The organism is Vibrio sp. L5-1 (assembly GCF_021728315.1).
Taxonomy (GTDB): Bacteria; Pseudomonadota; Gammaproteobacteria; order Enterobacterales; family Vibrionaceae; genus Vibrio; species Vibrio splendidus_K.
In genome coordinates this window covers 634,386-692,056 of record NZ_JAKKCQ010000003.1, presented here as the reverse complement: position 1 = coordinate 692,056, position 57,671 = coordinate 634,386, and the positions used below count along the sequence as shown (strand labels likewise).

41 protein-coding genes (2 of these 41 cut by a window edge) are annotated in these 57,671 nt (G+C 44.5%); 22 read left to right on the top strand and 19 right to left on the bottom strand.

Annotated elements, in window-relative coordinates:
• From L3V35_RS15455 to speA, 3 genes are all read right to left on the bottom strand, one after another.
• Positions 1–9,070, bottom strand: the 5' portion of a protein-coding gene (locus L3V35_RS15455) for a retention module-containing protein (RefSeq protein ID WP_237300204.1). 8,864 nt of this gene lie to the left of the window's left edge; the window shows 9,070 of its 17,934 coding nt (coding positions 1–9,070); the start codon lies at positions 9,068–9,070; its stop codon lies off the left edge, out of view.
• Between the two features lie 664 nt (positions 9,071–9,734).
• Positions 9,735–10,661, bottom strand: a complete 927-nt coding sequence (speB, locus tag L3V35_RS15450) for an agmatinase (RefSeq protein ID WP_054547402.1) — start codon at positions 10,659–10,661, stop codon at positions 9,735–9,737.
• Positions 10,661–12,568, bottom strand: coding sequence for an arginine decarboxylase (gene speA, locus L3V35_RS15445; protein WP_054547441.1), 1,908 nt, complete (start codon positions 12,566–12,568; stop codon positions 10,661–10,663). The genes speB and speA overlap by 1 nt, the downstream gene beginning before the upstream one ends.
• Positions 12,569–12,992: 424 nt before the next feature.
• Between speA and L3V35_RS15440 the strand changes: the two genes are divergently transcribed.
• The 5 genes from L3V35_RS15440 to L3V35_RS15420 all read left to right on the top strand — a co-directional run bounded on the left by L3V35_RS15440 (position 12,993) and on the right by L3V35_RS15420 (position 19,373).
• On the top strand, positions 12,993–13,697 hold the full coding sequence (locus tag L3V35_RS15440; RefSeq protein ID WP_054547401.1) for a methyltransferase domain-containing protein: 705 nt from the start codon (positions 12,993–12,995) through the stop codon (positions 13,695–13,697).
• A 264-nt stretch (positions 13,698–13,961) separates the two neighbouring features.
• Complete coding sequence (locus tag L3V35_RS15435; RefSeq protein WP_054547400.1) at positions 13,962–15,398, top strand: coniferyl aldehyde dehydrogenase; 1,437 nt, start codon at positions 13,962–13,964, stop codon at positions 15,396–15,398.
• Complete coding sequence (locus L3V35_RS15430; RefSeq protein ID WP_017072911.1) at positions 15,395–15,973, top strand: TetR/AcrR family transcriptional regulator; 579 nt, start codon at positions 15,395–15,397, stop codon at positions 15,971–15,973. Before L3V35_RS15435 ends, L3V35_RS15430 begins: the two co-directional genes overlap by 4 nt.
• Before the next feature lie 472 nt (positions 15,974–16,445).
• Complete coding sequence (locus L3V35_RS15425) at positions 16,446–18,020, top strand: ATP-binding cassette domain-containing protein (protein WP_054547399.1); 1,575 nt, start codon at positions 16,446–16,448, stop codon at positions 18,018–18,020.
• A 114-nt stretch (positions 18,021–18,134) separates the two neighbouring features.
• Positions 18,135–19,373 carry a leucine-rich repeat-containing protein kinase family protein gene (locus L3V35_RS15420; RefSeq protein ID WP_054547398.1) on the top strand — a complete coding sequence of 413 codons (1,239 nt, stop codon included), beginning with the start codon at positions 18,135–18,137 and terminating at the stop codon, positions 19,371–19,373.
• Positions 19,374–19,505: 132 nt separating this feature from the next.
• Here L3V35_RS15420 and L3V35_RS15415 read toward each other — a convergent pair whose 3' ends face one another.
• The 7 genes from L3V35_RS15415 to L3V35_RS15385 form a co-directional block, all read right to left on the bottom strand.
• A complete protein-coding gene (locus L3V35_RS15415) occupies positions 19,506–19,955 on the bottom strand; it encodes a hypothetical protein (RefSeq protein ID WP_054547397.1) in 450 nt (149 codons plus the stop codon).
• Positions 19,956–20,024: 69 nt separating this feature from the next.
• Positions 20,025–20,339, bottom strand: coding sequence for a N(4)-acetylcytidine aminohydrolase (gene yqfB / locus L3V35_RS15410; RefSeq protein ID WP_004733516.1), 315 nt, complete (start codon positions 20,337–20,339; stop codon positions 20,025–20,027).
• Between the two features lie 174 nt (positions 20,340–20,513).
• A complete protein-coding gene (gene rplT / locus L3V35_RS15405) occupies positions 20,514–20,867 on the bottom strand; it encodes a 50S ribosomal protein L20 (RefSeq protein ID WP_004733517.1) in 354 nt (117 codons plus the stop codon).
• A gap of 42 nt (positions 20,868–20,909) precedes the next feature.
• Positions 20,910–21,104 (bottom strand): 50S ribosomal protein L35, encoded by a 195-nt coding sequence (gene rpmI, locus L3V35_RS15400; protein ID WP_004733518.1) that lies wholly within the window; start codon positions 21,102–21,104, stop codon positions 20,910–20,912.
• Positions 21,105–21,208: 104 nt separating this feature from the next.
• Entirely contained in the window at positions 21,209–21,760 is a 552-nt protein-coding gene (gene infC / locus L3V35_RS15395) for a translation initiation factor IF-3 (protein ID WP_076646145.1), read from the bottom strand.
• Positions 21,761–21,762: 2 nt separating this feature from the next.
• A complete protein-coding gene (thrS, locus tag L3V35_RS15390) occupies positions 21,763–23,691 on the bottom strand; it encodes a threonine--tRNA ligase (RefSeq protein ID WP_054547396.1) in 1,929 nt (642 codons plus the stop codon).
• Between the two features lie 384 nt (positions 23,692–24,075).
• A complete protein-coding gene (locus tag L3V35_RS15385) occupies positions 24,076–24,819 on the bottom strand; it encodes a sporulation protein (RefSeq protein ID WP_010438271.1) in 744 nt (247 codons plus the stop codon).
• 181 nt (positions 24,820–25,000) lie between these two features.
• On the opposite strand from L3V35_RS15385, the gene hutC reads away from it, so the two are divergent.
• From hutC to L3V35_RS15355, 6 genes are all read left to right on the top strand, one after another.
• Positions 25,001–25,714, top strand: a complete 714-nt coding sequence (gene hutC / locus L3V35_RS15380; RefSeq protein WP_054547395.1) for a histidine utilization repressor — start codon at positions 25,001–25,003, stop codon at positions 25,712–25,714.
• A gap of 113 nt (positions 25,715–25,827) precedes the next feature.
• Entirely contained in the window at positions 25,828–27,078 is a 1,251-nt protein-coding gene (gene hutI, locus L3V35_RS15375; RefSeq protein WP_054547394.1) for an imidazolonepropionase, read from the top strand.
• Positions 27,065–28,129, top strand: a complete 1,065-nt coding sequence (gene hutG, locus L3V35_RS15370; protein ID WP_237300203.1) for a formimidoylglutamase — start codon at positions 27,065–27,067, stop codon at positions 28,127–28,129. Before hutI ends, hutG begins: the two co-directional genes overlap by 14 nt.
• 72 nt (positions 28,130–28,201) lie before the next feature.
• Positions 28,202–29,896 carry a urocanate hydratase gene (gene hutU, locus L3V35_RS15365; protein WP_054547392.1) on the top strand — a complete coding sequence of 565 codons (1,695 nt, stop codon included), beginning with the start codon at positions 28,202–28,204 and terminating at the stop codon, positions 29,894–29,896.
• Between the two features lie 14 nt (positions 29,897–29,910).
• Positions 29,911–31,443 carry a histidine ammonia-lyase gene (hutH, locus tag L3V35_RS15360; RefSeq protein ID WP_237300202.1) on the top strand — a complete coding sequence of 511 codons (1,533 nt, stop codon included), beginning with the start codon at positions 29,911–29,913 and terminating at the stop codon, positions 31,441–31,443.
• Positions 31,444–31,669: 226 nt separating this feature from the next.
• Positions 31,670–32,395 carry a DUF3581 domain-containing protein gene (locus L3V35_RS15355; RefSeq protein ID WP_010438254.1) on the top strand — a complete coding sequence of 242 codons (726 nt, stop codon included), beginning with the start codon at positions 31,670–31,672 and terminating at the stop codon, positions 32,393–32,395.
• A gap of 122 nt (positions 32,396–32,517) precedes the next feature.
• Here the strand turns inward: L3V35_RS15355 and L3V35_RS15350 are convergent, their stop codons facing one another.
• The 3 genes from L3V35_RS15350 to L3V35_RS15340 form a co-directional block, all read right to left on the bottom strand.
• Entirely contained in the window at positions 32,518–34,146 is a 1,629-nt protein-coding gene (locus L3V35_RS15350) for a serine protease (protein ID WP_237300285.1), read from the bottom strand.
• 151 nt (positions 34,147–34,297) lie between these two features.
• A complete protein-coding gene (locus tag L3V35_RS15345; protein ID WP_237300201.1) occupies positions 34,298–34,759 on the bottom strand; it encodes an isoprenylcysteine carboxylmethyltransferase family protein in 462 nt (153 codons plus the stop codon).
• A 66-nt stretch (positions 34,760–34,825) separates the two neighbouring features.
• A complete protein-coding gene (locus tag L3V35_RS15340) occupies positions 34,826–37,861 on the bottom strand; it encodes an FAD-binding and (Fe-S)-binding domain-containing protein (protein ID WP_237300200.1) in 3,036 nt (1,011 codons plus the stop codon).
• Positions 37,862–38,082: 221 nt separating this feature from the next.
• Between L3V35_RS15340 and L3V35_RS15335 the strand changes: the two genes are divergently transcribed.
• From L3V35_RS15335 to L3V35_RS15305, 7 genes are all read left to right on the top strand, one after another.
• A complete protein-coding gene (locus tag L3V35_RS15335) occupies positions 38,083–38,766 on the top strand; it encodes a DUF3334 family protein (RefSeq protein ID WP_004733423.1) in 684 nt (227 codons plus the stop codon).
• A 208-nt stretch (positions 38,767–38,974) separates the two neighbouring features.
• The gene (locus tag L3V35_RS15330) at positions 38,975–39,664 is read left to right on the top strand and encodes a DUF2786 domain-containing protein (RefSeq protein ID WP_004733422.1); all 690 of its coding nucleotides are present in this window, start codon (positions 38,975–38,977) and stop codon (positions 39,662–39,664) included.
• A gap of 142 nt (positions 39,665–39,806) precedes the next feature.
• Positions 39,807–40,475 carry an OmpA family protein gene (locus L3V35_RS15325; protein ID WP_004733421.1) on the top strand — a complete coding sequence of 223 codons (669 nt, stop codon included), beginning with the start codon at positions 39,807–39,809 and terminating at the stop codon, positions 40,473–40,475.
• Between the two features lie 158 nt (positions 40,476–40,633).
• A complete protein-coding gene (locus tag L3V35_RS15320) occupies positions 40,634–41,692 on the top strand; it encodes a tetratricopeptide repeat protein (protein ID WP_237300199.1) in 1,059 nt (352 codons plus the stop codon).
• 165 nt (positions 41,693–41,857) lie between these two features.
• Positions 41,858–42,046: a hypothetical protein gene (locus L3V35_RS15315; protein ID WP_017059767.1), complete on the top strand. Its 189-nt coding sequence runs from the start codon at positions 41,858–41,860 to the stop codon at positions 42,044–42,046.
• A gap of 386 nt (positions 42,047–42,432) precedes the next feature.
• A complete protein-coding gene (locus L3V35_RS15310) occupies positions 42,433–42,840 on the top strand; it encodes a SulA-like leucine-rich domain-containing protein (RefSeq protein ID WP_004733418.1) in 408 nt (135 codons plus the stop codon).
• A gap of 331 nt (positions 42,841–43,171) precedes the next feature.
• Complete coding sequence (locus L3V35_RS15305) at positions 43,172–44,275, top strand: phosphoribosylaminoimidazolesuccinocarboxamide synthase (RefSeq protein WP_237300198.1); 1,104 nt, start codon at positions 43,172–43,174, stop codon at positions 44,273–44,275.
• Positions 44,276–44,435: 160 nt separating this feature from the next.
• On the opposite strand, the gene L3V35_RS15300 is transcribed toward L3V35_RS15305, so the two are convergent.
• Both L3V35_RS15300 and L3V35_RS15295 read right to left on the bottom strand, forming a co-directional pair.
• Entirely contained in the window at positions 44,436–44,813 is a 378-nt protein-coding gene (locus L3V35_RS15300) for a hypothetical protein (protein ID WP_054547386.1), read from the bottom strand.
• A 203-nt stretch (positions 44,814–45,016) separates the two neighbouring features.
• A complete protein-coding gene (locus tag L3V35_RS15295) occupies positions 45,017–47,395 on the bottom strand; it encodes a helicase-related protein (RefSeq protein ID WP_237300197.1) in 2,379 nt (792 codons plus the stop codon).
• 184 nt (positions 47,396–47,579) lie between these two features.
• Here L3V35_RS15295 and L3V35_RS15290 point away from each other — a divergent pair, with 184 nt between their 5' ends.
• The 3 genes from L3V35_RS15290 (at position 47,580) to L3V35_RS15280 (ending at position 51,850) form a co-directional block, all read left to right on the top strand.
• Positions 47,580–49,268 (top strand): NAD-dependent malic enzyme, encoded by a 1,689-nt coding sequence (locus L3V35_RS15290; protein WP_004733414.1) that lies wholly within the window; start codon positions 47,580–47,582, stop codon positions 49,266–49,268.
• A 214-nt stretch (positions 49,269–49,482) separates the two neighbouring features.
• Entirely contained in the window at positions 49,483–50,283 is an 801-nt protein-coding gene (locus tag L3V35_RS15285; RefSeq protein WP_237300196.1) for an ElyC/SanA/YdcF family protein, read from the top strand.
• A gap of 196 nt (positions 50,284–50,479) precedes the next feature.
• Entirely contained in the window at positions 50,480–51,850 is a 1,371-nt protein-coding gene (locus L3V35_RS15280; protein WP_017089117.1) for a DASS family sodium-coupled anion symporter, read from the top strand.
• 251 nt (positions 51,851–52,101) lie between these two features.
• On the opposite strand, the gene L3V35_RS15275 is transcribed toward L3V35_RS15280, so the two are convergent.
• Positions 52,102–52,452, bottom strand: a complete 351-nt coding sequence (locus tag L3V35_RS15275; protein ID WP_004733411.1) for a GlpM family protein — start codon at positions 52,450–52,452, stop codon at positions 52,102–52,104.
• Between the two features lie 124 nt (positions 52,453–52,576).
• The gene (locus L3V35_RS15270) at positions 52,577–53,872 is read right to left on the bottom strand and encodes a GGDEF domain-containing protein (protein ID WP_102450417.1); all 1,296 of its coding nucleotides are present in this window, start codon (positions 53,870–53,872) and stop codon (positions 52,577–52,579) included.
• Positions 53,873–54,176: 304 nt separating this feature from the next.
• On the opposite strand from L3V35_RS15270, the gene L3V35_RS15265 reads away from it, so the two are divergent.
• Positions 54,177–55,001: a DUF2797 domain-containing protein gene (locus tag L3V35_RS15265; protein WP_237300195.1), complete on the top strand. Its 825-nt coding sequence runs from the start codon at positions 54,177–54,179 to the stop codon at positions 54,999–55,001.
• Positions 55,002–55,284: 283 nt separating this feature from the next.
• On the opposite strand, the gene L3V35_RS15260 is transcribed toward L3V35_RS15265, so the two are convergent.
• Positions 55,285–56,508 (bottom strand): sensor domain-containing diguanylate cyclase, encoded by a 1,224-nt coding sequence (locus tag L3V35_RS15260; protein ID WP_237300284.1) that lies wholly within the window; start codon positions 56,506–56,508, stop codon positions 55,285–55,287.
• 402 nt (positions 56,509–56,910) lie between these two features.
• A protein-coding gene (locus L3V35_RS15255; RefSeq protein WP_237290192.1) for a LysR family transcriptional regulator crosses the window boundary here: on the bottom strand, positions 56,911–57,671 show its 3' portion. The gene runs 124 nt beyond the window's last position; the window shows 761 of its 885 coding nt (coding positions 125–885); the start codon falls outside the window, past its right edge; it ends in the stop codon at positions 56,911–56,913.

Here is a 57,671-nt window from a genome sequence, read left to right as displayed (position 1 = left end):
ACGTGATGGTAAAGATATCCGTTTGGACACCGCCGCTTTCAACGTAACCAATATAATTATCGCTGTTCAGAGGATCTTCTTTTAGCTGAACCACCAAACCGTCCGCTTTCAGATCGCCAGACGTGTTGAACTGAGTGGCATCAATGCGGAAGTAGCTAACATCATCACTTCCTACTGTGAAAGTAATGATTTCAGTTTGGCTCACAGGTAAGCCCGGTGAAGAACCATCAATCAAGTTTGCTTCAGCCAACGCGACAGTCGGTACGGTGTCGATAGTTGGTGGCGCGCCATCGGCAATAGTTAACGTCACTGTAGATGTCACGATATCGCCATCTTTATCTTCAGATGTCACCGTAATGGTCTTGACGATATCGCCACCTGAGTGGTCTAGATTGCGGTTAGGTTCAAAACGTACATCACCTTCGAGTGTGATAAACAAAGAACCTTCTGCAAATACAAATTCTTGCTCACCAGTGTTCGTTTGTACCAAGGCTGTTTCAACTTGATTGTCATACACAAATTTAGTGACTGTCGCGCCATCTGCACTTTGCGCAGGCATCACATCAAACGTTGTTGTGGTCGGCGTGCCCGAGCTTGGCTCTGTGATGCTAAGAGCACCAGATTGCATCAATTGAACGTCATCACTGATGGTCACAGAAAGCGGTTTAGACGCTGAAATATCGCCATCGGTGTCTTGTGCATACACCGACAAGTCAAAGCTGAGATCGTTGTTTCCTAAGCCATCAACGTGATCCAAACGCTCAAGCAGCGTAAAGGTATACTGGCTAGGATTAGTATCATCAAAATCTAGGGTGAATATGATTTTCTCACCACCCGAACCATCCGTCGTAAACGCAATGTAGTCGCCAGAACCCGCAGGCTCCTCACGTAAACTCAATTCAAGGCCATCAGACTTCAACACGCCGTTGGTATTAAACAGCCCAACTTCAACGACTATTTTTCCGATGTCATCACTGCTCGCTAGCGAGGTGATAGTCTGAGTCACACTGACAGGCGTTCCGCTAGGCGTCGAACCATCAGCAAGTAAGCTCTCAGACAAGCTGACGCTTGGCACAACGTTTATAGTTGGTCCATCACCATCAACAATCGTTAACGTGACCGTCGATGAAAAGGTGTCTTTATCAAAGTCTGAAGACGTGAACACAATCGATTTAACAATATCGCCCGCAGAGTGATCAAGGTTTCGATTTGGTTCGAATCTTACATCACCGGTTAGCGTGACAAACAGTGACCCCTCAGTGAAAGTAAACTCTTGCTCGCCATTGTTAGTTTGATCCAAGGTGATCGCTGAACCACCACCAAAAGTAAACTGAGCAATAGTCGCCCCATCAGCACTTGGCGAAGGCATTACATCAACGATAGCAGTGGTTGGCGAGCCAGAGTTCGGCTCTGTAATACTTAAAGTGCCATCTTGCATCTGTTGAATGTCATCTTGGATAGTAACGACGACATCACGTTTAGCCGAGTCATCACCATCGGTGTCAACCGCATAAACAGGTAGGCTGAAATCAAGGTTATTATTGAGAGCACCATCAAGGTGATCGAGTGCCTCAATCAAGGTAAATGTAAACTGAGCTTTGTTTGCACTATCAAAGCTAATGGTAAATACATCGGTAATGTTACCCATACCATCATCGGTATAACCAATGTAGTCACCAGCAGAAGAAGGATCTTCTTTTAATAGAACAACAAGACCACTTGATTTCAACAGATCGCCAGGATTGAATTCGTTGATCGCAATTCTAAAGTGACTAAAATCATCACTTCCTTCGGTGTAAGTGATTGTATGAGTCGAACTTACCGGAGAACCAGTTGGCGTAGAGCCATCCGCTAGGTTGACTTCCGATAAGTTAACATCTGGAACCACGTCAATAACCGGATCGATACCGTCTTTGATCGTTAAGGTGACATCCGCGGTATCGGTATCGTTATCAAAATCACTGGTGGTGACGACAATCGTTCTTACGATGTCACCGGATGAATGGTCGAGATCTCGGTTCGGCTCAAAACGAACCTCCCCTTCAATGGTGATGTACAGTAAGCCATCGGTTACGGTAAAGACTTGTTCTGTAGAGATGCTTGGGTCTAACGTTACAGCTGTGCCACCATCGTAAGTAAACTGTGTCACTTTCGCGCCATCAGCACTCTGCGTTGGCATAACATCAATGATTGCCGTCGTAGGTGGCGTACCCGCAGCCAAATCAGCTAATGAAGGCTCAGTGATACTCAAGGTACCATCTTGAACACCTTGTACGTCATCGGTGATCGCAACCGTCATTGGCGACATTGCAGAATCATCACCATCCGCATCAACCGCTAACACAGGGACATCGAAGCTTAGTATATTGTTTTGTAATCCATCGACATGATCTAACGCTTCAAGCAGTGTGAACGTGTATTGCCCTAAATTGCTCGTCGAGAAGCTGATCGTGAAGACGTTGGTTTCTACGTTAGAACCGTCTTTAACGAAGCCAATGTAATTACCAGAATTAGCTGGCTGCTCTTTTATCTCGACATCTAGACCGTTCGATTTCAAAGCCCCTAAAGTATTAAACTGCGTAGGGTCAATTCTGAAATGGCTTACGTCGTCACTACCCGCTGTGTAAGTAATGGTTTGTGTCATTGTCACTGGATTACCGGTTGGCGCAGAGCCATCAGCCAGATCCACTTCAGATAACGTAATTCCGGGAACAAGGTCAATAGTAGGAAGGTCACCATCAACAATCTTCAGCGTCACGGTCGATGTAACAATATCGCCATCGAGGTCAACAGACGTCACCTCAATCGACTTGGTAATATCACCACCTGCATGGTTTTGATTGCGCACCGGTTCGAAACGTATCTCACCTTCCGTCGTAATGAATACCGAACCTTCCGTGAAGACGAACTCTTGTTCACCATTCACATTCAAATCAAGACTTTCTGCAGTGTTACCGTCAAAAACAAATGAAGTGACTTTGGCTCCATCAGCACTTTGGTTTGGCATCACATCAAAAGTATTCGATGTTTCTACACTTGTTGCAGGCTCACGACTGGTGATTGTGCCGCCTTGCATCAACTGCACATCGTCGCCAATGGTCACGCCAAGCTGAGAAACTAACGAATCATCGCCATCACTATCAACCGCATACACAGGTAGATTAAAGCTTAAATCGTTGTTGCCGCGCGCATCTTGATGATCGAGAGCTTCGATTAAAGTAAATGTGTATTCGCCTAAGGTTCCGGAGTTGAAGTCCAGTGTAAATACTGTCGTCTCTACATTAGACGAACTGGTAGTAAAACCGATGTACTGACCAGAGCCTTGAGGATCTTCACGCAGTTCGACCGCTAAGCCATTCGATTTAAGTGCATCGTTGGTATTGAACTCGGTTGGTTCTAGGCGGAAACGAACCACATCGTCACTTTGGTTGGTGAAAGTAATCGTCTGTGTTGAGCTGACCGCGCCGGCGCTTGGAACCGAACCATCCGCTAAGTTTGTTTCTGAGAGAGTAACGCTTGGCACAGCACCAATGGTTGGAATGTCACCATCGGTAATGGTTAGCGTAACGGTTGAGGTCACAGGATCGTTATCAAAATCACTTGAAGTTACCACTATCGACTTCACGATATCTTCGTTGGTCGTGTGGTCAAGGTCACGAGTAGGTTCAAAGCGCACTTGGCCTTGAATAGTGATGAATAACTCACCTTCGGTAAAACTAAACTGCTGCTCGCCTACGATGCTTTGATCGAGTGTTTTGACAATACCGCCAAATGAGAATTCAGTGATTGTCGCACCATCGGCACTCTGATTTGGCATCACATCAATGGTGTTGGTTGTGATTGTTCCGTCTGCAAGATTTGGCTCAGTGATATCTAACGTACCGTCTTGCATGATTTGGACATCATCACCAATGGTCACATTGAGTTGAGACACCAGTGAATCATCGCCATCACTGTCGACAGCGTAAACAGGCAGGCCAAAGCTTAAGCTGTTATTCGCAAGGCCATCTACATGGTCTAACGCTTCCAGTAAGGTAAAGGTGTACTCACCTAGCGTGGTTGCCGAGAAACTAATGGTAAACACTGGAACTTCAGCGTTCGAACCATTGGTAATAAAACCGATGTAAGTACCCGGATTAGCAGAGTCTTCTTTTATCTCGACCGCAAAACCGTTCGATTTTAGTGCACCACCGACATTGAACTCTGTTGGTTCAATACGGAAGTTAGTCACATCATCACTCTGATTAGTAAAGCTAATCGTCTCGGTTTGACTTACTGCGCTACCGCTCGGGCTAGAGCCATCGCTAAGGTTAGTTTCAGATAGAGTAACACTCGGCACTGCATCGATGGTTGGGATATCACCATCGGTAATCGTCAGCGTAACCGTTGCTGTCACTGGATCGTTATCGAAGTCACTTGAAGTCACCATAATCGACTTCACGATGTCTTCGCTGAGCGTGTGGTCTAAATTACGATTTGGTTCAAAGCGAACTTCACCTTGCAATGTGATGAACAGTGAACCTTCAGCAAAGACAAACTTTTGTTCACCCGTATCGTTTTGATCGAGCGTTATTACCGCCCCGCCATCGTAAGTAAACTGAGTGATTGTCGCGCCATCGGCACTTTGACTAGGCATCACATCAACAGTAGCTGTCGTCGGAGTACCTGCAGCCAAATCAGCAACCGTTGGCTCAATAATATTAAGCGCTTGGTTTTGCATGACCTGTACATCATCACCAATGGTCACATTCAGTTGAGACACCAGTGAATCATCACCATCGCTATCAACCGCATAAACAGGAAGATCAAAAGTCAGATCATTCTTCACTAAGCCATCTACATGATCCAACGCTTCAAGCAGGGTGAAGGTGTATTGACCTAAATTGGTATCCGAGAAGCTAATCGTAAACACGTTAGTTTCAACGTTCGAACCATCAGTCACAAAACCGATGTAGCCACCCGGTGTAGTTGGGTCAGCTTTCAGTTCGACCGCCAATCCGTTCGATTTCAGAGCACCACCAACATTAAAATCAGTCGGTTCAATACGGAAACTCGTCACGTCATCACTTTGGTTAGTAAAGGTAATGGTTTGAGTTGAACTTACCGCACTTGCATTCGGAGCAGATCCGTCGCTCAGATTCGTTTCTGACAGAGTAACGCTTGGCACCGTGTCAATCGTTGGGATATCGCCATCAGTAATGGTTAGCGTTACCGTTGAAGACACAAGATCGCTATCGGAATCACTTGAAGTTACGACTATCGACTTCACGATATCGCCACCAGTATGGTCAAGGTTACGACTTGGTTCGAAACGAATATCGCCTTGCAGAGTGATATATAATGCCCCATCAGCAACCACGAACTTCTGCTCACCTGTATCGTTTTGATCAAGCGTTAATACCGCCCCACCATCATAAGTGAACTGAGTAATGGTCGTGCCATCAGCACCTTCTTCATCAAGTACATTAACGGAAGCTGTCGTCGGAGTACCTGCTGCCAAATCTGCAACCGTTGGCTCTTCAATTGTGAGAGAGTCATTAACCATCACTTGAATATCATCAGTGATAGTTACAGCCAGTGGCGACATTAGCGAATCATCACCGTCGCTATCAACCGCGTAGACTGGCAAGTTGAATGTTAGATCGTTATTGCCTTGAACAGGCGTGTGGTCAATCGCTTCCAGAAGCGTGAAGGTGTACTCACCCAAAGTGGTACTGCTGAAATCGAGTGTAAACACAGTGGTTTCGACATTCGAAATATCGGTCGTGAAACCAATATAATTACCTGAACCTGTTGGTTCTTCTCGAATCTCAATGATTAAGCCATCGGACTTGAGCGCGTTGTTGGTATTAAATTCACTTGGCTCTAAACGGAATTTCTCAACGTCATCACTTTGATTAGTGAAAGTGATGGTTTCCGTTTGACTGACTGCGCTGCCACTTGGCGATGAGCCGTCAGTTAAGTCCGCTTCTTCAAGTAAAACGCTCGGTACCACATCAATAATCGGATTGTCACCATCAGTAATGGTTAGCGTAATGGTTGAAGTCACCGGATCGTTATCGAAGTCGCTTGAAGTCACTACTATCGACTTCACGATGTCTTCGCTAACAGAATGGTCTAGATCGCGATTAGGTTCAAAGCGCACTTCCCCTTCAAGGGTGATAAACAACTCACCTTCAGTGAAACTGAACTGCTGCTCACCTGAAATACTTTGATCCAGTGTGTTTACGACACCGTCATAAGTGAACTGAGTGATCGTCGCGCCATCGGCACTTTGGTTTGGCATGACATCAATAGTGTTGGTTGTCACCGTACCATCGGCCAAATTTGGTTCAACGATATCTAATGTGCCATCTTGCATGATTTGGACATCATCACCAATGGTCACATTAAGCTGAGACACCAATGAATCGTCACCGTCCGTATCTACCGCATAAACAGGAAGATCGAAACTCAGATCGTTGTTATCTAGACCATCCACATGGTCTAACGCTTCAATTAGAGTAAAGGTGTATTCGCCTAGTGTGGTCGTAGAGAAACTAATGGTGAATACAGGAACTTCAGTATTCGAGCCATCGGTAATAAAACCGATGTAAGTTCCCGGATTAGCAGAGTCTTCTTTTATCTCGACCGCAAAGCCATTCGATTTCAGTACTCCACCCAAATTGAACTCGGTTGGCTCAATACGGAAACTCGCCACATCATCACTTTGATTGGTAAAGGTGATGGTCTCAGTTTGACTGACTGCGCTGCCGCTTGGCGCTGAGCCGTCACTAAGGTTGGTTTCGGATAAAGTGACAGGTGGAATCAGATCTATAGTTGGGTTCTGACCATCTGTAATACTTAACTTAAGCGTTGATGTATCAGTATCGCCATCACTATCTTCGGCCAAAAATGAAAACTGTTTGACGATGGTTTCACTGCTTGTATGGTCAATATCACGAGCCACTTCAAAGCTAAAATTACCATTCAATGAGATAGTGACCACACCCTCCGTAAAACTGAAGGTTTGATCAGCATCAGGTAATAAACTTTGATCTAACGAATAGTCAACACCGTCGAAGTTGAACGATTGAATTGTCGAACCATCGGCGCCTTCGAAATTGAATAGGTTATACGAAACAACGGTATCGCCCGCTAAGGTCGGCTCGGTGACTGATTCAACCTTATCAACTAACTCAACGACATCGTCTTTAACATTGACTAGGATCTCAGCGGCTTCTGGTGTGTTCGAACCTCCAGACAATGCAGAGCGATCACCATCCGCATCAACGGCATAAATTGGCAATGCAAAGGTCAGCAGCTCATCTTCAGCGCCTTGATGTAAAAGGTCTTCATACAGATTAAATTCGTAGCTCCCTAATGAAGGGCTGTCAATTTTAACGTCAAAAACCGTAATTCTCGAACCATTGACCTCAACATAACCTTCGTAGGTTCTTACACCGTTGGTTTCATCAATCAACTCAAGTAGCACAGCCTCGCCATTTGAAACCAAGCTGCCACCAGTATTAAATTCTGCCGGCTCAAGTTCATAATGGTCAATGATGTCACTTTCAAAAATGTCCGCGGTGATACTGCCAGTGCCAGACACTGGCGCCGTGCCCTCTTGTGAGCCGCCAACAATGCCCGCTTCATCAACATCAATACTGTCAACATTAGTGATAACAGGGCTATCGCCATCAGTAATGGCAATGTTGATGGTATTGGTTACAACATCTTGGTCAAAATCAGTAATCGTGATTGGTAAAACGAACGTCAGTGAATCGGTACCCACTTGTTCTATCGGATTAGACTGCTCAAATTTATAGGTGCCATCGGTATCTAGAGAAATAGTGAGAACAACCTCACCTCGACCTTGGATGGACAAAGTAATCGTTGTTCCATCGTCAGAAAGTCTGGCAAGCGTGTTTTGATTGTCACTGAGCAACCCATCAAACTGGTCGAGTGCGCTTGCATCAAATACGGCTGATTGAAGGATATCACTACCAATATTTGAGAACGTCCCTTCAATTGTCGAGCTACTAGTTTCAACGTTAGTGATATTGACACTTTCAACAGACGGATCTATCCCGTCAAACACTGAAACCTGTGCGTTAACGAATGTTGCTAGCGGATTTCCAGCGGTGTCTACACCTTGAATATCAAAAGCAATATCTATTTGATCGCCAGTGTAAGAAACCTGACCACCGCCAACAGACGGTACATGGTCAATCGGCAGAGAAATCGTTGTGGTTAGAGAAAGCTCAATGTTATTACCAACACTGACGGCATCAATATCGATACGTAATACTTCGTCGGTACCTTGAACACCAACGATAGAATTAGTCGCCGCGTCATACGTGAAGGTGACGGGCTGACCACTTGAAGTAATGTCGGTGTTTAATTCACTAAGCAGTGAAGCTAGGGATAGCGTTTCTGGTACGAAAGAGTCAGGAGCGAGAGCTAAACTACCAGCAATAATCGTTTCTGTGGTTGTTATAGATTGGGGATAAGTATTGCCAGATATGGAGCCTTCAGTCAGTGTTTCACTGATTGATTGACCACCCGAGGAACGAGTGATCGACCTGAATTCTTCTCTGTCTTCATCAACGGTTTGTTCTGCTAAACCAGCGGTCTCAAAGAATGTCGATGGATGAGTTTCTGTATAGTTATAATCAATCGTCACAAAGCCGGCATTCGCAGAGCCTAGTCCGCCACCAGCCGCTGTTGCCTCTAAGATTTGAGTCGGATCGGCACCACCTAAAATAGCTTCTTGGATTGCAGTAAATTCATCATCATCAAAATCTCCAGCATCGGCTTGCTGTAAGTCAAAATTAACTTCTCCAGCGATCGGAGCATCAGCCCACGCTAAATCTTGATCAACACAGCCAACACAATTGCTTGCCACCTCAGTGACACCGTTTGGGGTACCTAATACAAGCTCTGCTTGGTTGGCAGTGATAACAATCTCGTTTTCACGAATAATATCTCCAGCTGAAATTTTTCGTGCGCTTCCGTCAGACTTAACCGCAATGACTTCTCCACTCACTACCTCTACAACTGCAGCTTGGCGCGAAACTTCAATACCCATATATCCCCCGAGGTCACAAAATGCTGTATTGCCCAACATCGTGAAAATGATAGTAATAACGGTTTCAGGCTTAAATTATATTCAGAACTTATTCTCTTCATTAACAATCAATTACGTAGACTGATGTATGTGATGAGTCAGTTCCGTTTCGCCTGTTTTTTTTATAGTTTACTTAACCTTAAGCCTAGTCTTTCTTATCCGAAATGTCATGTGTGTGCGAAGTGACTTCTTTTCACAAATCTAGGCATTCACTTTAGTTTGTTCATGGACTAAGCAAAAGTTTATAGGGCGCTGATTTATATGCAATAAAATGCACAAATTAATTACACCTCAAATTTTTATAAATATATACAGTAATAAAGTTGATAAATCATTAGGGTTTATAGGCAATTAATAAGGTCGAGATATACCTAAACCCCAAAGAAGAACCAAATCCCATATTTGAGACAAGGTTCAGCACAAAGCTGATGAGAAACTGTTCAAACACCGTATATATGGCGTCAATTACATATACAACTATTGGAGTATTGAATGGGTATGCAGGGGCAATGAGTAGAAGTTGCAAATGGATATTTCGAGGTATCCCAAAAAAAGCCCACTAAGTTGAACCTTAGTGGGCTTTAAAATCAGTATATAGCGTTATGCTGTTAGCAATGACACACTATTATTTAGCGAGGCGGTTCGCCGTCCAAACGTAAAGCAGCTCGAGAGCAATCGTCGCACCAGCCAATGCTGTAATCTCGCTTTGGTCATACGCTGGAGAAACTTCTACAACGTCCATACCAACCATGTTGATGCCTTGTAGGCCACGGATGATTTTCAGCACTTTATCTGAATTCAAACCGCCGCATACTGGTGTGCCCGTACCCGGAGCAAAAGCAGGATCCAGACAATCGATATCAAACGTTAGGTAAACAGGCTTATCACCAACAATACCTTTCACTTGGGCAATGATCTCGTCAACGCTCATGTCATTCGCTTCCATCGCGTTAATGACATTGAAGCCGTGACCTTCTTGCTTATACTCGGTACGAATGCCAATTTGCACAGAATGCTCAGGCGAGATTAAACCTTCGTTAGGCGCATGGTAGAACATGGTACCGTGATCGTAACGACTGCCCTGACTGTATGTGTCAGTGTGCGCGTCGAAGTGAATCAGCGCCATCTCACCGTACTTCTTGCCGTATGCTCTTAGCAAAGGCAATGTAATGAAGTGATCGCCACCTAAACCTAACAATGTTTTACCGCTGTTTAGAATCGCATCAGCGGCTGCTTCTAAACGCTGAGTTAAGTCTTCAGCATCACCGCAATCAAACACAAGATCGCCCGCATCAATCACCGAGGTATGTTCGAATACATTGAAGTTCCAAGGAAACTTTTTGCCTTCCCACGCCAAGTTTACCGACGCACGACGAATCGCATCCGGTCCCATACGCGCCCCCGGACGACCCGAGGTCGCCATATCTAACGGCGCGCCCAACACAACAATATCAGCATCGTTATCGATTGGATTCTGTACCAATGGGCGACGCATAAACGTCATCGCATTAGAGTACAGCGAGTAATCTGGTTTGGTAAATAGATCGTTCATTAAAAATCCTCAAGATAGGTGTAACCCATCAAGCCTTGCTCTAACTCTTCAAGTACGCTTTGCTGCTCTTGTGCTGGTACTTTCGCCGTGACCAAATCTTTGTAGTTCTGACGGATCAGATCCGTATCGATGTGAACATAACGCATCATGTCTTCAACCGTATCGCCTTCATTGATGTAATCGATGTTCGCTTCACCGCTTTCGTCAACGTTGACCACTACACTGTGCGTATCACCAAAAAGGTTATGCATATCACCCAAGATCTCTTGGTATGCGCCTACTAGGAAAAAGCCCATCAAATAAGGTTCATCTGGGTTCCATGCAGGAACTGGCAGCGTTGTTTCAATACCTTGACCATCAACGTACTGATCAATCGTACCGTCAGAATCACAGGTGATATCCAATACCACAGCGCGTCGCTCGTCCGCATTATCCAAACCACTTAGAGGTAATACAGGGAATACCTGATCGATACCCCAAGCATCTGGCAACGATTGAAACAGCGAGAAGTTCACGAAGAACTTATCAGCTAGACGCTCGCTCAACTCGTCCAAAATTGGACGGTGATAACGGTTCTTAGTGTTCATACGAGAGCTAAGTTCGTAGTTAATACGCAAAGACATCTGCTCTGCCCAAGCACGATGCTGAAGATTCAGCATGCCTGTGGCAAATTGATTATGCGCTTCTGCGATATCGCTCTGCGTGTCGTTGTAGATCTCGATCAACGCTCGATCATCGTTACCTGCATCTAGCTCTAAGAAGTTCTTCCACATGTTGTTTAGCAACATTGGTGCGTCAGCTTCAGGCGCCGCCATATCTTCCGGAGAATAGCTTTCTGTGCCAATCACGTTGGTCACAAGCACGGCATGATGCGCAGTCAACGAACGACCAGATTCAGAAATAATCACAGGTTGTGGCTGATTGTAGAGTTTACAAATGTCCCCTACTGTCATCACGATGTTACGAGCGTACTCAAGCAAGCCGTAGTTCATTGAGTTTGAAGACTGGCTGCGTGTACCGTCGTAATCCACCGCCAAGCCGCCACCGACATCGAGGTACTTCAATTGAGCACCGATATCGCGCAGTTCACAGTAGAAACGCGCCGCTTCGCTCACGCCATTTCGTACATCACGAATATTGGCCATTTGTGAACCAAGATGGAAATGCACTAACTCTAGAACGTCGAGTTGGTCTTCTGCTTTCAAGCGTTCAATAACAGTCAACACTTGTGATGCAGACAAGCCGAACTTCGACTTCTCACCACCACTTGCTTGCCACTTACCTGCACCTTGAGAAGCAAGACGAATACGCAAACCCAAACGAGGTTTCACGCCAAGCGCTTTCGCTTCAGAAAGAACAAGATCAAGCTCTGATAACTTCTCTAGAACGATAAATACTTTATGACCCAGCTTTTCGCCAATAAGCGCAAGACGGATGTATTCTCTGTCTTTGTAACCGTTACACACGATCACAGAGCTCGCTTTTTGAGCCAGCGCCAATACCGCTAATAGTTCAGGCTTGCTGCCTGCTTCTAGGCCTAGCTGCTTTTGCTCTAATTGAGCTTGGCTCGCTAAGATCTCATCAACCACTTCTTTCTGTTGGTTAACTTTAATCGGGTAAACAAGCAGGTAACGGTTGTCGTACTGATATTCGTCGACCGCTTGGTTAAATGCGTTACAGATATTGTGCACACGTTGATGCACTATTTGAGGAAAACGCACAAGAGCAGGCAAACCAATATTTCGCTGCTCTAACTGTTTTACGATCTGACTAAGCGGAACTTGATGATCGGTTTCGCTCGGTGAAACATACACCTCACCGTTATCATCAATTCCATAAAAACCTTGGCTCCAGTGCTTTACATTATACTCAGCACGGATGCGTTCCAAATTAACCGAATTTTCCAATTCTAGAGACCTCACACTATAGGGCCATCGACAGAAGATACCTCATTGGAATAGCGAGGTATAACCCAACAAAAAACGTTCAAAAACGATTTGTTGGCTGCATTAACCGATATTATTAAGAGTGAGTCCAACCATTGATATTTGTGGTTACGATTACGCTTTTTTATCGACGATCCGACTTAAAGTGACAGGTAAGGAATTACAAGGTTTTAGGCCAAAAAACAGGCTGAAGCGCATGAGATTTAAAGCACTTTCTAACATAAAAGCAGGTGAATAAAATACCAAAGACACATAAAATCCTTGGCTATTCTGGTCAAGTTAAGTCAGGGTTGTGCCAAATATAACCACTTCTCTACCACAACTCTCGCTATCACCGACATAGCTTGTATCCTGTTATTCCATGCCTATTGATGAGTGCTAAATCATGTCTGAAATGTACACCACCTACGCTAAGCAATACGACTCGGCTGCCCGCGATAATATTTACAATGCCTTACTTGAGCGTCCATCAACGATAGCTTTGCTCGATGATGTAAAAGGCATGGATATTGTCGACCTAGGTTGTGGCTCTGGCATTTACGCGCAATGGTTTATTGACCAAGGCGCAAATAAAGTGACGTGTACCGATCTCTCTCAGGATATGGTCGACTTAGTGAACGGAAAACAAATCAAAAATGTTTCCGCTTATGCTCAAGATGCTGCCCTTGGTCTGCCGAATGAAAAAGACAACAGTGCCGATGTCATCGTGTGTCCGCTAGTCTTGCATTACATTGAAGATCTAAAACCCGTCTTTGATGATATTCATCGGGTCCTTAAGCCAGGTGGTTACATTGTCTTTTCAACACACCACCCTTTTGCTGACTTTGAATGTACGATTTCTGGCAATTACTACGAACGTGAATTCATTCAAGAAGAGTGGAACACGGTAGGTACACCCGTTCAAGTGAGCTTCTACCGCCGTTCTTTAACCGAACTTTGCCAAGCGGTTACTCAATCAGGCTTGCTGATTTCAAAAATCACGGAGGGCACTATCGATGAAAAAGCCAAAGAAATTTCTGAAGCGACATACGAGCGACTGTCAAAGAACGTTAACTTTATCTTTCTCCGTTGTGAAAAAGCCCCTGCGTAATCATTAAACGCTTATTTTGGTGCCTTTGATTCCGTCAAAGGCACTCGTTATCTTCCTATCTTCTTATCTTCTTATCTTCTTATCTTCTTACAATAGCCATTATCATCCAACGTCTAACTCACTTTCCCTCAATTTCCCTTCGAAAAAATAACGTACAACTGAACAAAAAATAAACTTTTCTCACGCATATCTTGTATTCGGTTCGATCTTCTTGTAATTTTAACTGACCAACCAATCGGTCAGCTTTCGAATTTAGGGGATACTATGAGCCATAATCTAGACCTTGAACCAACCACGTCGAACATCAACGACATGGATCAAATGTTCAACCGACAAAAAGATCACTACCGTAATAATGTTAATCCATCGCTTGAGCAGAGAAGAAAAGATCTCTCAGTATTAAAAGCGTTGCTAATGCGCTACCAAGAGCAATTGATTGATGCGGTGTCTGAAGATTATGGCCATCGAGCAAAACACGACAGCTTGATTGCTGATATCACCCCTTCTCTTCACCAAATCAATTACAGTGCTAAGAACCTTAAGAAATGGTTAAAGCCATCTCGTAGAAAAGCAGGCTTGATGCTAACGCCAGCGAAGATCACTGTTCACTATCAACCGGTAGGCGTTGTGGGCATTATCGTTCCTTGGAACTTTCCTATAATGCTCTCTTTAGGCCCTCTCATCACTGCGTTAGCGGCGGGCAACACTGCAATGCTCAAGATGTCCGAGTTTACTCCTGCGACCAATCGAGTTTTGAAAGCAATGTTGGCTGAAGGCTTTAGTGAAGATCAGGTTGCGATCATCGAAGGAGAAGCTGACGTTTCCGCGAAATTTAGCCAACTGCCGTTTGACCATATCCTATTCACAGGCTCGACCTCTGTGGGTAAGCACGTAATGAGAGCAGCAGCCGACAACTTGACGCCAGTGACTTTAGAATTGGGCGGCAAATCTCCAACGATTATTGCCCCTGACTTTGATATCGCTGACGCCGTTGAGCGTATCCTGTTTGCAAAAAGCTTAAACGCTGGCCAGATTTGTGTAGCGCCTGATTACATCTTATTGCCACGAGAAAAAGTCGATGCGTTCATCACAGCTTATAAGCAATACTTCAAAAAGCTGTATAAAGCAGGCATTGAGAGCAAAGACTTAACTTCAGTGATCGATATGCGTCAATACAATCGCTTGAAGGGTGTGATTACAGATGCGCAATCGAAAGGCGCAGTTGTTCACACGGTAACCGAACAAGCACAAGACGATGTGAACCATAGAATGACACCGCATCTTCTAACCGAAGTGAACGACGACATGGTCGCAATGCAAGAAGAACTGTTTGGCCCAGTTCTGCCTATCGTGCCTTATGATTCTATTGAAGAAGCGATCAACTACATCACGGCAAGAGAACGTCCACTTGCTTTGTACCTGATGAGTCATGATAAGCAGACCCAAGACCAGTTCTTATCGAACACACATTCTGGCGGTGTTTGTATTAACGACTCTCTAGTGCATGTGGCAGCAGAAGATGCACCGTTCGGTGGCATCGGCCCTTCAGGCATGGGACACTACCACGGCATTGAAGGCTTCAAGACCTTTAGCCATGCTAAAACCGTTCTAAGCAGAGGAAAAATTAACTTCACCAAGTTAATGCACCCTCCTTACAATAACCCAATTAAAAAGCTTCTGTTCAAAGTACTAAATAGATGATTACAAAAAGGCAAAAAATCTTAGATGCTGCGCTCTTACTCTTCTCTCAGCAAGGGCTAGAGGGCACATCTACCGGACAAATAGCGAAAACGGCAGGCGTAGCGAAAGCGACACTGTTTCACCACTTCGAGAATAAGTCGCTGTTAATTGATGAACTATTTCGCGAACTGAAACTTGAGCTATTCACTACGCTGGCTAAACACACAGATGTCTCTGAACAAGATCGCTATCAAGCATTAAAGTTCATGTGGATCACAGGGCTTGAGTGGGCGTTAGAAAATCCAGTTGCGATGAAGTTCTTCACCAATGTTCATTTCGATCCGACGACTCAAACTCGAGAAGTTATCGTCTCACAGATGTTCGCATCGCTAGATGAAATCGTTTTGAAAGGACAAGAAGCCGGTGAGCTGATGGTGTTAGACATCAATCTTGTTAGGCACTTCATCCACAGCCACTTTTTGATTTGTGCAAACTGGTTGATTGAGCAGAATGAGTTACCACCAGATCAATTAGCCAAGTACATCAGCGATAGCTTTGATATGTGTTGGCGAGCCGTTGGTGGTCAAAAACGGTAATTCCCACGTTCTTCAAAAAATCTAGCTTTCCAAAGAACGATCTAGAGCGCCTTACTGGCGCTTTAATTATTTGGATACATTTTAGTCACTTCATCATATTGACTTCCAGTACCTTCTTTCAGTAACATCCCACCATCATTTCAAAAGAGAATAACGCCATAATGAAGTACTAACATCCTGACATCCGATTTATTTTTATAAAAATCATTTGGACTCTCGGGGTTAGTGGGCGTTACTTCGTCATCTATTTCTTGAAAAATCAAGCTATTGAAGAGCAGTCAATTTAAGACCAACCTCTTTAAGATCTGCACCTTGAATAAAGAAAGCACTTCAGCAAGATAATCTCTATCTTTTGCTGTCATCCTAGTTAAGTAACGTCTTTGGCGATCTAGACATAGAATCCCACGCAGGAATCTATGCAGCAAAGCGCCTCACCCCTTTTACTCGTTTACACGTAAAAGGAGATATTTTTATGCCTACTATATTAGCCAACAATCTCTCATTCCAACTCGATACTGGTGAGTGGTTATTCAAAGACATCACCTTTAATTTGAGCACTCGCCTCACCGGCCTAGTCGGAAGAAATGGGGTTGGAAAGTCATTGTTACTTTCGTTGCTCGTTGGACAAAAACAGCCTACAACAGGCAGTGTTTCGCGCCAAGGTTCGATCGGCTTTTACTCTCAGTTGCCATCAAACCTGTTGGATAGCGCAATCAGCATTGCTGACTTCTTGGGGATCACCGAAAAGTTAGACGCATTACACGCCATAGAACAAGGCAGCTGCGAACTTCAGCACTTCAATATCGTTGGGGAGGATTGGGATTTACAAGCGAACACCAAGCAACTTTTAGCCACATTGAAAATAACCAGTGGGTTGACCACACCGTGCCATACATTGAGCGGTGGACAACTCGCCCTATTACAGCTTCATCGGTTATTCACGTCAAACCACGACATACTGATTCTCGACGAACCTTCAAACCATTTGGATAGCGATGGACGCAATTGGTTACTAGAGCAGTGCCAGTTATTTGAAGGTAAAGTGCTTGTCGTCAGTCACGACCGAAGCTTATTGAGACACATGGAAGGGATCTATCACCTCAATAGTTTGGGCATGCGCTTCTACAAAGGGAATTACGATGATTACTTCACGCAAATGTCGAGTCAAAATGAAGCACTGGACAAGCAGATAACGCATCATCAATCGGAAAAGAAACGGCTCGAGCGCCAAGCTCAGACTAACAAAGAAAAAGCACAACAACGTGAATCTCAAGGTAACCAACTCCGAAAATCGGGTAGCCAACCCAAGATATTATTGGATGCAATGAAAGATAAAGCAGGGCGAACCCAAGGTGCATCGGCAACAAGCCACAAGAACTTAAAGGATCAAAACCAACATAAACTTCAATCTCTTAAAGAACAACAAGAGCAACTGAAGCCGCAAGCATTGTATCTACAACAAGCGAATGGTTCTAAAAAACACTCATTATTAACCGTTGAAAACTGTCGCCTAAGTTTTGGTTCTGGTGCTCCTATTAGCTTCTCTCTATCACAAGGGGAACGATGTTATCTAACCGGGGCTAATGGGTGCGGAAAATCGACACTGTTAAAAGCCATTCATGGCCAACACTCGAACTATATCGGATCCATTAAGCGCTTACGGGCGACCGTATACTTGGATCAACACTTTGGCCTGTTAGACACCAGCGACACCATGTTCGATAGCCTGATGACACACAGCTTTGGGTTAACAGAAACTGACGCACGAACCTTACTCGCTGGAATTGGGTCCAGACGAGACTCCGTATACCGAAAAGTGGCACATTTAAGTGGTGGTGAAAAAATGAAACTGGCGATGTTGATCGTTAGCCATAAGCAAGACACACCACTTCTATTACTTGATGAACCGGACAACCACCTAGACATCGACTCAAAGCAAATATTGGCGTCCGCTTTACGTGAATACCAAGGCGCATTTATCTTGGTGAGTCATGATGCTGATTTTGTTGAGGAGGTCGGCGTCAGCCAAAACCATATACGACTTTAACCTTCGTAGATTCGTCCACTTAGATTAGTTAAGCGAGCATCGTTCCGGTGCTCGCCTTTCTTGATTGAGACAAGTAAACTACGCGCCTCGAACATCTATTCATAAGGCTAAGGTTTGCATACTCTAGAACAATTAAAATCAGGGCAACTCAAAGGTATTAAGCGCTTAAAACTGTCAGAAGGTCTCACCGAATTTCCATTAGAGATCTTAGAACTCGCCGATTCGCTAGAGGTTCTGGACCTTTATGGAAACCAGCTATCAAGCTTACCAGACGAGCTATCACAGCTGACTAACCTGCGCATTATCTTCGCGTCAAATAACCTGTTCACGCACCTTCCTGATGTTCTCGGTACTCTTCCTAAGCTCGAAATGGTTGGTTTCAAATCTAACCAAATCAATACCGTTAGCGAACAGTCTCTGCCCGCTCAATTACGTTGGTTGATCCTGACAGACAATGCGATCGAGGTTCTCCCTCACTCTTTAGGTGAAAGACCACGCCTACAAAAACTCGCATTAGCGGGTAACAAGATTCGCGTTTTACCAGAAAGCATGAAAAACCTATCAAACCTTGAGCTAGTTCGCCTATCTGCAAACCAACTGACTGAATTCCCTGAGTTCCTAATCAAGCTACCAAAACTGGCGTGGTTAGCGTTTGCGGGTAACCCGTTTTGTAAACACCCAAGCAGCTTAGATAGCGTGCCTGCCGTGAGTTCGCAATGCTACTCACTCAATCAAGTGCTTGGCCAAGGCGCGTCTGGTGTAATTTCTCATGCTAACTGGTTAAACCGTGACTTTGATTTCCCACAAGAAGTGGCGGTTAAAGTATTCAAAGGCGAAGTGACCAGTGACGGTTACCCACACGATGAACTTGAAGCGTGTCTTCAAGCAGGCCAACATAGCAACCTAGTGAAATCTATCGCTCAAGTCGACGAGTCAGACTACCTAGCGTTAGTCATGGAACTGATTCCGAGCAACTATTACAACCTAGGTTTGCCCCCTACTCTTGAGAGCTGCACTCGCGATACGTTCAACGAAGGCTTTGTGCTTTCAATTGCTCAGATCAATAGCATTACCGAACAGATGATTGATGTGTTTGAACACCTTCATGCCAACAAAGTTTGTCATGGTGATCTATACGCACACAACACTTTGGTTAACGAGCAAGGTCAGATGATCTTTGGTGACTTTGGCGCCGCAACTATCTACGGTTACCTAACTGAAGAGCAACAACAAGGCATTCGACGAATTGAAGCACGTGCATTGAAGTACTTTATTGAAGACCTGCTGACCGTATGTGCAAAGCAAGACCAAGACAGCGAGCTTTATACTCGATTGGCGAACTTCAAAGCTTAATGGCTTAACTTAATAGCGCGTTGATTAGAAATACTCGTCGAATTGAAAACAACAAAGCCAACATCACTGTTGGCTTTTTTATTCTTGGAACATCACTCATTTTAATGGGCAAGCAAGGTCGGCTAAAAAGGATTAACGCTCAGCCTGCACCAATTTCAGATACGAATGCAGTTCACCATTTTTATATTCCACCGCAGAATGAATATTAAGATCAGCACGAGCCACAACAGCAAACTGGTAGCGGTTGTCACCCTTCAGAATCTCGACGTGTAACAAACCGTCTTTTAGTTGCCACTGCCCTGTTGTTTCAAATCGATCGAACAAACGGTATTCAGCTAGAGAACCGTCAGCATTAAAGTGCACTTCAGTGATATAGCCGCCGGGGCAGCTCTTCACCCACACTCGACTCTCGATATCACTGACAGTAAAGTCACGCTTTGTATCACGCCACGCTAGAAAGCCTTCACTATCATAAAGACCAATGTCGAGATCAATTCGAGAAATTAACGGCAGCTCAGTTTGCTCACGACAATAAAGTTGAAGCAAAATTTGCTGAACTGTTCCGTTCAGTAATTCACTCATTGTGACTTCCCTTTCTTATTGCTCAGCAATTAAAGGCTGTAGTGATCAACAAATTTCATTTAAAGCGGGTTACACAAGCTCGTAAGAAACCACATACAGCTGAGAGATACCCGGATAGATATCTTGAATCACGTCTTTGAGTACTTGCAGCGTCATGTTCTCTTGCTGAGCATGGAATTCACCTAAGTCATCAAACAGGATTGGTTCAACACTGATGATCTTAAGGTTACAGAACACACGGCCTTGCTCTAGCGTCGATACTTCCACAACGCTACCTGGCTGGTAGTCGCGTTCAGATTCATCGCGAATAGTAATGGTCTTTTTGCCAGAAAGGATGTCAGTTTCAAAACGTTCGAAGAACGTCATAGTGGTAGGTGCGGTCATTTATCTCGGTCGCTTAACATTAGAGGTTATATAGATGTTTATATACCAGAATGCCTGTTCAAGCGAATAAAAATTAGATGCGAGATGCGAGAGAATATGGCAGAGCCAAATAGCAGGCAATAAAAAAGGAGAACCGAAGTTCTCCTTTTCTTAAACCTTTAAGCTAACTCTAAATTATAGAGATGCTTTCGCTTTTTCAACTAGAACAGCAAATGCTGCTTTGTCGAATACTGCGATGTCAGCAAGAATCTTACGGTCGATCTCGATAGATGCTTTCTTAAGGCCATTAATGAAACGGCTGTAAGATAGACCATTTTGACGAGATGCCGCATTGATACGTGCAATCCAAAGTTGACGGAATTGACGTTTCTTGTTGCGACGGTCACGGTAAGCGTATTGACCAGCTTTGGTAACTGCTTGGAAAGCTACGCGGTAAACACGTGAACGTGCTCCGTAGTAACCTTTAGCTTGTTTTAGAACTTTCTTATGACGTGCACGAGCTTGTACACCACGTTTTACGCGAGGCATTATGCTTCTCCTAAACTAAACGAATTTATAAACTAAAAAGAATTAAGCGTATGGCATCATACGTAGAACTGCAGCCACTTCACATTTTGGAAGGATTGAGTTCGGACGAAGCTGACGCTTGTTCTTAGTAGTACGCTTAGTCAGGATGTGACGTTTACCAGCGTGCTTAAACTTAATACCACCAGCAGTTTTCTGGAAACGCTTAGCAGCACCTTTGTTGGTTTTCATCTTAGGCATGATGAATAACTCCGCATTGTTGAGTTGTTAATAACATAGTAATTAGGGCGAATAAAACCCTACAGCCTATGGCTGCAAGGTTTAATTACTTGTAAAGCCGTTAATTACTTCTTTTTAGGGGCCAACACCATGATCATCTGGCGACCTTCAATTCTCGTTGGGAAAGATTCGACAACTGCAAATTCTTCAGTATCGATTTTCAAACGATTAAGAACGTCAACACCGATTTCTTGGTGAGCCATTTCGCGGCCACGGAAGCGAATTGTTACCTTCACTTTGTTGCCGTCTTCAAGGAAACCAGTCAGGTTGCGTAGTTTTACCTGATAGTCTCCAATATCAGTTCCAGGTCGGAATTTAATTTCCTTGATCTGAACCTGCTTTTGCTTTTTCTTCTGCTCTTTCGCAGCTTTGCTCTTCTCGAAGAGGAACTTACCGTAGTCCATCACACGACAAACTGGCGGCTCGGCGTTAGGGCTGATCTCTACGAGATCCATACCAGCTTCATTTGCAGCTTCCATCGCTTCAGCGATTGTTACTACACCAACAGCTTCGCCGTCTGCGCCAGTTAGACGCACTTCACGAACGCCACGAATGTCACCGTTTAAACGGTGCTGGTTTTGTTTGGCCGGTTGTTGGCCACGTCTTCCGCCTTTAATAGCTATTCCTCCAGATTGAGCTTACGGTTTGAAACCTCGGCTTGGATGTATGAAATAAAGTCATCCACTTTAAATTTACCAAGGTCCTTACCTTTACGTGTACGTACTGCAATTTCGCCGGCTTCCATTTCTTGGTCACCACACACAAGCATGAACGGTACACGTTTCAAAGTATGTTCGCGGATTTTAAAGCCAATCTTCTCATTTCTCAAGTCTGCTTTGACTCTAAATCCACTTTTTTGCAGTTTTTTCGCAATTTCTTGTACATATTCAGACTGTTTGTCTGTAATGCCCATAACAATTGCTTGTTCTGGCGCCAACCACGTTGGGAAGAAGCCAGCGTATTCTTCAATAAGAATACCGATGAAGCGTTCTAGTGAACCTAAAATCGCGCGGTGAATCATAACTGGCGTGTGACGCTCGTTATCTTCACCTACGTAAGTTGCACCTAAACGTTCTGGTAATGCAAAATCGAGCTGCACTGTACCACATTGCCATGCGCGGTCCAAACAATCATGCAAAGTAAATTCAATCTTAGGTCCGTAGAACGCACCCTCGCCTTCTTGAATCTCGTATGCAATCTCCATAGCCTCAAGCGCTTGCTTAAGATCGGCCTCTGCACGGTCCCACATTTCGTCTGAACCTACACGCTGTTCCGGACGAGTAGATAGCTTAACAACAATGCTATCGAAGCCGAAAGTTGTGTAAGTATCGTAAACCATTTCGATACAAGCTTTAACTTCTTGCTGAACTTGGTCTTCAGTACAGAATACGTGAGCATCATCTTGAGTGAAGCCACGAACACGCATAATGCCGTGAAGTGCGCCAGACGGCTCGTTACGGTGACATGAGCCGAACTCAGCCATACGTAGCGGAAGATCACGGTAAGATTTCAAACCTTGGTTGAAGATTTGAACGTGACCAGGACAGTTCATTGGCTTAATCGCGTATTCTCGGTTCTCTGAAGAAGTCGTGAACATCGCTTCAGCGTACTTATCCCAGTGACCAGAACGTTCCCAAAGAACACGGTCCATCATTAATGGGCCTTTAACTTCTTGGTAATCGTACTCCGTCAGCTTCTGACGAATAAATACTTCTAGCTCACGGAAGATAGTCCAACCATTGTGATGCCAGAACACCATACCTGGCGCTTCTTGCTGCATATGGAATAGATCTAAGTGCTTACCGATTTTACGGTGATCACGCTTAGCCGCTTCTTCTAGGCGCACTAGGTGAGCCTTAAGCGCTTTCTTGTCGTGGAATGCAGTGCCGTAGATACGTTGAAGCATCTTGTTGTCACTATTACCACGCCAGTAAGCACCCGCTACGTTAAGTAACGTGAAGTGTTGGCAGAAGCCCATATGTGGAACGTGTGGACCACGACACATATCGATGTATTCTTCATGATGGTACAGGCCTGGACGATCGTCTTTAGAAACGTTCTCATCCAAGATTTCGATTTTGTAAGTTTCGCCGCGAGCTTCGAATGCGTCACGCGCTTCCTGCCAGCTAACTTTCTTCTTAACAACCTGGTACTTGGTCTTCGCTAGCTCTTTCATACGCTTTTCAATCTTTTCTAGATCTTCTTGCGTTAGAGAGTGCTCAAGGTCGATATCGTAGTAGAAACCGTTATCGATGGTAGGGCCGATCGCCATTTTCGCTTCTGGAAAAAGCTGCTTAATCGCGTGACCTAAAAGGTGAGCACAAGAGTGACGAACGATCTCAAGGCCATCAACTTCATCTTTAGCAGTGATGATTTCTAGGCTTGCATCGTTTTCGATAAGATCACAAGCATCAACACGCTCGCCGTCTACACGACCAGCAATGGTTGCTTTCGCAAGACCAGGACCGATTGATAGGGCAACATCTAGAGTTGATACAGGGTTGTCAAATTGACGCTGACTACCGTCAGGAAGAGTAATAATTGGCATTATTTGTCCTTTACAGTGGTGTTGCACACCAAGCAACACATGAAAATGTTTAATATATGTTTTTCAACCAACAAGTATGTTGATCGGAGATATATGCATAATAAAGATACCCACATAGAAGCAAATACAGATGCCCCATTTGTGAGTAGCCGAACATTGTAACGAAATTATATGAAATGACAATGTTAGTCCCACAGCGCCACAAAAACTACATAACTTAAATGTATCTTCTATATAGGACCTTCTAACACCCTAAGCTAACGTTCAATGATTGGTTCTTTGTCTTTATTTACAAACAAAAAAGCCGAACGGTTAAGTTCGGCTATAGAAATCGTACTGTCTTGTCTCTATTAATAGAAAAAGCGACTACTAACAGAAAGGGAACTATGCACTCATGATTCTTGAGACTGCGTTGCGAATATCTGAATCGGCGGCATTAGCAGGTAAGCTGAATGAGATGTATTGGTCGCCGCGGAAGCTCATTGAGCGGTCGATTTCTGCTAGGCAGTGAACCATTGAACCTTCAACAATGAATGACAGTTCTATCTCTTTTTTGTTCATGAAACCACCACTGCGAAATTCAATCTCTTGGTAACAGCCCGAACGAGAAGCAAAGCTGTTGCCTTTCAAGAAGCCCTTCTCTACGTCTGCTTTCACCATTGCCATACCCGATGCTTCCACGCCTTGGATGATTTTAGCAACTGTTGGCAGTGGGTGTACGGAGATAAAGTCACGGTCTTTAGGGTCAATCGCGAAGCCTATATCTAGGTTGGTTTCAACCCACACATGGCATTGGTTCATTTGTGCGTTCAACGCGGTGACTGGCGTTTCATCATTTAACTTAAGTCGGAATGGAACCAGTTTGGTTTCGCCCGGTTGGATAACGAAAGGCTCTACGGCTTGAATACGACCCAGTGAAAAGGTTTCGTAGCTGGTGCTGTCTTCCGTTTCTACTTTCACTTCTGTGTTGAGAACTAAGTTGATCAAGTCAATTTGTTGCTCAACGTCGCCGCCAACAATGTGAACATTGCCAGACAACTCTCCACCTTGGAAAACTTCAATATTATCTAAGACAGTATCAACCTTTGCTGCACCGATGCCCAACGAGGCTTTTAATTTCTTAAACATATTATTTCCCTTTCTAATTATCTGATTTACGAATAGTTATTGCGTGACAATTTGCGACACTTGCCTCACAGAATCAAGCAATTTGCCCCATCTATGTTGAATAAAGTCACATTGCCCGAGGAAATGTTGAAATCATGAAAAAATCCGTTACTCTATTTGTATAGTCAAATAAGGTTTCATTATGTCGAAAGCGCCGCTCTACCTTCAGATAAAACAGTTCATAGACGACAATATCACCAGTGGTCACTGGCCAGTGGGTTATCAAATCACCACCGAACTCGAGCTCACAGAGCAGTTCAAAGTGAGTCGAATGACGGTCAATAAAGCCATTCGAGATCTGGTGTCTGAAGGCAAGCTCATTAGGAAGCCAAGGCTAGGTACTTTTGTTTGTGAACCCGACGAAAAAGCGCAATCTCCCCTGCTTGATATCAACAACATCGCGCAAGAGATCAAAGACAGAGGCCAAACGTATACTAGCCAAGTTATCAAACACGATAGCATTAAGGCTGATGAAAGCACCGCCACACGGTTAGGTGTAATGATTAACGCAGAAGTATTCTATAGTGAAATCATCCACTTTGCGGACAACGCGCCGATACAATTGGAAGCGCGCTGGGTGAACTCTCAAGCCGCCCCAAAATACCTAGAGCAAGACTTTTCAACCTCTACGCCCAACGAATACCTTTCAAAAAACTGCCCGTTGAGTGCTATCGAGCATACGGTTGAAGCCATTATTCCTGACTCTCAAATCAGAACGTCACTAAAACTTTTTGAATCAGAGCCTTGCCTACTTTTGAATAGAAGAACGTGGAGTAAAGAGCGTCTCATCAGCTTTGCATTACTCTACCATCCTGGCTCTAAGTACAAATTAAGCTCCAAGATACTTCTAGATTAAAGAACATCATCCTGATCTCCGATCACATTTTTGCAACATCAACTTGATTCGGGTCAGCATTTAGCCTATTTATTTGTATATACATTTAATGTTTAGCAAAGATCTAGGTGATTATGAATTTGATCCTCAAAAACGCACGAGTGGTCTCCATGAGTTCGGGAGCCGATGGTTATCAGCCCTCTTCCCCTCAAGATATCGTTATCGAAGACGGTAAGATCGTGTCCATCTCTTGTTCAAACCACGAGGGACATGCTTCTGAGGTAGAACAACCGAGCACTGATAGCTCTGCGGATTACATCACCTATGACTGCGAAAACAAGCTCGTCACTCCTGGGCTGATTGATTGTCACACTCATCTCGTATTTGCGGGTAATCGTGCCAACGAGTTTGAGCAACGTTTGAATGGTGTGTCTTACACCGACATCGCCAAGCAAGGCGGTGGCATTCTAGCGACAGTCACTGCAACACGCGCAGCACAAGAGTCTGAACTGGTTGAAATGGCGTTACCGAGACTCGATGGTCTGCTAAGAAGTGGCGTGACCAGTATCGAAGTAAAATCTGGTTATGGTTTAACACTTGAAGATGAGCTCAAGATGTTACGTGCAGCCAAAGCGTTAGAGAATCATCGCCGTATTAAGATCACCACCACTCTCCTTGCTGCCCATGCTATTCCACCAGAATATAAAGAGAAACCGGACAGCTATATCGATCTGGTTTGCCAAGAGATCATTCCTAAAGCTGCAGAGCAAGGGCTCGCCGATGCAGTTGACGTGTTCTGCGAATCTATCGGCTTCAACCTAGAACAAACCGAACGTGTCTTTGCAGCAGCCAAAGCGCATGGGCTAGCGATTAAAGGTCACACTGAACAACTTTCGAATATGGGTGGCAGCGCGCTTGCAGCTAAATACGGCGCACTCTCTGTTGACCATGTTGAATACCTTGATGAAACCGGAGTAAAAGCACTGGCAGAATCAGGCACAGTTGCCACCTTGCTACCCGGTGCTTTCTACTTCCTGAAAGAGACTCAACTGCCTCCTATTGCTTTACTTCGTGAACACAACATTCCAATGGCAATAGCGACCGACTTAAACCCCGGCACTTCTCCCTTTGCTGATTTAACTCTAATGATGAACATGAGCTGCACCCTGTTTGGTACAACGCCTGAAGAAGCGCTGCGCGGTGTAACTTGTAACGCTGCTTCTGCCATTGGCGACTCACAAACCAAAGGCAAAATTGAAATTGGTTATGCCGCTGATTTGGCTATCTGGAATATCGAGCACCCTGCCGACTTAAGCTATCAAGTTGGTATTCCTCATCTGTATAAACGCATTGTTAACGGCGAGGTGTGTCATGACTCAATCTAAGTCTAACGGCATCCGAGATAATGCAGCAACCACACATAACTTTGTATGGACTGGGCGTAATGATCTTGAAGATGGCGCACTCGGTACTCGCGTTCATCACATTACCAAACAAGTTCACAGTAGTGAGTTAAGTAACGAGCTTACTGATGGCGCTATCGCCTTAGTTGGCTTTGCCAGCGATGCTGGAGTTGCAAGAAACAAAGGACGCGTAGGCGCGAAACAAGCACCTAACCTGATTCGCCAAGCGTTGGCTAATATGGCTTGGCACAGTGACGCGCACATCGCGGATCTTGGTGATATCGAATGTAATGATGGCCAGCTCGAAGTCAGCCAAAAACAGTGTGCTTCTGTAATTACTAATGCTTTATCAACCAACAAAGTGATTACCCTTGGCGGTGGTCACGAGGTTGCTTGGGCGTCTTTCCAAGGACTTGCTGAGCATTTACACCAAACGGAACACCGACATAAAACTAAACACCTTCATAAAGATCAGTCAGAACGCAAACCTAAGATCGGCATCGTTAACTTTGATGCTCACTTTGATCTTCGTGAATTTGAAAGCGAAATCGCCGATGTTAAACCCAGTTCAGGTACGCCTTTTAATCAGATAAGCGATTACTGCCACAAACATCAATGGCCATTTCATTACGCTTGTCTTGGCGTTAGCGTGGCCAGCAATACCAAAGCGCTGTTCAATAAAGCCGACCAACTGGGCGTTTGGTATGAACACGACCGCAACATGACCCAAATAAACCAAGTCGCTCAACTGGTTAAGTTACAAAAATTCATCGCTGAGTGTGATTACCTCTATCTCACTATCGACCTAGACGTATTCCCAGCAGCGACTGCGCCAGGTGTAAGTGCACCAGCAGCAAGAGGCGTGAGCTATGAAGCGCTCGCGCCTTTTCTAGAACAGATTTTTAAACACAGTGAAAAACTCATTATCGCGGATATTGCGGAATACAACCCAGACTACGACGTCGATGGCCAAACGGCTCGATTGGCGGCACGTTTGTGTTGGGATATAGCCAGTGCAATGGCCAGCGACTAATCCAGCTATACCGATAACTACAACTACAACTACAACTACAACGATATAACGTGAAACAGAAGGAATTCCAAAATGACGGAACACCACAACAGTGACCCTCGTCTCGACACGACTCGCGAAATTCGCGCACCTCATGGCACCACTTTGCGCGCTAAATCTTGGTTAACAGAAGCACCACTGCGTATGCTGATGAACAACCTAGACCCTGATGTGGCAGAACACCCACATGCACTGGTTGTGTATGGCGGTATTGGTCGCGCTGCGCGCGATTGGAAATGTTATGACAAGATTGTCGAAGTATTAGAACGTTTAGAAGACGATCAAACGTTGCTTGTTCAATCTGGTAAACCTGTAGGTGTGTTCCCAACTCACAAGAATGCACCTCGCGTACTGATTGCGAATTCGAACCTTGTTCCGCACTGGGCAAATTGGGAGCACTTCAACGAGCTCGATAAAGAAGGCTTGATGATGTACGGCCAAATGACAGCAGGCAGCTGGATCTACATTGGCTCTCAAGGCATCGTTCAAGGTACTTATGAAACGTTTGTCGCTATCGCGAAGAAGCACTTCCAAGGCGAAGCAAACGGCAAGTGGGTTCTAACGGGTGGCCTTGGCGGTATGGGTGGTGCTCAACCTCTCGCAGCTACAATGGCTGGCTTCTCGATGATTGCGGTTGAATGTGATGAATCACGAATCGATTACCGCTTGCGTACAGGCTATGTAGACAAAAAAGCCACCAGCATCGATGAAGCGATGGCAATGATTAAAGAATCAGACACACCAATCTCTGTTGGCTTGCTTGGTAACGCAGCAGACGTATTCCCAGAGCTTGTTGAACGCAATATCACGCCTGACGTAGTGACTGACCAAACCTCTGCCCACGATCCACTGAACGGCTACTTGCCTCAAGGTTGGACGATGGAGAAAGCAGCACAAGAACGTTTAGTTGATGAAGCGAAAGTAGTGAAAGCCGCTAAGCAATCTATGGCTATTCAAGTTCAAGCTATGCTGGATCTTCAGTACCGTGGTGCTGCGACTGTAGATTACGGTAATAACATTCGCCAAATGGCATTGGAAGAAGGTGTGGAGAATGCATTTGATTTCCCAGGTTTCGTTCCCGCATATATACGACCTTTATTTTGTGAAGGCGTCGGTCCGTTCCGTTGGGCTGCCCTTTCTGGCGACCCAGAAGACATCTACAAAACAGACCAAAAAGTAAAAGAACTGATTCCAGACAACCCACATTTGCACAACTGGTTAGATATGGCGCGTGAACGCATTCAGTTCCAAGGCTTACCAGCGCGTATCTGTTGGGTTGGCTTGAAAGATCGTGAACGTTTAGGCCAAGCATTCAATGAAATGGTTAAAAATGGCGAACTGAAAGCACCAGTTGTTATCGGTCGTGACCACCTAGATTCAGGTTCAGTGGCAAGCCCGAACCGTGAAACAGAAGGCATGATGGATGGCTCAGATGCCGTTTCAGATTGGCCTCTATTGAACGCTCTGCTGAATACTGCAGGCGGCGCAACATGGGTTTCTCTCCACCATGGTGGCGGCGTTGGCATGGGCTTCTCACAACACTCAGGTATGGTGATTTGTTGTGACGGCAGTGAAGATGCATCACAGCGTATTGCTCGTGTACTTCACAATGATCCGGCAACTGGCGTTATGCGTCATGCTGATGCGGGTTACGATATTGCCAAGCAGTGTGCTAAAGAGCAGAAGCTTGATTTACCTATGCTAAACGAAGAACTTCGTCGCCTTTAATGTCTGGAGAAAACATGTTGAATTTATTACTTAAACCAGGACTTCTTGGCCTACCTGAACTGCGTAAGATTAGCCGTAGCCCTGTAAATTTATCACTCGACCCTGCTGCAATCCCTGATATTGAAGCGAGCATGCACGTTGTCGAACAAGTGATCGCTGAAGATCGCACTGTGTATGGCATCAATACAGGTTTTGGCTTATTAGCGAATACCAAAATCGCCCCAGAAGATTTAGAAGTACTACAGAAAAGTATCGTGCTTTCTCACGCGGCGGGCATCGGCAAGTTCATGTCTGATGAAACTGTGCGTTTGATGATGGTGTTAAAGATTAACAGCTTGTCTCGTGGTTACTCGGGTATTCGCCTGAAAGTGATTAACGCTCTTATCGATCTAGTGAACGCGCAGGTTTACCCATGTGTTCCTCAAAAAGGCTCGGTTGGTGCATCAGGAGATCTCGCTCCCCTAGCCCACATGAGTACAGTACTGCTAGGTGAAGGCCAAGCACGCCACAACGGTAAAATCATCACAGGCTTAGAAGCTATGCAGATCGCAGGCTTAGAGCCTATTACGCTAGCTCCTAAAGAAGGCTTAGCGCTGTTAAACGGCACACAAGCATCGACAGCATTTGCATTAGAAGGTCTGTTCGCAGCTGAAGACTTGTTTGCGTCTGCAACCGTGTGTGGTGCAATGTCTGTTGAAGCCGCGCTGGGTAGCCGTCGTCCGTTTGATCCGCGTATTCATCGCGTTCGTGGTCACCGTGGGCAAATGGATGCAGCCCTTGCTTACCGCCATATGCTTGATCAAAAGAGTGAGATTGGTGAATCACACACTTGTTGTGAAAAGGTTCAAGACCCTTATTCGCTGCGTTGCCAACCTCAAGTGATGGGGGCGTGTTTACAGCAGATTCGTAATTCAGCAGAAACCTTAAACATTGAAGCAAATGCCGTATCCGACAACCCACTTGTTTTTGCTGAAGACGGTGACATCATTTCAGGTGGTAACTTCCACGCCGAACCCGTCGCAATGGCAGCCGATAACCTGGCACTAGCAATCGCCGAGATAGGTAGCTTGTCAGAACGAAGAATGGCACTGTTAATCGATAGCGCGCTAAGCAAACTTCCACCTTTCTTGGTCGATAACGGCGGCGTGAACTCGGGCTTTATGATTGCTCAAGTAACATCAGCAGCATTAGCAAGTGAGAACAAAACCTTAGCTCATCCTGCATCAATAGACAGCCTTCCGACATCAGCAAACCAAGAAGACCACGTATCGATGGCCACCTTCGCAGCACGCAGGCTTAGATACATGGCCGAAAATACACGAGGGATTTTGGCCGTAGAATATTTAGCTGCAGCACAAGGGTTAGACTTCCGAGCGCCAAACCTTTCGTCTCCTCGCGTAGAAGAGGCGAAAAAAATTCTGCGTGAGAAGGTCAGCTTCTACGACAAAGATCGCTACTTCTCACCTGATATTGAACAAGCAAACCTGTTACTTAAGTTGTCCGTTCATAACCATCTACTGCCAGAAGGCACTCTGTGTAGTTTTTAAAGCAGAAACACTCTAAATAACACCTCTTAAAATGTTGTATAAACAAGGGCTATTGATTAGCCCTTGTTGCATTGAGTCAAAAACCATATCCTCTTAAAAATCGTCACATACCATCCAACGTAATTATCTAATTGACTGATATATAAACAAAGTTAACTGGATAGACCATTAGATCGAAGTTAGTTAGCTATAATCCACGCCAGATTTGATGACTAATAGCGATACTATGTTTCTGACACCTTACTTTTCAACTGAAGACAATCAATTTCAATTCACTCGTGAACAGGCTAGCCACTTTGCTAAAAAAGTAGCCGCTGACTTCAACCCAATTCACGATGAAGACAACAAGCGCTTCTGCGTGCCTGGCGATCTTTTGTTTGCAGTACTTCTGCAAAAAGAAGGCATCAGCCAAAAAATGCGTTTTGATTTTTCAGGTATGGTGGGTAACGGTATTGCGCTAAGCGTTGACAACAAGTGTGAGAAAGAAAGCTCACTGGTTGACGAGAAAGGCAAAGAGTACCTACACATGTCTTGTGAAGGTGAAAAGAGCCACGATCAAGCGTTCATTGAGCACGTAGTAACAAACTACGTTAAGTTCTCTGGTATGAACTTCCCACACATCATGGTTCCTCTTATGGAAGAACAACAGATGATGATCAACTGCCAACGTCCTCTTGTAATTTACGAGAGCATGGAAGTTGAATTTACTCGCCTAGACCTATCTCACCCAGAAGTTGAATTCTCAGGTGCAACTTTTGATGTTGAAGGCAAGCGTGGCATCGTGACACTGAACTTCGATTTCAAAGAAGACGGCGAAGTTGTCGGTAAAGGCGTGAAACGCATGGTAGCAAGTGGCCTTAAGCCATACGACCAAGCTTCTGTCGACGACCTAGTAAACCGCTTCAACGAGCGTAAAGAGATGTTTCTAGCTCAGTTTGCAGCTGCCGCTTAATCAGCATCCTTATTTACACATCTCGATGTAAATAAGCTCTAGAACAAGATCAATAAAGCCCAGCTTGATATTCTCAAGCTGGGCTTTTTAGTACGTAACCATCAGTCACATAGTTTCGATGGTTATCCGTTAAGCTTTAGTGATGAAAATGATTTTCGTGCAATCAAGCCACCGAAAAGTACGAGTAACCAATGCCAACCCAGTGAACCACCGCTGCCGCCGCCTGAGCTTTTTGCGTTCTGCGTGCCCTCAGACTTAGATATCTTTATCTCATCGGTATACGCAAAGTTTGTGATCGTAACTCTGTCGTCCCCATCAGAACCAAACCAATCTTTCACATATGTAATCATAAAACTATTATTAGTATCTCGAACCAACGGTAGGTTCACCGAGCCAGCAAGCTCACCCGATTCTTTGTCGAATTCTTGTCCGTTGAGATAGAGCTTAACGTAATCATGATCCAGTTCAGACGATAATGTAATATCGAAAGAGACCGTACCTGTAGGGATACCCTCAACAACCAACATTGTCGATTCACTATTACCTATTGATGGAGAGACGATTGTTGCTCCTTCGATACCCCAATCTTGTGTGCTGTAAACGCCACTGTTAGGTACGCTGACATAAGAGTTCACAGTATTCGTTACAGATCTCGCCCCTATCACAGAAGCCGTTGAAGTAACCGTGCCTACCAATAAATCAGTGTCAACATTAATACCAAATTCATGCTCACCAATTGAGTTTAGGTCGTAACTAACCACAACTTCACAGCTTTGTCCTGCAGTTAAAATGCTACATCCGTTGTCTGTTATAACAGTATCATTACCTGAAATTGGATAGATACGGTTTACTGTAATGTTTTGATCAGATTTATTTGTGAATTCAAAGGTATGTGAAATAGGCGCCAATAATTTTGCACCAAGCATTTCAATTTGACGGTAACTAAGTCCTGATTGCTGCTCATCAATCCAATCATCAAAGTAACTAATGTTGGTATAGACTCCGTAAGCGTTAGCCTGTGCACATCCTTTACCCCAGCTCACAATACCCAGTTGTTCATACGTTCCATTGGTCGAAACAACAATTGGACCGCCACTGTCACCCTGACACGAGTCATAACCACCATCACTGTAACCCGCACAGAACGCGTCACTACCAATAGAAGAGTAGCCACTGTAAGGAACAGTGTTGCATTGGTACTGATTAACTAGAGGAACATTAACTTGATACAATTCACTCTTCGATGAATATCCATCTGACATGTCCTGATCACCCCAGCCCATGACCGTTAGCATTTGGCCGTCATTCAGGTTACCGCGAACATAACCATCAACGAGATTAACCACAGACTCAGCTGGCTTTTCTGCTAGCTCAATAATGGCGATATCATTACCTGTCGCTGCAGAGTTGTAATATTCATGTACATAAATATTATCAACAGCGTATCTATGTTGTGCAGCTTGAGAGGCCGAAAGATTTGATACGCCAATCACCACATCTAGATCTTCACGACCATTACCTTTCACACAGTGAGCGGCAGTTAATACATATCGCTCACCAATGAAGCTCGCACCACAAAACTGACCGTCATAAGCGTTCACGTTCCTTGAGACTAGCGCAGCCATAAATGGCCAATTTCCTTGTGTTGCTTCTTTACCGTTTATAATTCGAGCTGAAACATCCGCCAACACCGACGTTGAAGACAGACTCACTACACAGACACCTAGCGACAACCATTTCGCCTGAACAATTTTCATTACCTAGCCTTTATTCATTTTAATAATGAAGCGCAGACTATTTTATAAAAAATGAATATGAAACCAAAACCACATTAATTTGTGATATAGATCAACCAAACGATAATAATTCTTATCTAATTACTTAATTGTATTTGAATCCACATCAGATCCAGCGTCTAACCTTTTGTTTGTAATCAACATATTCCGCACCGAACAATTGCTCTAGAGCGCGTTCTTCTGGCTTGATTTGGAACTGAGTCATGTAAATCACGAATACAAAACTGAGTAAGACACTGAACAGGTTTTGGAAGAAGTAGCCAAAGCAAAACAGTAGGATGAATAGCCCTAGATACATTGGATTTCGTGTGTAGCCAAAGATTCCACTATCAACGACTGCGGATGCGGTTTCGACTTTGATCGGGTTAACGGTGGTTTTCTGTTTTCGAAATTCCAATATGCCTGATATTCCAATCACACCACTCAATGCGACCCCGATACCTAACACAACCGTTCCATAAGGCAGTGCAAGTGTCCCTAGGCTCAACTGCTGAGCGCAGAAGTATGATGCTACGAATACAATAATGAACAGTGCAACGGGTGGTACTTTTAACTCTAGAAATCTCATAGCTTTCCTTATTAACATTCCTTTGTTAGTTTAGAAAAAAGCCCAGCAATTGCTGGGCTAAATGTATTAAAGAATTTTTGCTAGCGCTTGCAATGGGTGAGCAAGCTTCTCACCTTCAAAACGCTTCACTTGGCTACGGCAGGAATAACCCGTCACCAAACAGCGATCTTTTGGTAAGTCCTGCATTTGAGGCTTCCAACTTAGACCGTATATATCTTTCGACATTTGAAGCTTATCGACTTCGTGCCCGAAGGTGCCCGCCATACCACAACAGCCGACAGGAACGCTGGTTAACGCAGCGCCAAAGTGTTTAAAGATAGCGCCCCACTCTTTTTCAGCGTTTGGCATTTTGGTTTTCTCAGTACAGTGAGCGAACAAATACCACATCTCTTCACTTGCCGAACGCGCTTCGAACTCACCTAACGATGGCATTAACCATTCATGCACCGTCAGTACATCAAAATCTCCGCGCTTGTCAGCCAAGATCTCGACGTATTCATCGCGGTAACAAAGCACAAGTGCAGGGTCGACACCCACTAAAGGGATACCGATATCTGCAACCATCGACAAGAAGTCAGCGGTTGATTTAGCCTCACGTGCAAAACGACTTAAGAAGCCTTTAATGTGCAGCGCTTTACCATTTGGTTTGAACGGCAAAAGCACCGGAGTTTTGCCAAGTTTCTGAGCCAAGGTAACGAAGTCTTCAACTACTTCCGCATCATAGAAGCTAGTAAACGGGTCTTGAACGATCAGCACATGCTGTTTCTTCTGCTCAGAAGAGAGCCCTTCTAGATATTGAAGATCGAAGAGTTGCAGCTCTTTGCTCGCTAAACGATTTTTAAGTGTAGGCACCGACATCAACGGTGCATCGACATAACCGACCGTTTTCGCCGTTGCGGTTTGAATCCACTTTTGACCCAATGCAGCGTTCACTACTTTTGGCGCTTTCGCCATCAGCGGCAGCATGGCTTCAATGTTGGCGACTAAATAATCTTTTGCTGGGCGTTGGTAGCGTGAGTAATAGATATTCAAGAATCGAGAACGGAAACTTGGCACATCGACTTTAATTGGGCACTGACTCGCACACGCTTTACACGCAAGACAACCGTTCATCGCTTCGTGAACTTCATGTGAGAAATCGTATTCATGGCGTTTGTTCATTGTGTTACGAACACGTTCCACCATGGTTTTGACCGGAGTATTGTCCTTCAGCGCTTCTTGCTCTAAATCGAGAATATCGACGCCTTGTTCCGTTAACTGACGCAACCACTCTCTTACCAAACCTGCGCGGCCTTTTGGCGAATGACGACGGTCTGCAGTGACTTTCATCGAAGGACACATTGGCGAGCTCGTATCGTAGTTGAAGCACAAGCCGTTACCATTACATTCCATGGCTTGTTTGAAGCTATCACGAACTTGTACGTCGATCTGACGGTCATAGAAGCCACGCTTGGTATCGGTGACTTTCACCAACTCAGCATCGCTTTCTAATGGCGTACAGATCTTGCCTGGGTTCATCTTGTTGTGCGGGTCGAACGCTGCTTTAACACGTCTTAATTCGGTAAACAGTTCCTCCCCAAAGAAGTCAGGGCCATACTCAGAGCGGAAGCCTTTTCCGTGCTCACCCCACATCAAGCCGCCGTATTTAGCCACCAACTTAACCACTTCATCAGAGACTTCGTGCATCAGTGCTTCTTGCATCGGGTCACACAGATCAAGTGCCGGACGAACGTGTAATACGCCCGCATCAACGTGACCAAACATGCCGTAGTTCAACTCTTTTGAATCGAGTAAAACTCTAAATTCAGAGATGAAATCGGCCAAGTTTTCCGGTGGTACACAGGTATCTTCAGCAAAAGCGACCGGCTTAGCTCGACCTTTCGCCGCACCTAACAGACCCACCGCTTTCTTACGCATGTTGTAGATTCGGCCAATGCTCGCTAAGTCGCTGCATACTTGGAAGCCAATCACACCAGCTTCTTCGGTTTCAAGCATGCTTTCAAGTTGTGCCGTCAGTGCTTGAACTTGTTGTTCAACTTCCGCTTCATCTTGGCCTGCAAACTCAACCATGTTGATGCCAAGCATCTCTTTATTGGGAACATCCATAAGCAGGTCGCTCACGGTGTGCCAAACGATGTCTTGCTTCGCTAGGTTCAATACTCTTGAATCAACCGTTTCTACAGACAGCGCTTTCGCTTCTACCATGAACGGCGCATTACGCAGCGCAGAATCGAACGTGTTGTATTTCACGTTGACCAGCGTTCGCGCTTTGGGAATCGGCGTTAGGTTGAGCTTTGCTTCCGTAATGAAGGCTAATGAACCTTCCGCACCACACAGTACACGTGTAAGATCAAAGCTGTCGTCTTGTTCGTTGATTGCGTTCTTTAGATCATAACCTGTTAAGAAGCGGTTCAATGGTGGGAATTTATTAAGAATTTGAGCGCGCTTGTCTCGACAAACGGCTTCAGTAACCGCAAGGGCATGGTGAGCAAATTCACCCTCAACTGGCAAGCCGTGCGATAAATCAGACTCTAGACACGAACCATCGGCGAACACCGCTTGTAGCGACAACACATGGTCGGACGTTTTTCCGTACTTCAACGACCCTTGGCCCGAAGCATCGGTATTGATCATGCCACCTAAGGTTGCTCGGTTACTGGTAGAAAGGTCTGGAGAGAAAAAGTAACCGTAGGGACGTACCGCATCATTCAATTGGTCTTTAACGACGCCAGACTGAACTCTTACCCAGCCCTCTTTCTCGTTTATCTCAAGAACCTTATTCATGTGTCGTGAAAGGTCAACCACGACACCTTTCGTCAACGATTGTCCGTTGGTTCCGGTACCGCCACCACGAGGGGAAAAGGTCACGCGTTCGTAAGCGGATTTAGCACCCACCTGACCGAGCAACACAACGTCTTGAGTTGTTTTAGGAAGGATGACCGCCTGCGGCAATTGCTGATAGACACTGTTATCAGTCGCCACAGCCAAACGGCTAGAATATTGAGATTCAATGTCGCCAGTAAAGCCCGCTGTTTTTAGTTCATCTAAAAAGCGTACGACTACTGGATCGACATCAGCATTAAGTTGAAGTCTTGGTAACATTTGCTTCCTGCCCCTACTTCGCTGATCCTATCAGCATTGGGTTATCTGAGATTTTTAATAATTTTCTTTGAATTTCGTCACTTTACTACTATTAAGATCATATAAAAAGGTGATCAAATCAGAATCTCAGTGCAAGAATGGAGAAATAGTCACTTTCGTCTTAATTCAGTCCAATATACTGAATAACATTTTGTTTAAGACATCTCCATGAGCACATCACAATGAAAAAAAACAAAACAGTCACAACTGAAGATATTCTTCTTAAGCTATGCCAATCAGTCTCAAGCGTACTCACTTCAGCGACGGCTTCTCAGGTGTCCTATTCAGCTATGGTTCAAAAGATCAACAAGACAAGTCTGAAGCCAGACTTTGGTTGTTTCGTCTTATTTGACGGTGGCTTTTCTGGCCTTGTTGTCATCAATTTTACGTCTAAAGCCGCGCTAGAGATCTATACCAATTACATGCGTAACATGGGCATGCCAGAAGATGAGCTGGCGGTACTGCACACTTCAGACGAAGTGGGCGATGTTTTAGGTGAGTTAATGAACCAGTTAGTTGGTGATTTCACCAATAAGATCCGTAAAGAACTGCAAACCAACATCACACAGAACCAACCGAAAATGCTGGCATTGAACAAACAAGTAAACCTTTCTGTTGATACTAATCTCGATCGTCCACAAGCCCGTCGTGTGACCTTCTCGACTGCAAACAACAACATCTTCTACCTAGAGCTTGCAATGGATAAGACAGAATTCATCCAATTAGAAGAATTTGAGATCGCTGAAGACGAATGCCCAGACAGTATTCTTGAGGCTACTCAGAAAAAAATGCAGGAAGCGAATAAGCCCGCTCAAAGTTCAGGTAATGACTCTGCAGCCGATCTACTCGATGAACTTGGTATCTAGTTTGCTAATGCTCTAGTTAATCCGGAAAATCGTGTCACTAACGCCATCAATACGCTTGATGGCGTTCTTGTATTACCCAGAAGCCATCTCTTCCATCCTTCATAATGGCTCACCGCGTAATAACAAATGACTTTTGACTTTGCTGTTACCTGCCAAAACATGTAAAATGTCGGACTTTTCAAAATTTGCGGTAATGATTAAGTAGTCGATGGATAAGAAAAAAGCCCTAAAGAAAATTGCCAAGTGCCTTGAGCTTGGAAATTCTGCGAACGTCAATGAAGCGGCCAATGCGATAAAAATGGCGCATAACTTGATGCTGAAATATGGTCTCGAGAAAGACGATATTGAATTTATCAAGATGGGGAAAACTCAGTCCAGTCATCTGTTACCTGCAAATATCAGCTCTACACTGCTGCGTGTTATTCGTGGTATTAACACCAAGTTTGGCGTAGAAGCCGTATTACTGAACCACAAAGGCCTTAAGCGTGTGGAGTTCATTGGTGAAGCTGATCGAGCGATCTTTGCTGCCTTTGCTTTCGATATTATTTATCGCGAATTGAACGAGCATACGGGTCAATTCAGAAACAGCTTTGCAGGATCTGGTACAGGAACTCTCGAAGTCACTCGTCGTGTAAATTCTTACGTCTCTGGTTGGGTAGAAGGTGCGCTTGAAAAGTTGCCTATCATTACCCCGGACGACGAGTCAAACAACAAAATCAATAACTACATTGATAAAGAATTTGAAAATATTGACCGTGAAACCTTCAAACAACAACTCAGAGAAGCGATGAAAAACCTCACCGCTGACTATGAAGTTGGTTTGAAGAAAGGTCGTAAGCTTTCGGTAAACCGCCCTGTTGGCGGAACTCAAGCGGCTAAAAAAATCACCAAATCGTAGAGCATGCCATTTAGCTAAATCATAATGCTTGCTCTTTACATTTCCTCAGCACATTGTTAAAACCATCAATAATACTTATAGGACTATATGTTTGTCATTCGCAATCCATGCGTTTGACAGAAGTACATGATGGAGAAATACGTTGAAAAAAATCACACTAGCCCTAGCGCTTACTGTCGCTCTAACGGGTTGTCAGGCAACTCAACGCCAAAATGCTACAACAGGCGAATCTGAGACGAACTCTGCAACTCAAGGCGCTCTAATTGGTGCAATCGCTGGTGCCGTTGCTGGTGCTGCTACTGGTGACGATTCTAAAGATCGCCGTAAACGTGCACTCATCGGTGCTGCTGGTGGCGCCGCAGTTGGTGGTGGTATCGGTTACTACTTCGACCAACAAGAAGCTGCACTTCGTGAAGAACTCATGAACTCTGGTGTTCAAGTTGAACGCGTTGGTGAGAACCAGCTTCTACTTCGCCTAGAAAACGGCATTGGTTTTGGTTCTGGCTCTTACGCTTTAGAGTCTAGTATTCACAACACACTTCGCGGTGTTGCTCGTATCTTAGTTGAATACCCAGACACTAGCCTAGTGATCGACGGTCACACTGACAGCACTGGCAGCGAGTCGTCTAACCAAATCCTTTCTGAGCGTCGTGCTGAATCTGTTCGTGCATTCTTGATCTCTCAAGACGTTGCTGCAGGTCGTGCCATTGCTCGTGGTAACGGTGAACGTTACCCTCTATGTGACAACAACACCTCTCAAGGTCGTGCTTGTAACCGTCGCGTAGAAATTCAAATCTTGCCGCTTAAGTAGCACGATTAAAGCCCAGTTACCTTTATCTATTGAATTAACCACTATATAGTTGCTTGTCATTCGTATCGCTTATTTTAAGCGTTACGACTTAACACTCAGGCACATAGCGTATTCATCCTGATACATCGGGACTGGGCTTTTTTTACGAGACTTATCTTTTGCTTATCCTATCCAACTTCTGGTCATCGTCATTTCTTAGGCCTCTATTTGTAGCCCTCATCTTTTCCACGATACAGTTGTCCATTCCACATTTCGTTCACGCGAAAAGCAGTGATGAATTTTCATTAAAGTCACAACCTCAAGACCCAATATCTCAATATCAACTCGCTCAAGCTTATGAATCGGGTGTCGACGTCCCTTTGAGCACCAGCGATGCATTTTATTGGTACTCGCAATCAGCGGATAACGGCAATGCAAATGCGCAATTTAGGCTGGCTGAATTGTATTTATCAGGGACAGGTGTAGAGCAAAGCAACAAGCTAGCTTTAGAATGGTTTATCAAATCAGCATTGCAAGGTAACAAACACGCCTCTGTTGAGGTCGCAAAGATCTATGAGTCCTCGCTTGAGAAAGATCTACTTCAACCATTAGATGAAGCGCAGTTATGGTATGAAGCAGCCTTAAAAGACAACCCTGATGCAGAAGGTGGTTACAATCGCGTTCTCGAAGCCCAATTCAACCAACAACGCGCCAAGCAAATCTCTTCGATTGAGCGGCTCAATGACGGCATCGATACAGAAGCCAGCGCAAGCCAAGAGATGTCTGGTCAACAACGACCTAATCACGAGCTAACAAGCTCTGACTATATAAGTAGCGCAGTACTGGCCTTTTTAATTGTAATAGTGAGTATCAGCGCGACTCTGGTTGTATCGCGAAAGCGACAGATCCTGAAGTCTGGTGAGTTAAATCAGCAACAACAGACACTTGAAGCGCAGCTTAGCGCGAAAGACTTCACCATCAAACAGCAAAAGCGCCAACTTCAGACTATCTATAACGAGCTGAAGAAGCAGAAAAACAACAAGAGTTTGAACAATTTTCAGGTAGCCTGTGCGCTATTTGGCTACACGCCTAGCTCAATTCCGGACCAGAAAAGCATCAAGATACGATACAAACAATTATCAAAGATCTACCATCCAGATGGTCACGGATGTGACGAAGAAATGAAACGTTTGAACAATGCGCTAAAAACCATTTTACAAAATGTTACAAAACCGTAAACAACTACACATATTAAATTTTCAAGGTCGCAAAGATATCGATTTTATTAGTGTTGCAATCGATCCCCCTCTCAAAAACGGGTAACAAACTATTAACTAATGGGTCTTACTTGTGTCATAATTTGCGCCGAAAATACACCTGACTTAAACAGGTGAGGAGAGAATATGTTCACAATAGAAGGCGTTTGTGATTGGTGCAAAAAGCCAAGCCTAGTTAAAAAGCACGACTATCTAGATGGTAAGTGTCATCATGCATGTAATGAATGCAATGATATTGCAACCATTGATGTTCGCCAGTTCAATATTGGTGAAATGGAAATGAGAGCAAAACTCTCCCAAGCGACATTGAGATAAGCAACACCGTTGAAATATAAGAAAGCGCCTAAGGCGCTTTTTTTGTGTCTGTGGTTTTAGATCTTCTCTCTTCTCTCTTCTCTCTTCTCTCTTCTCTCTTCTCTCTTCTCTCTTCTCTCTTCTCTCTTCTCTCTTCTATACAGGCGTATACAGTACTTTTCTGTCAAAACCACTGTATACACCTGTATAAAGCTCACATTTTTTCAAATTATGAGACAAAACAACGAATTCATTCGAATTTAATTTATTAAATAATTTCAATAACTTAACAATATCACACCTATAACTTCAGACAAAATCGTCCAATAATCCCGCAAAAAACGCTTGATCTTATAAGCAACTAAAACTACTGTATACACATACAGCATGTATATAAGGACAGCAAAATGATTCAAGCACACGTTAAAGCCCAACACTCTAGCCCGCTAGTTCACTGCGCATTTACATCAGTTTCTCGTAAAAGCAAAAATTCAAACGAGGAAGCGTTATTTGCAAGAATGGCGTTGCTGTCCAACCAACATCAGTGGCTACTATTTACCGCTCAAACACCGAGACCATCCGCTAAGCAGCTGAAGCAACATAATGTTTGCTGCGACCGAGTTATTCATATGAAAGCCTCTCATCAAATGACTGAGGTAGAAACCGTCGAGAAAGCCATTCGCTCTAAGAATGCGAGTGCGATTGTGGCAAGTGCATCGATTGATCAATTCAGTCAGCAATACCTAAGAACATTAGGAATGCGCTTTCAGTGTGAAGTCTTCTTTATGGATGCGAATTCAGAGCGCATTCACTAAGCCACCTTGCTTAATAAAATTTTGGCTTAATAACATGTTGGCTCAAAAACATGGCCCACAAACATAGCTTAATCGTTTAGCTAACAAACTTAAGTTAACTTAAGTTAACCGCATAGCTCCAAAACACAGTCCAAATATACTGCCTTCCCCTGCCCTACGATTCACCTATTTTTTGGCGAATTGTTAGGCGGGGGTTTTTATTTAAACAATAGATTTAGCAATCGTTTGCTTTTTATCTGGAAGGAAATAGTAGATTGAGTATAATGCCCGTCTAATCATGTGCACACCGCACTTCTCTGTATGACGTTTGATAAAAGATAGGAATGTCTAAATGAGCCTTGCTGATCAAGTTCTTGCCGTAAATGATGACCTACCAATCCGTACTGACAAACCTGTCCACAGTGGCAAAGTTCGCTCAGTCTACTGGTTAACTGAAGAAGATAGTCAACGACTAATCAAAGAGAAAGGCTACGATGTAGCACCAGATGCACCTTTAGCAATCATGGTGATCAGTGACCGTATCTCTGCATTTGATTGTATCTGGCGTGGTGAAGGTAATCTTAAAGGTGTTCCAGGTAAGGGAGCGGCTCTGAATGCTATCTCTAACCACTGGTTCAAATTGTTTAAAGACAACGGACTTGCTGACAGTCATATTCTTGATATCCCTCACCCGTTTGTATGGATTGTACAAAAAGCTCGCCCAGTTATGATCGAAGCAATTTGTCGTCAATACATCACAGGTTCAATGTGGCGTGCATACGCAAACGGCGAACGTGAATTCTGTGGTATCGAAATGCCGGAAGGTCTCGAGAAAGACAAGAAGCTACCTGAGCTACTGATCACGCCTTCAACAAAAGGGATTTTGAAAGGTATCCCTGGTGTTCCAGAAGCTGACGATGTGAACATCTCGCGTAACAACATCGAAGATAACTTCGCAGCGTTCAACTTTACTCAAGCAAGTGACATTGCGCATTACGAAAAGCTGCTAAAAGAAGGCTTCAACGTTATCAGCCAAGCACTCGCGAAAGTCGACCAAACCTTTGTCGATACAAAGTTTGAATTTGGTTACGTCAACGATGCTCAAGGTAAAGAAAAGCTGATCTACATGGACGAAGTGGGTACTCCAGATTCATCTCGCATTTGGGATACTCAGGAATACAACAAAGGTAACATCGTTGAAAACTCTAAAGAGGGGTTCCGTCAGTTCTTGCTTAACTACTTCCCTGATGCAGACATCCTTTTGAACAAAGAACGCATGCCAGAACGTGAAACATTAGCTCGTGACAATGAGTTGCCTCTTGATTCACTGATGTCTCTGTCTCGTACTTATCTTGATATCGCAGCGAAAATCACAGGTGCAGAGATCGTACTGAGCGAAAATCCTAAGCAAGAAATTATCGATGTACTGCGTGCTGACTATGGTCTAGTTGACTGATTGCATTCTAGAAAGCGAGTAAGCTCGTAAACACAAGTTCCAGATACTAAAAGGGCCTCATCATTATTGAGGCCCTTTTTACATGTGCGGTTTTAATATTATTAGAGCTCGCTTCTAAGCTCTAAGCTCTAAGCTCTAAGCTCTAAGCAATACTGAGAGATTACAGCTTGATAGTAAACTCTTCTCCAGTATTCTCGGCAATCACTAAATGACTGCGCGTCTCGATGTACTCTATCTGCTCTTCTTCAAGAGAATATGGCATAACAACTTTGAGCTCATTGATCCCTTCCAGCCTAGCCAGCTTAAGTAAGGTAACAATGTTTGACTCATCACTTTTACGCGTCGACATTGATTTTAATGCCATCTGCCATAAACGATCTTCAGGGCTTGCTAGCTCTTTAATGCTATCTCGCCAGACGGTACTGAATACTGGCGCAATTGTGGTTAGTGCTTCCAGAAAAGTCCATTTTTTACTGCATGAGGCGCCAAGAAAGGTTGTGTAATCGAACTCTACACGCGTCTCTATCTGTTTATCCATGATGTCCCCCGACACTTTGACAACACAATATACTCAATATCTATCAACTCTTTCTTTATAGCAATAGGATATAGAAGAATAGTCTTTTATGACCTTTTGATTGGTTAAAAAGGCATATAAAAATCAATTTTGTAACAAAATAAGCACTGAATAATCATATATGCACCTATTTGATTAATATTTTAGAGATAAAACTTATCTATCTATTTTATATCAATTATCCGGCTCGCTTTTTTGTATTGAATACGCCAGCCAGACCATGTTGGCAGCTCCCAGCGTTTTGGTGATAACTTTCGGCTACCCGATTGATAGTGCACGTAAATCAGCTTTCGCGCGGGCAAGTATTCTACATCGAGTTGTAAGTCGGCAAGGCTCAGTGCAAACGGGTATTTTTCAGAGAACTCTGAATAGAGCCATTCTGGGATACCATCAAATGGAATGTCTGAATGTTCAAACATTTCTAGCTCGCTGACATCGGTAACCCCTAACACCTCAAGCTGTTGTATAAACCATAGTTCAAAGCTAAGTTGCTCGATCTCAGGAGTATATTTTGTTTGTTCATCGAGCCCAAGTTTTACATACAACTGCCAGTGTCTGATTTCTTGAGTACGAACCTTTGCAAAACCGGGCAGTTGGACGCCTTTTAACACAAAATCGACAATAGGCTTTAATGATAGTTGCCCTTCAGCCGCGACGAGCTTAGTCGTAATTGTACGGCCTGCGTACACCAAAGCCATCTCGGTAAAGACTCCATCATCATTTACTCTTGTTTCACCTTGCTCCCACTCTCCTAGTTCAGCTTCAATGATAAGCTCAAGAGGAATAGGTGCCGTGACCGTCGCTAAGGTCAGTGTTTGCTTAACACCTCTTCCCGGCAAACTATGAGTATCAAGCACCAACATCGCTTGTGCATTGTCCGGGAAACGATTCTGACAGCCAAGTACTACCTCTAACACTCCATTAGCAAAGGCTTCTTTCCTCTTCAGTCGGCGCACAAACACCAGCTCAGGATGTAAATGCACAATAGTCTTAAGCAGTTCAATACGTTGGAAACGTGACGCGACTTCTAACTGAGGAAGTTCAAACACCTCACGCATTTGCTTTGCCAGCCCTTGTGCTTCATTCAGTGCCTGTTGGTCGATTTCTAAATGCGGATAATCGCGACCACGAACAATCTGAATTAACAGGCTTAAGTCACACCCTTCTTTCTCTTGCTGAGCCAGCGCTTCCAAATGTTCTGCATTGTTTGGTAATTGGTACAAGCGAGCAGGAACGGACAACGCAGCCGTGAGATCGACCATCGCTTCTTTTAATGCTTTGGTTTTGATTCGAGTAACAATATCGGCATACAAAGCATCAATCGGCAACGGATACAGCTTTTTGCCATGCTCGGTAATTTGATGGTCGCTATTAATCGCCTCCATCGTCAGCAAGGTTTGAGTCGCGCTGTTTAATGACTTCTCAGGAATAGGATCAAGGAAGGACAAGGTCTCAAACGGAGCACCACAACATGCCGCCGCAAGCATAGGTTCGGTCAACTCTTCACGCTGCAATTCAGGTGGCGTGACTAACTCTAACGCCGCATGTTCGCCATATAGACGAACACAGACACCATCCATCACTCTACCCGCGCGGCCAGCTCGTTGTTTGGCACTCGCTCGTGATATCGATTTAAGCATCAGTGTGGTTCTTCCGTTTCGTTGAACGGTGCGTCTTTCTAATCCTGAATCTATCACCACACCAATATCAGGTATGGTGAGGGAGGTTTCAGCAACATTAGTAGCAAGAATGACTTTTCTCAGGTCATTACCTTCAGTATTAATATTACGACCCGATAACGCTAAATCTCGTTCTTTTTCACTGACCGACGCATGCAACTTCACCACTTGGATATCTGGATTTTTTGCCAAGGCTTGTTCACATTGCACGATCTCTTTTTTACCCGGCAGGAAAACCAAGATATCGCCATGTGAAGCGATCAGTTGATGATTCACTTCTTCAGCAATGCGTTGCTCTAGATGTCGAATATCGGGCAGTGCTCTTGACTCATTAGCCCTGTGTTCAATAGCAACTTGATAAGTTCGGCCTTCACAGCTAATTCGATTCGCATCCAAGTAATGAGCAAGACGCTCCCCTTCAATGGTTGCTGACGTGATCACCAAGCGATGGCTTTCTTTTTGTTTGAGAATCGCCACCAGCAGATCAATGTCCCAGCGCCTCTCGTGAAACTCATCCACCACAATCACATCAAAACTGGCTAATCCATCTTCTGATAACCAACGCAGCGCGATACCGGGAGTCACAAACACAACGTTAGTTTGCTCGTTGTACTCCGACTCAAGCTTAATCGCATAGCCAACCTTGTCACCAAGCTTCTCACCCGACTGCTGTGCGAGGTATTTAGCTAATGACGTACACGCGATACGTCTTGGTTCCACCACCAGCACTCGCCCATGCTGAGAAGCCCAAAGTGGCAAACGCGTTGATTTACCCGATCCGGTTTCAGCTTCGACTACAAGGTGAGAATTGGCGATTTGCTCGTGGAATACGTTTTGATAAGAATCGATAGGAAGTAATGACATAAAAAGGAGGAGTCGCGAAAAAGTGTGAGCGAAGTATAACGAATTATGGCGCTAGAATTCGATAAGTGTGGGACATGGGTAAGAATATCATTTTGTTTGCAAAGATCGGAGGGAAACTATTTACAATTGAATAACTAAACCGTTATCATTTTTCGGTTACCCTTTCTCCCATATTAGGCATCCAATGAACAACGATAAACGCCCTCTATATATCCCTTATGCTGGTCCTGCTCTACTAAGTACCCCTCTTCTAAACAAAGGCAGCGCATTCTCTGCTGAAGAGCGCAGTTCTTTCAACCTTGAAGGCTTGTTACCGGAAACGACCGAAACAATCCAAGAGCAAGTAGGACGTGCATACAAGCAATATTGTAACTTCGAAAGTGATATGGATAAGCATATCTACCTTCGTAACATCCAAGACACTAATGAAACGCTTTTTTATCGTTTAGTTCAAAACCACATTTCTGAAATGATGCCTATCATTTACACGCCAACGGTTGGCGCAGCATGTGAGAACTTCTCAAATATTTACCGTCGTGGCCGTGGTCTGTTTATCTCATACCCGAACCGCGATCGTATCGATGACCTACTGAACAATGCGACAAACCACAACGTTAAAGTTATCGTGGTTACGGATGGTGAGCGTATTCTTGGTTTGGGAGACCAAGGTATCGGTGGCATGGGTATTCCAATTGGTAAGCTAGCACTGTACACAGCTTGTGGCGGTATCAGCCCAGCTTACATGCTACCAATCGTGCTCGATGTGGGTACAAACAACCCTCAACGTCTTGCTGACCCAATGTACATGGGCTGGCGTCACCCTCGTATCACAGGTGCTGACTACGATGCATTCGTTGAAGAGTTCATCCAAGCGGTTCAACGCCGTTGGCCTGATGCATTAGTTCAGTTCGAAGATTTCGCACAAAAGAACGCAATGCCACTGCTTGAACGTTACAAAGATCGCCTCTGTTGTTTCAACGATGACATCCAAGGCACAGCAGCCGTAACGGTTGGTTCTCTACTTGCAGCATGTAAAGCAGCAAACAGCAAACTTTCAGATCAACGCATCACCTTCTTAGGTGCGGGTTCTGCAGGTTGTGGTATTGCTGAAGCTATCATTGCTCAAATGGTGTCTGAAGGTATCAGCGATGCACAAGCACGCTCTCAAGTTTACATGGTTGACCGTTGGGGTCTGCTACAGGAAGGCATGCAAAACCTGCTTGATTTCCAACAGCGTCTCGTTCAAACCAACGAAAACACCAAAGACTGGGAAAGCGACGGCACTGGTTTCTCTCTACTAGACGTTGTTCGCCACGCGAAACCAACAGTATTGGTTGGTGTCTCTGGTGCTCCAGGTCTGTTCAGCAAAGAAGTCATCAAAGAGATGAACCTACACTGTGAACGCCCTATCGTGTTCCCACTGTCTAACCCAACAAGCCGTGTTGAAGCAACTCCAAACGACATTATTCGTTGGACTGATGGCCAAGCACTGGTTGCGACAGGTAGCCCATTTGAGCCAGTAACTCATAACGGCACCACTTACCCAATCGCTCAGTGTAACAACAGCTACATCTTCCCAGGTATTGGCCTTGGTGTATTGGCTGTGAATGCTTCACGTATCACTGATGAAATGCTGATGGAATCAAGCCGTGCGCTTGCTACGTGTTCTCCACTTGCTATCAATGGTTCAGGTGCGCTACTTCCACCATTGGAAGAGATTCACACCGTATCGAAGAAGATTGCTCTTGCCGTTGGTAAAAAAGCGATTGAGCAGGGTGTTGCACTAGAGATCACTGAAGAAGCTCTTCAACAAGCGATTGACCAGCACTTCTGGCAGCCGGTTTACCGTCGCTACAAGCGTACTGCATTCTAATAAAGCGTGCTACGCTCTCAATAAAGCGTACTGCGCTTGGAATAATGCGTACTGCGCTTTGAATAAAGAGCGTTAACGACTCTTACAAGAGCCTCTGCAACTGCAGGGGCTTTTTTCTTTACACTGTCTTGTCTTTTTAACTGATTTTTCTCATTTTTATTTGGTATTATCGAGCACTCAAAAATTAATGCTCAGTCAAAGGACCATACCGAGAGTGAAATTTGATTCTCACATTTTCCGTAGCTACTTATCAAAAGCTTACAAAAAACTGCAAGGTTTTCTGTTTGGCGCTTTCCTCGTGTTCTTAGTTGGCAGCGCTGCGGTTATTGCGATCGATTATTGGGTTTCATGGCAAGCGGAAGATCGCATCATCTACGATATTGATGACGTGCCCGAGCTTGAGGTCGCGGTTGTGCTTGGCACAAGCAAATATTTGGGTAGAACACTCAACGACTATTATAAACACCGAATCGAAGCCGCGATTGAGCTGTTCGATCGTGAAAAAGTTGACCAATTTCTACTGAGTGGCGATAACGCTCATCGCTCTTACAATGAGCCGTGGACGATGAAACGCGACTTGTTGAAAGCGGGTGTCCCCGATGAACGCATCAATCTAGATTACGCCGGTTTTAGAACCTTGGACTCGATTGTTCGCGCTAAAAAGATATTCGATACTGATAATTTTCTGATCATCACTCAGAAATTCCACTGTGAAAGAGCGCTCTTCATCGCCAATTCTTACGATATTCATGCGCAGTGTTTGGCGGTTTTAGGACCAACTCACCATTCGGGAACCTCAATACGTTTACGTGAAGTGTTTGCGCGCACCAAAGCATTCCTTGATCTGTATATTATGGGGACAACGCCAAAGTTCCTTGGACCTAAAGAGCCGATTCAACCCAGTCCAAAACCGGAATCATTTCCGATTCCAAACCCTATTACTGACCCCACTGTAAACCCTGTTGTAGACCCTACAACAAGCCCTATTTTAGAACCAGCAGAGACCGATGTGTAGAAAACTACACATTTTGAATTTGTTGCCTCACACTTCCCCATTGTTAAGCAAAAACACACCAACACTCCTTTATTAACTTGAGTAACATTCTTCCAACAAAGTCTGACCCTACATCAAGCTATATACCTCGAAAATAATAAGCACGACTCAATGAAGTCGTGCACCAATAAAACGAGGATAACAAAAGGAGCGTCTTATGACGGCACTTGTTACTACACTGAAACACTGGTTGTTTACCCGCAACAGCATGATATTAATTGGTAATTTCACGTTATTTGCACTTTTGCTCAATAATCTTCCTTTCGAAACACAAGTTAATACGGGTTTGAGTATTCTCGTGTTCGTTGCCATTTTATGGTTAACAGAAGCTATTCACGTCAGCATCACCGCTTTGCTCGTTCCCCTATTGGCTGTCTTGTTTGGTGTATTCAACACGCCCGCTGCGCTGGCTAACTTTTCGAACCCAATCATCTTCTTGTTCATGGGTGGCTTCGCATTGGCAGCCGCGCTGAACAAGCAAGAGTTAGATAAAGCGATTGCTGACAAAGTACTGTTGATTGCAAAAGGCAGAATGTCAGTCGCCGTGTTCATGCTGTTCGGTGTGAGTGCGGGTCTATCCATGTGGATCTCTAACACAGCCACCACAGCAATGATGCTTCCTCTTGTTCTAGGCATCATGAACAAAGTTGACCAAAGTGAAGACCGTAACACCTACGTGTTCGTACTATTGGGTATCGCTTACTGTGCTTCAATCGGTGGTATCGCAACCTTAGTGGGTAGCCCACCAAACGCAATTGCTGCCGCAGAAGTTGGTTTAAGTTTCACAGAATGGATGGCGCTAGGTCTACCTATCTCAATGATCTTATTGCCAATCACAATGGTTGTCCTGTACGTGATGACTAAGCCAAAGCTCGACCATAAATTTGAGCTAGACCACGCTCCTGTAGAGTGGACAAACAGCAAAAAAATCACACTGTCTATCTTCCTTTTAACCGTAACGCTTTGGATATTCGGAAAACCAATCAACGCAATGATTGGCGGATTCTCTAAGTTTGATAGCTTGGTAGCGATTGGTGCCATTGTACTGCTTGGCGCTTCTAGAGCGGTTGAATGGAAAGACGTTGAGAAGACAACGGATTGGGGTGTACTTATCCTGTTCGGTGGCGGTATCTGTTTAAGTAACATTCTGAAAGCGACCGGAACCAGCGTATTCCTAGCACACTCACTAAGCGGATTTTTAGAAACAGCAGGTATACTTCTTACGATTCTAGCCGTAGTAGCGTTCGTGGTATTCCTAACGGAGTTTGCGAGTAACACAGCGAGTGCGGCATTGCTTGTCCCTGTATTTGCAACCATTGCTGAAGCGCTGGGTATGTCACCTGTTATCTTATCTGCACTGATTGCGATTGCCGCATCTTGTGCCTTCATGCTACCAGTCGCGACACCACCTAATGCGATTGTATTTGGATCTGGTCACATCAAACAAAAAGAAATGATGCGAGTCGGTATGGTGTTGAACTTAGTTTGTATCCTAGTACTAACACTGTTCGCTTGGATCTTCTGGTAAGCACTAACGCCCTATAGACTTATGTTTATAGGCAAGAGCTTATAGGAATGCCCCCAAAACTGGTTGAACTTCCCCCGGCTCAACCAGTACAAAAATGCCCGTTCAGCTAACAAGATCAGCTAAACGGGCATCTAGAAACAAGAAACGCTTTTCCCTTTTGGTGGCCCCGCGCCACCTTTTTTGTGTCAGCTTGTCACCTTTTTTGTATCAACTTGCCACCAACCACTCATTACCGTTCTAAGACCTGGCTCTCACGCCACACTTGGCACCAAACGCGTCCAACCTAACAACAGCATAGAAGCACACATAACCCAAACGACAGTGGCTAAAGAAAGCGTCGATACCAGATTGTAGCGATAACTGAACACATAAACCGCGCCAAGATAAGCCGCGTATGGCACAAGCGAGAACAAGCCAAAGAGTGCCGTGGTACGTAACTCCACCATGGTTTGTTCCGTGCCAACTATGTAGTGAGCAATTAGAGCAAAGGTTGGAAACAACGGCACTAAGCCTGCGATGTAAAAGCTCTTACTTTTCGACAGCAGCGCAATCAACAAAACAGCCGCCGCACCAAGCAGACATTTAAAGAACAGTGAAATCATTTTTTATATGTTATCCAAGCAAATCAACAAAGGCTCTAGAGGGTAAACTCATATAGCGCCCATAAAAATGCCACACGTCACATATGCACGTGTGGCTTATAAACTAACCAAAACAATTTTCAGATTAGTGACTCAAGATCACCTGATTTCGGCCTGAATGCTTCGCTTGATATAGAGCTTCATCAGCGCGAGCAATGGTCTCTGTCACCCGCTCTTGTTTCATCTCAGCAATACCGATACTGCAAGTGAGTGGATCGCCATGAACCCAAAGGTGCTGGCTGACTAAAAGTCGGATTTTCTCGGCCTTTCTTTGTGCTTCGCCAAGATCAGTCTCAGGGCAAAAAACAATGAACTCTTCACCACCCCACCTCACTAATTTGTCGGAAGCGCTGATCGAACTGCCGACCACCATGCTGAATTCTCGTAAAATATGATCACCCATTTGGTGTCCGTATTTATCGTTGACGCTCTTGAAGTAGTCAATGTCGAGATACAACATACTCAGCTTTCCATGCCCCTGCTTTACCTGCTGAGACTGCATTTTTAGCCAATCACGAATCGCGTGTCGGTTGAGAATCCCAGTCAGTTCATCACGATGAGCCTTTTCTGAAAACTCAAAGTTTTGCTCTCTCAGTGCTCGATTGACGTTCTTTAAGTGATGATGTCTTTTCTCTGCAAGCACCATGCGTTTTCTTGAACGGTTTAACTCAGACAATAAGAATACGGTGCCTGTACCAACCCAAACAAACAGTAAGATAAGGAACAAGCTTTCGCCTGAAATATAAGATCCCTCGAACTCAATACTGCGGATGACTATTCTGTGGTGACCCAGTTTCGCACCAGACGCGGTAGCAAACTCGACCATATTCACGTTCGAATACTCAGGCGCCGAATGCTCTAGCGCAATCTCGTTATCCGCTAACCACCATGTCATTACTTGCAGGTTTTTGATCGGAATCTCAATCACACCACCATCCACGCCAGGAGAAAACTCCATCCCGTTGTACTTATGCGTGTACTCGTCATCAGGAACCGAATAAGCAGGATTATAATTACGCAGGTAAGTTCGCAAACGGCCGCTAGAATCAGCCTCCGCATGGTAATCAATATTGACTCTAAAGGTGTGGTACTGAGAAAGGTCAAGGCCAGTGGTAATGTCTGGGTTGATACGAATCGATAGGCCGCAATAAGGCCACGGATACTCAGACTTTTTAAGCTCACAGTCGAGAATATACTGACCATTTTGATAAGATAACTGGGACGTACTGACACCCCTATCCACTTGATCGCTGGTCGCGATAAACTCATATTTATCCGGCGTAATTGCCGTTATCACACGATTTCCGCTCACACGGTAATACTGGACAATCGCCAGTGTCGTGATAACTAAAAAGATGACTATTTTATGGATCCACTTCACGTCTAAGCTTCCGGCTTAAGGTCCCTATAGTTGGGATTTCACGATAAAAAATAAGTAAGTTAAATTAGTGATCTTAATGCCAATAATTTACTAAAAAACGTTATATCACGCCTGAACAAAATGTCATACCCTAATTTTGAGCGAGCGTTTACTCATCAATTATCCATCGCAATAATCAAGTAATATTGCGTATTAAAACGGACTCTATTTGTTATACTCATCGCATAATCATCGTTAACCGTAACGCCTGCTTACAGAGCGTCCGAGTCGACGAAATAATAATCAAAATACAACGAGTAATGTCATGTCTTTATTAGCAAAAGGAACACTCAAGAAAATGAGTGCTTCGCTCGATGGTGCGGTTACCTACCGTTTACCTATCGGTGAAGAGTTTGTAGAGCTAAACCCTCTGATTGGTAAAACCATCAACCTCACTCACACCGGTAATATTTTTTGCTGCTCATGTGGCAAGAAAACCAAGAAAAGCTACTCTCAAGGCCACTGCTTTGTGTGCATGAGAAAGCTAGCAAGCTGCGACATGTGCATCATGAAGCCTGAAACTTGCCACTACGATCAAGGTACTTGTCGTGAGCCTGAATGGGGCGAAGCGAACTGCATGGTTGATCACTTCGTTTACCTATCGAACACATCAAGCCTAAAAGTGGGTATCACTCGTCACACTCAAATTCCTACTCGCTGGATTGACCAAGGAGCCACTCAAGGCCTACCGATCTTGAAGGTAAAAACACGTCAGATTTCTGGCCTGATTGAAGTTGAGTTAGCCAAACACATTGCCGACAAAACCAACTGGCGCACGTTGCTAAAAGGCGACGGTGACGATATGGAGTTGGTAGAAAAAGCCAAAGAGCTATTGCCATTGGTTGAGGATAAAATCCAAGAGATCAGAGCGAAGTTTGGCGACGATGCCATCGAGATTCTTAGTGAGAACATCACTTCACTGAGCTACCCAGTTGAGCAGCACCCGGTGAAGATTGTTTCTCATAACTTTGACAAGAACCCTGAAGTATCTGGCGTGCTGCAAGGCATTAAAGGCCAATACCTTATCTTGGATACTGGTGTGATTAACATCCGTAAATTTGGCTCTTACGAAGTAGAAGTTTCTGCTTAATAAGCCAACGGTTTTGAGATGATCGCTGTTTTGATAAACCAAAGCTAAACGGCTTTGATCGGTGAAAGCTAAACGGCTTTGATGAGCTAAAACCAAAATGCCCTCAGCAATTGCTTGAGGGCATTTTTGTATCATGACCAAACATTATAACGGGGTGACACCCTAGTTAGCTTTATTTTTATGCTTCTAAATTTATGGCTTTAGCTTCTAGATTTATAGCTTATGCTTCTAAATTGATTGGGGGTGCTAAATTGATCGAGTTTACTCAATAGATTGAAGTCGTTTAGTGCGGTAATGCTTGGCTTATATCGCTGGAAAACACTTCTCCGCACACGCAGTTCTTTCCATTCGCTTTGGCTCGATACAAAGATTGGTCTGTGAGGTTGACGAGTGCATCGATGGACACTTTTCCTTCGCAAGATCGACTATCACTCACTCCGATACTCACACTCACATTAAAACGAATCTGTTCGCCCACTTTGAACTCGACCTGATTAAATTGCTGTCGGATCTGATCAGAAACTTCTCGCGAAACGTTAGGTGACGCATTGGGAATAAAGAGAATAAACTCTTCTCCACCCCAGCGGCCTGCCACACCACCCACTCTCTCAACATTACGTTTAGCAATGTTAGCCAATGCGCAAATAACCTCATCGCCCACCATATGGCCGTAAGCATCATTGATCGATTTGAAGTCATCGATATCAAGCAGCATACTGACGACATGAGTATCAGAGGCAATATGTTCCCTTAACCACTCATAAATCGCTCTGCGATTGAGTAAGTCAGTCATTTCATCGTAATTCGCTTGATGAACCAATTGCTTTTCCAACATCACTTTTTGAGTGACATCTTCGAGCACAACCTGAACAGCCGGCTGACCTCGCCAAGTAATCGCATTATCGTAAATATTGAAGAATCGATGAATGCCATCGAAACCAATGTTTTCAACCACAGTGCTGGTTCCCGACAACTCACCCGACACGATCGCTTGATAGTGCTTACTGATACCATCCGTATTCTGTTTTGGCACCAATGTAAGGATAGAGTCCAGCTCTAAAACTTGCTCTATGGAAGAACCACCCTGCATTTTAACCCACGATTGATTGACCATCAGCGGTTTGAACTCTCGGTGAACCAAGATGCCCTGCCCTGATTGCATGATCATATCGTGATACATCTTATCTTGTTCACGCACCGCATTTTGTAGCTGGATCGCAGGGGAAAGGTCGATCACCGTGACTTGCAGTGCTGGCCGACCTTGCCACTCTGTCACATGGTCAATAGAGAATACTGTGAACTCTCGACCATTGCGATCAACATTAACATAGGTGTGGACCTGCGGATCGCGTTGACCACTGATCGTTTCAAGGTAATTTTGATAGGCTAAAACATGGTATTCTTCTGAGATTAGATCTAGGAAGCTATCTATATTAGTAAGTAGTTCTTCGGATGATTGGTATCCATAGATGCGAGCATAATTAGCGTCAACACTAACTACATTCATATCTTGAATAGTTATTACACCGTACGTGGATTCGAAATTTATTGAAGACATTGCCAACTCCGCACTCTCGCTACACTCCACAAACTGGAGCATAACAACACATCCTGCCAACGCTTCCACACAATCTTTCACGCGTTAGGGGCATTAATATGGTATCTAGTATATCGTACTGCTACAGGCTTCTCTACAATTCTATCGCTAACACGAGTCACTAAAAGTAGACAAGTATCTCAATCCTATTACTCGCGTCAAAAAACAAAAAAAGATAACGTATATCTATGTAAGCATTAGCTTTTCTGTTTTCCGCTTTAAAGTCGGTAGCTAGAGCTAATCACGACTCTTTTCAAATCCTTTTATTATTCCTTTTCTATCTTGTTGGCTGTTAGCTTGAAACCTTGTCGGTTATTCATTCCAATCCGAAAAGTAAGCGACTAAGAAGTCGATCGCTAACCGTGCTCTCTGGGGTAAAAAACGACGGTTTTGATATACGACCCAACTGCTGGTTCCCGCTCCCCAATACTCTTCTAACACCGGGACCAGTTTTCCATTACTAAGGCCACCATTGAAACTGCTCTTAGGTAGATAGACAACACCAAGCCCCTCTTCACATGCTTTAAGTACTGCACTCGAATTATTACTGCGCCAGCGCCCATGCACTCGCACTGCATTTAACGGTTTGCCCTCTTTCTCAAATAGCCACTGATCACTGTTGGCGATAATACAGCTGTGTAACTTTAACTGCTCTGGGTGAGTTGGCGCACCAAATTGATCTATATAATCTTTACTGGCTGCTGCCGCCATCGGGCGATCGACGAGCTTTCTTGCCACCAATCCTGAATCGTCCAATCGGCCATAACGAATCGCGAAATCGATGCCATCTTCGATGAAGTTAACCATCTTGGTATTGAAATTCATTTCTATGGTGAGCTCAGGATGCTCTTTAGCAAATTCCATCAGCGCCGCCGCGACATGGTTTTCTGCAAATGCACCTGCGGCACTCACACGCAAAGTACCGCTAAGCTGAGTCTGCTGAGAAGTCACTTGCTCGTTCGCTTGCTGAAGCCCAATGACCAAATCTCTACACTGCTGATAATAGGTGTGACCCGATTCGGTCAGGCTCACCATTCGTGTAGAGCGTGCAAGCAATGCCACACCCACTCTCT

Coding starts and splice junctions, on each gene's coding strand:
- hutH (WP_237300202.1), top strand. CDS start 29,911: ATGTTGAATTTATTACTTAAACCAGGACTTCTTGGCCTACCTGAACTG.
- L3V35_RS15440 (WP_054547401.1), top strand. CDS start 12,993: ATGTCTGAAATGTACACCACCTACGCTAAGCAATACGACTCGGCTGCC.
- L3V35_RS15295 (WP_237300197.1), bottom strand. CDS start 47,395: ATGTCATTACTTCCTATCGATTCTTATCAAAACGTATTCCACGAGCAA.
- L3V35_RS15335 (WP_004733423.1), top strand. CDS start 38,083: ATGAAAAAAAACAAAACAGTCACAACTGAAGATATTCTTCTTAAGCTA.
- thrS (WP_054547396.1), bottom strand. CDS start 23,691: ATGCCAATTATTACTCTTCCTGACGGTAGTCAGCGTCAATTTGACAAC.
- L3V35_RS15355 (WP_010438254.1), top strand. CDS start 31,670: ATGTTTCTGACACCTTACTTTTCAACTGAAGACAATCAATTTCAATTC.
- hutC (WP_054547395.1), top strand. CDS start 25,001: ATGTCGAAAGCGCCGCTCTACCTTCAGATAAAACAGTTCATAGACGAC.
- hutU (WP_054547392.1), top strand. CDS start 28,202: ATGACGGAACACCACAACAGTGACCCTCGTCTCGACACGACTCGCGAA.
- L3V35_RS15435 (WP_054547400.1), top strand. CDS start 13,962: ATGAGCCATAATCTAGACCTTGAACCAACCACGTCGAACATCAACGAC.
- L3V35_RS15300 (WP_054547386.1), bottom strand. CDS start 44,813: ATGGATAAACAGATAGAGACGCGTGTAGAGTTCGATTACACAACCTTT.
- L3V35_RS15415 (WP_054547397.1), bottom strand. CDS start 19,955: ATGAGTGAATTACTGAACGGAACAGTTCAGCAAATTTTGCTTCAACTT.
- hutI (WP_054547394.1), top strand. CDS start 25,828: ATGAATTTGATCCTCAAAAACGCACGAGTGGTCTCCATGAGTTCGGGA.
- rpmI (WP_004733518.1), bottom strand. CDS start 21,104: ATGCCTAAGATGAAAACCAACAAAGGTGCTGCTAAGCGTTTCCAGAAA.
- L3V35_RS15430 (WP_017072911.1), top strand. CDS start 15,395: ATGATTACAAAAAGGCAAAAAATCTTAGATGCTGCGCTCTTACTCTTC.
- L3V35_RS15280 (WP_017089117.1), top strand. CDS start 50,480: ATGACGGCACTTGTTACTACACTGAAACACTGGTTGTTTACCCGCAAC.
- L3V35_RS15385 (WP_010438271.1), bottom strand. CDS start 24,819: ATGTTTAAGAAATTAAAAGCCTCGTTGGGCATCGGTGCAGCAAAGGTT.
- speB (WP_054547402.1), bottom strand. CDS start 10,661: ATGAACGATCTATTTACCAAACCAGATTACTCGCTGTACTCTAATGCG.
- L3V35_RS15275 (WP_004733411.1), bottom strand. CDS start 52,452: ATGATTTCACTGTTCTTTAAATGTCTGCTTGGTGCGGCGGCTGTTTTG.
- L3V35_RS15340 (WP_237300200.1), bottom strand. CDS start 37,861: ATGTTACCAAGACTTCAACTTAATGCTGATGTCGATCCAGTAGTCGTA.
- L3V35_RS15345 (WP_237300201.1), bottom strand. CDS start 34,759: ATGAGATTTCTAGAGTTAAAAGTACCACCCGTTGCACTGTTCATTATT.
- L3V35_RS15305 (WP_237300198.1), top strand. CDS start 43,172: ATGAGCCTTGCTGATCAAGTTCTTGCCGTAAATGATGACCTACCAATC.
- L3V35_RS15310 (WP_004733418.1), top strand. CDS start 42,433: ATGATTCAAGCACACGTTAAAGCCCAACACTCTAGCCCGCTAGTTCAC.
- L3V35_RS15425 (WP_054547399.1), top strand. CDS start 16,446: ATGCCTACTATATTAGCCAACAATCTCTCATTCCAACTCGATACTGGT.
- L3V35_RS15330 (WP_004733422.1), top strand. CDS start 38,975: ATGGATAAGAAAAAAGCCCTAAAGAAAATTGCCAAGTGCCTTGAGCTT.
- rplT (WP_004733517.1), bottom strand. CDS start 20,867: ATGCCTCGCGTAAAACGTGGTGTACAAGCTCGTGCACGTCATAAGAAA.
- yqfB (WP_004733516.1), bottom strand. CDS start 20,339: ATGACCGCACCTACCACTATGACGTTCTTCGAACGTTTTGAAACTGAC.
- L3V35_RS15260 (WP_237300284.1), bottom strand. CDS start 56,508: ATGAATGTAGTTAGTGTTGACGCTAATTATGCTCGCATCTATGGATAC.
- L3V35_RS15290 (WP_004733414.1), top strand. CDS start 47,580: ATGAACAACGATAAACGCCCTCTATATATCCCTTATGCTGGTCCTGCT.
- L3V35_RS15315 (WP_017059767.1), top strand. CDS start 41,858: ATGTTCACAATAGAAGGCGTTTGTGATTGGTGCAAAAAGCCAAGCCTA.
- hutG (WP_237300203.1), top strand. CDS start 27,065: ATGACTCAATCTAAGTCTAACGGCATCCGAGATAATGCAGCAACCACA.
- L3V35_RS15265 (WP_237300195.1), top strand. CDS start 54,177: ATGTCTTTATTAGCAAAAGGAACACTCAAGAAAATGAGTGCTTCGCTC.